Genomic DNA, 56,684 nt, shown 5'->3' with positions numbered 1-56,684 from the left:
ATCATCCCGGCAGCAGTGACCGCGACGAAGAAGACGATCGTGACGACCTCGAGCAATCTGGGCCCACCGCGCCCCATGGAGATGCCGAGAATGATGGCCGACAGCACCGCGCTCAACGCGCCGAACATCCACGTGCTCGGGCCTTCGGCGACCACCCAGTAAATGATCCACGGTACGAACCCGACGAAGGGGCTGTGTTCAAACCACTCATCCACCCCTGGAGAGTAACCAACGAGCGCTAGGCAACGCCCTTGTGTCTCAGCAGCGGAAGGACGCCCTCGGCGAACCAGTGAGCCTCTTCGAGGTGCGGGTAGCCCGACAGGATGAACTCGTCGAAGCCCAGAAGATGGTACTCGCAGATCAGGTCGGCCACTTCCTGGTGGCTCCCCACGATCGCCGTGCCCGCTCCGCCGCGCACCAGGCCCACTCCGGCCCAGAGGTTCGGGTAGATCTCCAGCTGGTCCACGCGGCCGCCGTGAAGAGCGGTCATCCGTCGCTGCCCCTCGGAATCGGACTTGGCATGCAGCGCAGTCGCATTGGCGATCTGTTCTTCACTGAGCTCCGAGACGAGCTCGTCGGCGACCGCCCACGCGGCGGCCGAGGTGTAACGGCTGATGGTGTGCAGCCGAATCCCGAACCGCGATCTTGGCGTCGGCGGCCTGCGGCGGTTCGCCCCACGTCAGATACACGTCGACGTATTGCGCCGCGATCGGCAATGCTGCGGCCGACGAGCCGCCGAAGTAGATCTGCGGCAACGGATCCGGTGGTGAGGACACCATCGCGTCCTCGACCTGCGCGCATAGCGTTCGTCGTGGTCGAGCCAGTCGCCGAACCGGCGCTGCTTCACGTCGTCGCCGCGGGGCACGATGTTGAGCAGCACCCGCCCCTCCGAGAACCGCTGCAGCGTCGCGGTCTGCTGAGCAGCGAGCATCGGCGGCACCAACCCCGGGCGGAACGCCACGAGGAACTTCAGCTTCTCCGTTTCGGCCAGCAGGTCGGACGCCGTCAACCACGCTTCCTCGCAACAGGTTCCGGTCGGGTGAGGACACCCTCGTAACCGAGCCGGTCGGCGGCGCGGGCAACCTCGGCGAGGTATCGGGGGGCGGCGCTCGGGATGACGATGGTTCGCAACTGCTGCCAGAACGAGAAGCCGAGCACCTTGGCGGTCTCGAACAGCTTGGGATCGACCTGGCGGATCGCCGAGAACGTGTTTGGGTAGAGGGGGAAGGTCACGCCCAGCGCGATCAACAGCACCTTGGGCAGCTCGCCGATGCCGAACCACAGGATGAACAGCGGGATCAGGCCGAGGTGCGGCAGCGCACGAAGCATCTGGAGCGGCGGGTCGACCGTCGCTTCGCACCAGCGGGAAGGTCCGACGACCGCGCCGAGGGCGAGACCCAACAGACCACCCAGGAGCAGTCCCTCCACCACCTGCACGCCGGAGATCTGCAACGCGTCGACCAGCTGCCCGTTGCGCAACGGCTCGACGCCGGCCTCCGCGATCAGCGACGGCGCGGGGAGCACGTCCGGCGGGATCAGTCCGAGCGCGCTGCCCAGCTGCCACATCGCCAGAAGCACGACGGGCGATGCCACCCGGACCAGGCCCCACTTGCGTTGCCGCGACGAGGTTTTGACGACGGGGACCCCGCCCGGTGTCAGCACGGCTGACGAATTCATGGGCGGGGTCACGGTGAGCCGACGTTACGGAGGTGCAGCGTCGGCGTGAAGGTTTCTGCTCTGCCTGAGGAAAAGGGAAGTCGAGCTAGGCGAAGCGCGTGGTTCCCGTCACGATCTTGCCGGTCACGTTGCGACCGTTGATCTTCGAGACCAAGGTGCCGTTCTGCAGGCTGACCGACTGGTCCGCCTGCTGCAGGATCCGCTTGTTGCGCACCTGAGACTGGAACTGCGCGGCGTTGAGCTGTTGCAGTTCGGCCTGCTCGAAGTCACGACCGCTGATGCCACCGTTGAACTGGACGCCCGTCACCGAACCGTCGGGTCGCACGATCCAGGACGCCCGCGCTCCGTCGAGGTCGGCGGTGTACATCCCCGCGGGGGCGGACACGGCGGCGGCGGTGAACGCGTACTTGGTGCCGTTCATGGTCAGGTCACCGGTCACGTCGGTGCCGTTGAACGACGCCGAGAGCGTGTCGCGGAACTTCGAGGTGATGTCGATCGCTCCGTCGGCCTGGTTGCCGAAGAACCACGCCTCATCGTCGATGCCGTTGCAGGCGTAGGCGGCGATCTGGTCACCGTCGACGGAGATGCCGATGGTCATCTTCTTGCCGTCGGCCTCCATGTCGGCCATGTACTTGGCGGACTGCGGGAACGAAGCCGGGGTGGCGGCAGTCGATTGAGTCGAGGAATCCGACGAGGAAGCCTCGGTCGACGAACCACTCGAGCAGGCGGACAGGGTGGCGAGGGCGAAGAGCGCAAGGACACCGACGATCAGTGTGCGAAGGAGATTTCTCATGTCGACCAGCATCCACGCGTCCGCACGGCCTTACATGAAGATTGAGTGGAGATTACATGGAGATCGACCGCCCAGCCCTCGGGGTGATCACTCGGCGAGGAACGCGTCCAACTCTTCGCGGAAGAACTGCCATGCCGGCTCGGTTTCGGTCAACAGGTGGTTGTTGCTCGACAGCGCGACCAACCGGGAATTGGGAATGATGGCAGCCAACTCCTCACCGAAGCGCATCGGGACCCGGTGATCGTCGCGGGCGTGCAGGATCAGCGTCGGACACGACACGCGCGCGGCCATGTCGCGAACGTCGATACGGGCGAACTCCTCGAGGAACCGGACGGCATTCTCGGGCGAGGTGGTCCGGCGCTGCAAGTGGTCGAACGCCTCCCAGTCGGCACGCGTGCCGTCGGGCAGGAACTGCGCAGCGAACACCTGCCGGAACGCGGGGTCGTCACGCCCCCAACCGACTCGCGCGAGGTCGAGATCCAGCGCGGCGGCACGTCTTTCCTCGTCGTTCATGGCGCGCACCGCGCGTCCCCTGGCGTACGCCGAGCACAGGATGAGCTTGGTGACCCGTTCGGGATGCCGGGCGGCGTACGCTACCGCGACAGCACCGCCCTGGGACATGCCGAGCAACGGAAAGCGTTCCAGGCCAAGGGCTTCCACCACGGACTCCAGATCCGAGACCCAGTCCTCGAAGGTGAAGTCACCGGCCTCCCAGTCGGAGAGTCCGCAGCCGCGCTCGTCGTAGCGGATGAATTGGTGTGCCAGTGCGAGATCGCGCACCCAGTGGCGCCACACCGGGCTCTCGATGTCGTACCCGAGATGCGTCATCCAATTGGCGGCGCGGACCAGCGGGGGTCCGTCACCGGCGACCGCATAGGCCAGGCGGACGCCGTCGGCCGCGCGGCAGAACGCGATGTGCTGACGCGGCGGCGGGGCGGGTTCGGGCTTGATTGCGATCATCGGCTGGTCGACCACGATGGTGCCGACGAACTGGTACCCGCGGCCACGGACGGTGCGGATGTAGCGCTGGGATTCACCGTCGTCGCCGAGCGCCCGACGTGCCGCCTTGATGCGACTGGTCAGAGCTGCCTCACCGACGAAGCGACCACCCCAGACGCTGTCGAACAGCTCCTCCTTGGTGACCAGGCGCTCGTGGTTGCTGACCAGTTGCGTCATGACGTCGAACACCTGTGGCTCGACCCGTATCACCACGCCGTCGCGGCGCAGTTCGTACCGGGCGGTGTCGAGGACGAAGTCGTCGAAGACCCACGCCCGGCCGGACGACACCGACTCGGGCGCTGGTTCCGTGGACGACGTGGACACGCGGTTCCCATCTGGGGCGAGAGCGATGCAGGTGGTCGCTGCTGGTCATCGTAGCTGTGAGAAGCCTGTAGAGGGGTGAACGCGCAGCGTCGGCCGGATTTGTTCAACGCCAGCCGTCGGCCGCCTTCGCCGCGCGCATCAGCGCGTCACAGAGGTCCCGAAGCTCCGCGACCTCGGCCCCTTCCTCGATGGCAGTGGCCATGTCCTCGGCGGCGCACCGGACCTGATAGACGCGATCGGACAACTGGGCCGCCTCGTCTGCGGTCAGCACCACCGAATCGGGTGCCAACGCCGTACCCTTCACCATCGCCCGCTGCTCGTACGCGCGCTGGCGGCAGGATTGTCTGCAGTACTGGCGACGACGCCCCATGCCGGCGTCGGGAACCTCGCGACCGCACCAACGACACGGTTGCACTCGGGTACGTCGTCGGGTTTCGGGCGCCACGGGATCCGACTGTAAACGGCCCACGGCACCGATCCCGGTATCATGGACAGTCGCGTCGGGAACTTCGCGCCAAACGGCCGCGTTGATACCCGCGGAACACTTGTCAAGAGGAGTAGTGACGATGGCTGATCGTGTCCTGCGAGGTAGTCGACTCGGAGCCGTGAGCTACGAGACCGACCGCAACCATGACTTGGCGCCGCGTCAGGTGGCGCGCTACCGGACCGACAACGGCGAGGAGTTCGAGGTTCCGTTCGCCGACGAGGCCGAGATTCCCGGCACCTGGCCCTGCCGCAACGGCATGGAGGGGACGCTGATCGATGGCGACGTGCCCGAGCCCAAGAAGGTCAAGCCGCCGCGTACGCACTGGGACATGCTGCTCGAGCGCCGCTCCGTCGAGGAACTCGACGAACTGCTCAAAGAGCGCATGGACATCATCAAGACCCGCCGCCGCGGCAGCAGCAGCTAAGCCTTCGGGCTAGCGCACCGCACCCCGCGCGCGGTCGATGCGGCCACGGACCCCCCATGCGGCGATCTTGAAGATCGCTTCGCGGATGTTGGAGCCGCTCATCTTCGACTTGCCGAGTTCACGCTCGGTGAACGTGATGGGCACCTCGACGACGGAGAACCCGGCGGTGATCGTCCGCCACGTCATCTCGACCTGGAAGCAGTAGCCCTTCGAGTCGACTGCGCCGAGATCGATCTTCTCGAGCACCTCGCGCCTGTAGGCCCGGTAGCCGGCGGTGATGTCGTTGACGTCGACGCCCAGCGAGATGCGGGAGTACCCGTTGGCGGTCCGCGACAGCACCATCCGCCGTCGGGGCCAGTTGCGCACCATGCCGCCGGGGACGTATCGCGAGCCGATCGCCAGGTCGGCGCCCTCGTCGACGGCGTCGAGCAGCCGGTAAAGCTCCTCGGGAGCATGGGAGCCGTCGGCGTCCATCTCGACCAACACCGAGTAGCCCCTGCCGAGGCCCCATCCGAAGCCCGCCAGGTAGGCCGCGCCGAGGCCCGCCTTGCTGGCGCGGTGCATGACGTGGACGCGGTCGGGGTCGGCCAGCGACAGATCGTCCGCCAACTCCCCCGTGCCGTCCGGGCTGCCGTCGTCGACGACGAGAACGTGGACGTCGGGGCGCGCTGCGTTCACCCGCCCGACGATCAACGGCAGGTTCTCCCGCTCGTTGTAGGTCGGAATGATGACCAGCGTGCGCTGACTCGGGCGGTCGCCACCCTCGGTCATGTCACTCCTTCTTCTTCGACTTCTCTGCGGTCGGTCACCTTCTGGCGGCGACGCGCGAACTTCCCTGCGAACGCTCCATTGTGCAGCATCGCTCCAACGAGAGCGGCAGCACCAGCGATCACGATCAGTCCCTGGATCACCGGGCCCCACCGGGTCGCCGGGGTGAGGCTGGTCTTCAACCGAATCTGGGCGTCCAGGTAGGCCGGCTCGAAGAACGCGGTGCGCGCCATTTCGCGCCCGTCGGGTCCGACCACGGCGCTGATGCCCGTGGTAGCCGCGACCATGACGAATCGGTCGTGTTCGACAGCCCTCAGCTTGGCGAAGGCCAGCTGCTGGGCGCTCATCGACTCGTCGAAGGTCGCATTGTTGGTGGGGACGGCGATGAACTGCGCCCCGTTCAGCACGGATTCACGGGCAGCGCGGTCGAAGATCACCTCCCAGCACGTCGTCACACCGATCGGGATCCCGGCCGCATTGACCACGCCGTTGCCGTCACCGGGCACGAAGTACCCAGCGCGGTCGGCGAAGGACGACAACAGCCGGAAGAAGCTCCGCCACGGCAGGTACTCCCCGAACGGTTGCACGATTCTCTTGTCGTGGCGCTCGCCGGGCCCGTTCACCCCGTCCCAGACGATCACCGTGTTCGTCGCCTGCGGATCCTCCGGGGTGTAGCCGGGGGCGGAGACGACCGCGCCGACGAGGATGGGTGCGCGGATCGCGTCGGCGGCGATGGCGATCTGGTCGGCGGCGTCGCGGTTGGCGATCGGATCGATGTCCGACGAGTTCTCCGGCCAGATGACGACGGCGGGCTGCGGTGCACGTCCGGCTCGGACGTCCTCCGCGAGCCGCAGCGTCTCGCGGACGTGGTTGTCGAGCACCGCGCGTCGCTGCGCGTTGAACTCGAGCCCGAGCCGAGGCACGTTGCCCTGCACCGCGGCGACCGTGGTGGTCGGTTCCTCCCCTGCACCGGCTCCGGACTGACGCACGTACGGGGTGGCCAACGCGACCGTCAGGAGGACGAGGGCCACGCTGACGCCGGGGACGACGACTGCGGGAGGGAGCACACGACCCGTGTGGTGGTCGGTACGCCACCACCGAGCCGCTTCGATGACGAGTGCGCCGAAGCTGAAGCCGACGAGCGCCACCGCGAACGACACCAGTGGCACGCCACCGAAGTGCGCGATGGCCAACAACGGGCTGTTGCCTTGAGTGAATCCGACGACACCCCAGGGGAATCCGCCGAAGGGGACGGTGGACTTCAGCCACTCGGCCAGGACCCACAGGCAGGCGAACCACACCGGCCAGCCGGGCAGCCGCCGCACGATGACGGCGAGGAGCCCGAAGACGGCGGGAAAGAGCGCCTCCATCGCGGACAGCGCGAGCCAGGGAAGGGGTCCGACCAGACCGCTGATCCAGGGCAGCAGCGGCACGTAGAACGCGAGCCCGAAGAGGAATCCGTAACCGAAGCCACCGGCCTTGGTGGTCGACGGGTGGGTCAGCACCCACGCGAGAAGGCCGAAGGCGGCGAACGTCGACGGCCACCAGTCGAACGGCGGGAAGCTGACGCACACCATCAACCCCGCCGCGATCGAGGCGGCGATCCGCAGAGCGCGAGGGCCGAGTGCCCCGCGCAGCCGGTCGACCACCGGCGACGACTCGCGTCGTGTCCGCTCAACCATGAATGGCGACACCCCGGTGGACCGTCTGACGACAGACGGGCAGCGGCGCATCCGGAGAGAGTCGGGGCAGCGCAGGGATCCGGGAGCGTGGGTCGGTCGACCACCGCTGCACGGTGTCGGCGGGCGCAGCGACCTCGAGCGCTGACAGACCGCCGGGAACGTCCCACACCGCGTACGTCGCCGGCGCCCCGGGAGTCAGAGTTCCCGCGACGCCATCTCGGACACCGCCCGCCCGCCAGGCACCGCGGGTGGCCGCCGCGAATGCGGCCCGCGCCGACAGGGCGCTGCCGGGGGTGCGGTGAGCGGTCGCCGCCCGCACCGTCTCCCACGGATTCAGGCCGGTGACGGGCGTATCGGAGCCGAAGGCGAGTGGCACGCCTTGGGATGCTAACAGCGCCAGCGGGTTGAGCCGACGGGCCCGCTCGGCACCCAGCCGTTGGGCGTACATGCCGTCGGGTCCACCCCACAGCGCGTCGAAGTTCGGTTGCATGCTGGCGATGACGCCCCACCCTCCGAGCAGCCCCGCCTGCGCCTCGGAGACCATCTCGACGTGTTCGAGGCGGTGGCCGCAGCGGGCGACGGCGGGAGCGCCGAAACGGTCCACCACGCGCGACAGGGCGTCCGTCACCGAGGAGACCGCCGCGTCGCCGATCACGTGGAATCCGGCGGTGATCCCCGCTTCGGTGCACGCGGTCAGGTGCGCGTCGATGGCATCGGCGTCGAGGTAGGCGTTGCCGACGCAACCCGGCGCGTCCGCGTAGGACTGGTGCAACCACGCCGTGTGCGAGCCGAGTGCACCGTCGACGAAGAGGTCCCCTGCGAGGCCTCGCACTCCGGTGTCGCCGATGACGTCGCGGGCCTCCGCTGCGGTGGCGACCGCCTGACCCCAGTACCCGACGACCTCCACGCCGTGCTCCAGCGCGCGGAGTTCGGACCAGTCGTCGATGCCGCCGATGTCGGGCCCGGCGCACTCGTGGACTGCGGCGATGCCCGACCGGGCAGCCAGGTCGAGGGCCGCCAGCCGCGCGTCCTGGCGCTGCGCCGGCGTGAGTAGAGCCCTGGCGGCGGCACGGACCAGGTGGTGCGCCTCGGCCGTCAACGGCAGCTGGTCGTGGTGACCGGCCGCCGCCGTCAGATCAGGCACCGTCCTGCGCAGAGCGGCCGATGCCGCCGCGGAGTGCACGTCCACGCGGGCCAGATAGGCGGGTCGATCGCCCAGCAGGCGGTCGAGGTCGGCTGTCGTGAGCGGCGCGGGCTGCGACCACCGCGAGTCATCCCAGCCATGCGCCCAGATCAGCCCGGTCGGGTTCTGGCGCGCATACTCCCCGATCAGCCGAAACGCGTCGTCGCGCGACACCGCGGGCCGCAGGTCGAGACCGACGAGCGCGAGCCCGGTCGCGGTGACGTGGACGTGGCTGTCGACGAACGCGGGGGTGACGAAGCCGCCGTAGAGGTCGACCACCTGAGCGTCCGGGAACTGCCTGCGGCCGACGTCGTCGGCGCCCAGCCACGCCACGATGCCGTCGGGGCCGTCGCTGACCGCCATCGCGGTCGCGTCCGGCATGGTCGGGCTGTAGACCTGGCCGCCGACCAGAAGCGTCGTCAAGCGTCGTCGGGGTGCTTGGGCAGGCTGGGTGGCTCGACGTCGGTCACGTCGATCACCTCGCCGTCGATGAAGTCACCGCGGTTCGCCCGGTACGCCGTGCCACCTGCCGTCGTGACGATCAACGGCATCCGGCCGAGACCGCGTGCTGCCAGCGCCGCCACCACCGGGCGTGCGGCGGCGCGGGTTGGGGGCAGCAGAAGCAGCAGGCCCAGCGCCGACGTGACGAGGCCAGGAACGACGGTCAGGACCGTGCCGAGGGCCACCAGGGCACCGTCTGGCACCGCGCCCCGGGGAGAGGCGAGGCCGGTCTGCAACCGCTGGATCTGACGTTTCGCCTGCGACCCCGCGAGGACGAGTCCCAGCGCGAACGTGCCGACGACCAGCAGGAACGTCCAACCGAACCCGATCGTGGACACCAAGGCGATCACCACCGCCAGTTCGACGAGGACGTAGACCAGAAAGAGCCGCATAGCCATACCGTGACAACGCACAGCGCGCCGCCCGGGTTCCTACCCCGGCGCCGCGGAGGGCTCGACCGCCCGCACTTCGATGGCGGCGTGCACCTTGTCGATGCCACCGCGCAGAAGCGCCTGCGGCACGAAGTACCACGCGTGGTTCCAGTACCGCTTGATGATCTTGTCGAACACCCGCCGGGTCTCCGACTTCGGCAACATCCGCGCCACCGCCTCGACCGGCGCACCCTTGACCTTGCCCAGCACGCCACACTTCTGAATCGTGACTCGCGGACTGTTGTTGATGCGCTTGGTCTTCCACGCTCCGTCGTCGGTGATGATCAGCAGCTTGTCGCCGTCCGGAACACCCCACACCGCGGTGGGCTTAGGCCTGCCGTCCTTGGTGAACGTGGTCAGCAGCAGGTACTTCTCCCTGGAGACGTCGGCGAAGGTGAGCATCGGGCTCAACCCTGTCCCGTTGCCTTCAACTCGATGCCGACGTTGTTCTTCATGCCGCCCCTGAGCTTGCTGAACACGTTGAAGACCTTACCGATCAATCCGTACCGCTTGCCGATCGCGTCGTAGACCGCCGCCGTCTGCGACTTGTCCATCACCACCGCGTGCGCCTCGACCGCCTCACCCTTGGGCTTGCCGCCGCGGTCACACTCGGCGATCGTGACCCGGGGTGTGTTGCGGATGCGCTTGACCTTCCAGGACTTCTCCTGGGTGATAGCGACGACGCGGTCGCCGAGCGGGGCGACCCAGATGGCGGTCGGCTTGGGCCTGCCATCCTTGGTGAACGTCGTCAACAGCACGAACTCGGACTTGGATACCTCGGCGAATGTCTCGGCCATGGTCCCAACCTAGTGGTCCCTATCCCTCGAGGTCCCCTTCGGTCTCGAGTAATACCTGCCGAAGACCGTCGAGGGTGGCGGCCTCGGGCTGGGCCCACATGCCGCGTCCCGCCGCCTCGAGCAACCGCTCGGCCATGCCGTGCAGTGCCCACGGGTTGGACTCGTCCATGAACTTGCGGTTCTCGTCGTCGAGCACGTACTCGCCGGCCAGCCGTTCGTACATCCAGTCGGCCATCACACCCGCCGTGGCGTCGTATCCGAACAAATAGTCGACGGTGGCGGCCATCTCGAACGCGCCCTTGTAGCCGTGCCTGCGCATCGCGGCGATCCAGCGTGGATTGACCACCCGCGCCCGGAACACCCGCGTCGTCTCCTCCGACAGGGTGCGGGTGCGGACCGCCTCGGGCCGGGTGTTGTCACCGATGTAGGCCTCGGGGTCCCGGCCGGTGAGTGCACGTACCGTGGCGACCATTCCGCCGTGGTACTGGAAGTAGTCATCCGAGTCGGCGATGTCGTGCTCGCGCGTGTCGATGTTCTTGGCCGCGACGGCGATCCTGCGGTACTGCCGGTTCATGTCGTCGGAGGCGGCCGCGCCGTCGAGTCCGCGGCCGTAGGCGAATCCGCCCCATGCGGTGTAGACCGCAGCCAGGTCGGCGTCGTCACGCCAGTTACGACTGTCGATCAGTTGCAGCAGGCCGGCCCCGTACGTGCCCGGCTTCGAGCCGAATATCCGCGTGGTGGAGCGACGCCGATCTCCGTGTTCGGCGAGGTCGGCTTGCACGTGTGCACGGACATAGTTGTGCTCGGCGGGTTCGTCGAGGTTGGCAACCAGGCTTACGGCGTCGTCGAGCATCGTCACGACGTGCGGGAAGGCATCACGGAAGAACCCCGAGATCCGGACCGTCACGTCGATGCGCGGGCGCCCCAGTTCGGTCAGGTCGACGCACTCCAGATCGACGACCCGTCGCGACGCATCGTCCCAGACCGGCCGAACGCCAAGGAGCGCAAGAACTTCGGCGATGTCGTCACCCGAGGTCCGCATCGCGGAGGTACCCCACGCCGAGAGACCAACCGATCGCGGCCATTCGCCATGATCGGCGCGGTAACGCTCAAGCAGCGAATCTGCCAGCGCGACACCGGTTTCCCACGCCAGCCGCGACGGCACGGCCTTGGGATCCACGGAGTAGAAGTTGCGCCCGGTGGGCAGCACGTTGACCAAGCCTCGCAGCGGAGAGCCAGACGGACCGGCCGGGATGAACCCGCCGTCGAGCGCATGCAGGATCTGAGCGATCTCGCGATCGGTCTCCCGCAGCCGCGGCACCACCTCGGTGGCCGCGAATCTCAGCACACCGGCCACCACGGCGTCGTCGGTAATGCCATCGATCGACGGTGCGTCCCAATCTGTTTCGGCGAGGGTGCCGACAAGTTCACGCGCCCGAACCTCGGCGGCGTCCACGGCGGTTCGGGAGTCGGTGCCGTCCTCGGCCAGACCCAAGGCCTGTCGTAGCCCGGGCAGCGACTGCTCGCCGCCGAACAGTTGCCTGGCCCGCAGAATGGCTAGCACCAGATCCAGTTCGGCGTCGCCGGAGGGCGCCTGACCGAGGATGTGCAGCCCGTCGCGGATCTGGACGTCCTTGATCTCGCACAGCCAGCCGTCGACGTGCAGCAGCATGTCGTCGAAGACGTCCTCGTCGGGACGGTCCTCCAGGCCCAGATCGTGGTCCATCTTCGCAGCCCGCATCAACGTCCAGATCTGTTGGCGGATGGCGGGCAGCTTCCCGGGGTCCAGCGCCGCGATGTTGGAGTGCTCGTCGAGCAGTTGCTCGAGTCGGGCGATGTCGCCGTAGCTCTCGGCCCGTGCCATCGGTGGTATCAGATGGTCCACTAGCACGGCGTGTGCCCGGCGCTTGGCCTGCGTGCCCTCGCCGGGGTCGTTGACCAGGAACGGGTAGATGAGCGGGAGATCACCGAGGGCGGCGTCGGTGCCGCAGGTCGAGGACATGCCGAGCGTCTTGCCGGGCAACCACTCCAGATTGCCGTGCTTGCCCAGGTGCACGACCGCGTCGGCGCGAAAACCGTTGGCGAACTCGGCGTCGAGCCAGCGATACGCCGCCAGGTATTGGTGACTGGGCGGAAGGTCGGGATCGTGATAGATCGCGACGGGGTTCGCGCCGAATCCGCGCGGCGGCTGGACGACGATCACGACGTTGCCCGATTTCATTGCGGCGATGACGATTTCACCATCGGGATCACGGCTGCGGTCCACGAACAGTTCACCGGGGGGCGGACCCCAGTGTTCGACGACGGCGTCGGCCAACTCGCTGGGCAGCGTCGCGAACCACGCGCGATAGTCCCTGGCCGACACCCTGATCGGGTTGCCCACCAACTGATCTTCGGTCAGCCAGTCGGGGTCCTGGCCGCCGCGTTCGATGAGCGCGTGGATCAGTGCGTCGCCGTCTCGAGCGTCGACACCGGGCACCTCGCCGATCTGGTAGCCGGCGTCGCGCATCGCCGCCAGCAAGGCGACGGCGCTGGCTGGGGTGTCGAGGCCGACCGCGTTGCCGATGCGCGCGTGCTTGGTGGGGTACGCGGAGAACACCAGCGCGACCCGCTTGTCCGACGCGGCGATGTGCCGAAGCTTGGCCTGTCGCACCGCGAGGCCCGCGACCCGCGCGCACCGTTCCGGATCGGCGACATACGAGATCAGACCCTCGTCGTCGATCTCCTTGAACGAGAACGGCACCGTGATGATGCGGCCGTCGAACTCGGGTACGGCCACCTGGGTCGCGACGTCGAGCGGACTCATGCCCTCGTCGTTGTCGTGCCACTGGGTGCGCGAGCTGGTCAGGCACAGCCCCTGCAGGATCGGGATGTTCAGCGCTGCGAGGTGCGCCACGTTCCAGGTGTCGTCGACGCCGCCCGCGGTCACGGTGGCCGGGACGGCTCCGCCTGCGGCCAGCACCGTCGTCACCAGGGCGTCGACGGTGCCGAGGAGTTCAAGCAGTTCCGGTTCCGGCGTGCGCAGCGACGCGCAGTAGATGGGCAGGGGATGGCCGCCCGCCTTGTCGATGGCGTGGCACAGCGCTGCGACGTAGGCCGTGTTGCCCGCGAGCTGCTGTGCGCGATAGAAGAGGACGGCCACGCGCGGGCCGTCATTAGAGGGGCCCTTGCCCTCCGAACACTGCAGCACGCCCCAGGCCGGGGTGGACTCCGGCGGCGAGAAGCCGAAGCCCGTCATGAGCAGCGTGTCGCTCAAGAAGGCATGCAGCTGTTGAAGATTGGTGACGCCACCCTGTGCGAGGTAGACGTGAGTCTGAAGAGCGACCCCCGCGGGCACCGTCGAGTGGCTCATCAGGTCGGCGTCGGGCGACTGCTCACCGCTGATGACGACCGTGGGCACACCCCTGCCGACGACGGCGTCGATGCCCTCCTGCCAACTGCGGTACCCGCCGAGGATCCGCACCACGGCCACGTCGACACCGTCCAGCAAAGATTCGAGCTCACCATCGACGAGCCGGCTGGGGTTCATCCACCGGTAGCGTGCACCGCTGGCACGGGCCGTCATCAGGTCGGTATCCGACGTGGACAGCAGTAAAACAGTGGGCTGGTGCACCCACCATTCGTACCGCATCGACCTCACCCGTGGTCAGGTCGGTGCGGTCGAGCGATCAGCGGTCGTAGTTGCCCCAGCGGCCGTACCACGACTCCCGATACGGGAGACCGAGAACTGCGAGCAGCACGAGCACCACCGCCGCAAAGGCGAAGAGTCCCAACATTGCCGTTCCTCCTGTGTCATCTCCGATGCCTTCGTGAATGTGGCTGGCAAACGGAGGTTCTCAAGCAACGTAATACCGGCGGTACCGCATATTCGCTCTTGGTGTGGGACGGAACACACGCGGCAGAAACGTGACGAAGGTCACTCGTGCGAGGGGCGGACCTCGAAGTCTCGAAGGTCGGGGGTCTTCAGCAGTTGGTGATGACGTTCCGGTGTCCAGGGGAAGAGTTCGGGCAGGCCGTCCTTGCCGAGATACCAGCTCGAGCAGCCGGTGACCCAAATCGTCTGCGGCATGGCCGCTTTCATCTCGTCGTTGTACTCCTTGGTCGCAGTCTCGGTGGGTGCAGCGGAGACGACGCGACCTCCGGCGATCTGCTTGATCCACCACAGCGCGTAATCGGCTTGGTCCTCGGCAATCGGGACCAACGACTGGTTTCCGATCGGCGAGTGCGGCCCCATCAGCATGAACATGTTGGGAAAGCCAGGCACCGCGACGGAGCGGTACGCCTTGGGTCCGTCCTCCCAGGCCTCGTCGAGGCGCAGGCCATTCTCGCCGGTGATGGTCATCGGGCGTACGTACGCCCGCGCGTCGAAACCGGTCGCCAGGACCAGCACGTCGACCTCGTGCAACTTGCCGTCAACGGTCACCACGCCCCGCGGCTCGACGTGGTCGATCGCCTCGGTGACGACCTCGACACCCGGCTTCTGTACGGACCGGTAGAAACGGCCGGAGAAGATCATCCGCTTGCACATGGGCTGATCAGGCGGAGTCAGCGTGCGCCGCAGCCGATGGTCGCGCACCGACACACGCAGGTTCAGACGGCATAGCCTCTGATAGAAGGTGCGCGCAAGGCCCGGACGGATCGGCGCGCGACCGAACGTCAACCGCACGAACGACCCCCAGAAGCGGTAGCCCGGCTCGGTCAGCCACGGCCATCGCCGCATGAGGGTGCGAGACAGGCGCGTATAGGGCAGATTCGGCCATGGGCAGATCCACTGCGCAGTGCGCTGGAAGACCGACAGCCCGAGCACGTTTCCGCCGAGCTCCGCCGTGATCTGAACTCCGGTGGAACCCGTGCCGATGAGCCCGATGCGCTTGTCCTGCAACGAGACCGAGTGGTCCCAGCGCGACGAATGAAAGGTCGGTCCGCAGAAAGTGTCGAGGCCGGCGAGGTCCGGATGACGCGGCACGCGGAGCACACCGGTCGCGGTGATCAGGACGTCGAACGCCTCCTCCCCCGTTGACGTCGTGACGACCCAGCGACCGTCGCGGTAAAGAGCCGATTCGACGTCGGTGCCAAACCTGACGTGGGTGCGCACGCCGCGCTGGGAGGCGGCACGCTGAAGGTAGTCCTGTATCTCTGCGCCGGGTGGCATGAGGCGCGACCATTCCGGGTTCGGCTGAAACGAGTAGGTGTAGTACCGAGACGGGACGTCGCAGTGGAGCCCCGGGTAGGTGTTGTCCCGCCAGGTCCCGCCGACGTCGTCGGCCTTCTCGAAGATCGTGAAGCTGTCGATGCCTGCGTCCAGCAGTTTGATCGCCATGCAGATGCCGGACATGCCCGCACCGACGATCGCCACCGTTGGTGTCTTGCCAGTTTCCATCTCGCGGACCCCTCCCGACCTGCGGATCATTCGACGGTACGCGCGTCGATCTTGATGAATGACGACTTCGGACATGTCGACCGCAGTTCAAATCGTCGCAGACGAAGACTGGCGAGGACGCGCGCTTCGTGCGGCAATGAGGTCATGGCCAACTCCCCTGTCGCCAGGACCCTAGGCACGCCCACCATCCCGCACCCGACGGTGACTTCGCGAGGCGCCGACGTGCTTCCGATCGACTCGCGCTACGACAAGGCGAACTCCTGGCACACCGACGTCACGTTCGTCGACCGCATCCCGAAGGCTTCACTGCTGCGGGCGATTTCGCTGCCCGAGTACGGCGGCACCACGACATGGGCCTTGACGGAGGCCGCCTACGACCAGCTGCCCCTGCCGCTGAGGGCCCTTGTCGAGAACCTGAGGGCGACCCACACCAACGACTACGACTACATCAAGGACGTCGCGGAGGACTTCAGCGGCGTGCCGGACGAGGTCGCCGCGAACACCCGTCAGTACCGGGAGGAGTTCGTCTCCGACATCTACGAGACCGAGCATCCCGTGGTGCGCGTCCACCCCGAGACGGGTCGCCCGGTGCTGCTGCTCGGTCACTTCGTGAAGAGGTTCGTCGGCCTCGGCAGCACCCAGTCGAGCACGCTCCTGCAGCTTCTTCAGACGCGGGTCACCAAGCTGAAGAACATCATTCGCTGGAACTGGCTGCCCGGCGACCTGGCCATCTGGGACAACAGGGCCACCCAGCACTACGCCGTGTCCGACTACGACGACCAGTACCGCCGCCTGAGTCGGGTGACCCTGGCGGGCGACGTCCCCGTCGACGTGCACGGCGCACCCAGCCGTGTCATCACCGGTGACGCCTCGCACTACTCGGAGGTCGTGGCGCCGGCCCGCCTGGTCGCCGTACCGTAGGTGGATGGCCCGAACCCGCGATGACGACGCGTGCCCCGGTGCACTCCAGGTGCATCAGGCAGCGGACGGTGCGCTGGCGAGGGTCCGCCTTCCCGGCGGGATGATCGACGCACCCCAACTGGAGGCCCTGGCACTTGCCTCCGCCCGGTTCGGTTCCCACGCAATGGAACTCACATCCCGTGGAAACGTGCAGGTCCGCGGCGTCACTGACTCCGAGGCCCTGGCCGATGCGATCGCGGATGCGGGCCTGCTGCCGTCCGCCAGCCACGAGCGCGTCCGCAACGTCGTCGCCTCGCCGCTGACCGGCCGCCAAGGTGGTCAGACCGACGTCCGCGAACTGGTGCGAAACCTCGATGCGGCGATTCAGGCCAGCGGTCGGCTCGCCAGCCTGCCCGGCCGGTTCCTATTCGCCGTCGACGACGGCCGCGGCGACGTGTCGGGACTCGGGGCCGACGTCGGGCTGCACTTCCTCGACGACGACACCGCCGCACTGCTGGTGGCCGGCGTCGACACCGGCATCCGCACCCAGGACGGCGTGTCGACCCTCGTCAAGGTGGCAGAACGATTCACCGCGGTCCGCGGAAGTGCTTGGCGGACCACCGAACTCACCAACGTCGAACACCTACTGGAGGGGCTGACGCGTACTGCCGAGCCAGGCACTACGTGGCCGCCCGTGGTGCGGCCTCCCGTCGGTTGGATCCACCAGGACGACGACCGGGTCGCGCTCGGTGCAGCCGTTCCGCTCGGCGTCCTGAAGACCAGAGTCGCCGAGTACCTGGCGGCGGTCGGGTCCCCGCTGGTGATCACGCCATGGCGTTCGGTGTTGATCTGCGACCTCGACGAGGGGGTCGCCGACGCCGCACTGCGGGTGCTCGCGCCGCTGGGACTGGTGTTCGACGACGGGTCGCCGTGGCTCGACGTCAGCGCGTGTACCGGCAGTCCGGGCTGTGCGCACTCCGCGGCCGACGTCCGCCGGGACGCCGCACGGGCGGTGTACGACGGGGCCGAGGCCTCGCACAGGCACTTCGTCGGTTGCGAGCGCGCCTGCGGCAGCCCTCCGATCGGCGAGGTGCTGATGGCCACCGCAAGCGGTTACGAGCAACGTCACCCGTAGGGTGATCTGGTGCTCGACTACATCCGCGACGCCGCCGAGATCTATCGGCAGTCGTTCGCGACGATCCGCGACGAAGCCGATCTGGTGCGGTTTCCCGATGACGTGTCGCGCGTCGTCGTCCGGCTGATCCACACCTGTGGTCAGGTCGACGTCGCCGAGCACGTGGCCTTCACCCCCGGCGTCGCCTCGTCGGCACACCGTGCGTTGGCCGCCGGAGCGCCGGTGCTGTGCGATTCCTCGATGGTGGCCGCGGGCATCACGCGGTCGCGGCTGCCTGCCGACAACGAGGTGGTCTCGCTCGTCGCCGATCCGAGGGCGGCCGACCTGGCGGCGCGGCAGGGCAGCACACGGTCCGCCGCGGGCGTCGACCTGTGGGCCGAACGCCTCGGCGGTGCGGTCGTGGCGATCGGCAACGCCCCCACCGCCTTGTTCCGGTTGCTCGAATTGCTCGACGACGGCGCGCCCGTGCCCGCCGCCGTCCTCGGCGGTCCGGTCGGCTTCGTCGGCTCGGCGCAGTCCAAGGAGGAGCTGATCGATCGCCCACGCGGCATGGAGTACCTCGTCGTCACGGGCCGGCGCGGCGGCAGCGCGATGGCCGCGGCAGCCGTCAATGCGATTGCGAGCGAACGCGAATGAGCGTCAGGGGCACACTCTGGGGTGTCGGCTTGGGTCCCGGCGACCCGGAGTTGGTCACGGTCAAGGCGGCCCGCGTCATCGGCGAGGCCGACGTCGTCGCCTATCACAGCGCTCGCCACGGACGCAGCATCGCCCGCACCATCGCCGAGCCCTACCTGCGGCCCGGTCAGCTCGAGGAGCACCTGGTCTATCCGGTCACCACGGAGACCACCGACCACCCCGGTGGCTACGCGGGAGCGATGGAGGACTTCTACCAGCTGGCGGCCGACCGCATCGCCGTCCACCTCGAGGCGGGTCGGGACGTGGCGCTGCTCGCCGAGGGCGACCCGCTGTTCTACAGCTCGTACATGCACATGCACACCCGGCTGACCGAGCGGTTCGACGCGGTCATCGTGCCGGGGGTGACGTCGGTCAGCGCCGCGTCGGCGGCCATCGGACGTCCGCTGGTCCAGGGTGACGAGGTGCTGTCGATCCTGTCGGGCACGCTGCCGCCCGACGAGCTCAAACGACGCCTCGCCGACACCGACGCCGCGGTCGTGATGAAGCTCGGACGGTCGTATCCCGCTGTGCGGGAGGCTCTCTCGGCAGTCGGCCGACTGGAGGACGCCTACTACGTCGAGCGTGCGAGCACCGCCCGGCAGCGCGTGTCCCCCGCCGCCGACGTGGACGAGGCGACGGTCCCGTACTTCTCGCTGGCCATGCTGCCGGGAATGACGGTTCGCAAGGAGCCCGTCGACGATCCCGTCGGCAGTGTCGTCGTCGTCGGCCTCGGCCCCGGTGACGTCGACTGGATGACTCCGCAGTCACGCCGTGAACTGGCGGCCGCCACCGACCTCGTCGGCTACGGCCCCTACCTCGACCGCATCCCCGTCCGCGACGGTCAGCGGCACCACCCGAGCGACAACACCGACGAGCCGGCAAGGGCGCGGCTGGCGTGCACGCTGGCCGAAGGGGGTCACTCCGTCGCCGTGGTCTCGTCCGGCGATCCCGGCGTGTTCGCCATGGCCACGGCCGTCCTCGAGGAAGCCAAGCAATGGCCCGGCGTGAACGTCAAAGTGATCCCCGCGATGACGGCCGCTCAGGCCGTCGCCAGCCGAGTCGGCGCCCCGCTGGGCCACGACTACGCCGTCATCTCGCTGTCCGACCGGCTCAAGCCATGGGACGTGATCGTCGACAGGCTGCGGGCCGCCGCCGCGGCGGATCTCGTACTGGCCATCTACAACCCGGCGTCGAAGAGCCGCACCTGGCAGGTCGCCGCGATGCGGGACCTCCTTCTGGAACACCGCGATCCCGGCACGCCCGTAGTCATTGGCCGCGACGTCTCCGGACCCAGGGAACACGTCAGGGTCGTGCGGCTGGCCGACCTCGATCCCGATGACGTCGACATGCGTTGCCTCCTGATCATCGGCTCGTCGCAGACGCAGTGGCATCAGGCCGACCCGGCCGGTGACCACCCCGTCGACCGCGTGTTCACCCCGCGCTGCTACCCCTCCTGACACCTGCCTGCTACTGTCGCGCGTCATGACCAGGCCCTCTCCGCCGGCCCCGTCCATCCCCCGCAGCCCGACGGACGTGACGCCGCAGTGGTTGGAATCCGTGCTCGGGGTCGAAATCGACGCGGTGGACGTCACTCCCATCGGGACCGGCCAGACGGGTGCCACCTATCGCCTCTCGGTCGCCTACCCCTCCGACGCGACCGACCTGCCAGACACCTTCGCCATCAAGCTCTCGTCGCAGGACGACGCGGTGCGTGAGCGGGTGGCACTCGGTTACCGCTCCGAACACGCCTTCTACACGAACGTCGCCGACGTCGTTCGGATGCCGATCCCCAGGCACTATCACTGCGAGATCTCCGAGGACGGTGGCGACTTCGTCCTCCTGCTCGCCGACATGGCGCCCGCCGTTCAGGGCGACCAGATCGGCGGCTGCACGGTCCTCGAGGCGGATCTCGCCGTGCGCGCACTGGCCGGCCTGCACGGACCCACCTGGTGCGACGCCAAGTGGCCCGACTTCCCCGGCCTGGCCATGTCGATGGCGAGCGAGGATGCCATGAAGGGGCTCGGCGACATCGCCGTGATGGCCGCGCAGATCACGCTGGACAGACTCGGCGCCCGGATGACCGCCGAGGACCGTGACACCGTGACCGAGGCCATGTCGATGGTCACGCCCTGGCTCCTGGCCGACCGCCACCGCTTCGCGCTGATGCACGGGGACTACCGCCTCGACAACATGCTCTTCAACCTCGACCGCACCAACGTCACCATCGTCGACTGGCAGACTTTGGGAGTGGGACTGCCCGCGCGCGACCTGGCGTACTTCACCGGAACCAGTCTGCTCCCCGCCGCCCGGTCGGCGGCCGACGAGGACCTCGTCGCCACCTACTACTCCGAGCTCTCGGGTTACGGCGTCACGGATTACGACCGTGACACCTGCTGGCGGGATTACCGCGTCGGCATGCTGCAGGTGCCCCTGCTGTCCGTGCTCGGCTGCGCGTTCGCGATCTCGACCGAACGCGGCGACGACATGATGCTGGTGATGATGGAACGGGGCTGCCAGGCCATCCGCGACCTCGGCAGCCTGGATCTGGTCAGAGCGCTCTGACCCACGCCGCGGCGGCCGTCACGGTCGGCACCGCGTGCACGCCGGCGGGCAGTTTCGGCCGGTCCACCATCACCACGGGTATCCCGAGGTCGTCGGCGGCGACCAACTTGGCCCTCGTCATGTCCCCGCCGCTGTTCTTCGTCACCAGTGCGTCGATGTCGTAGTCTGCCAACAGCTTTCGCTCGCCCGCGTAGTGGTACGGGCCGCGCGACAGCAGCAGTTCATGACGCGGTGGCAGTTCACCGTCATCCGGTGCGGTGACCGCGCGGATCAGAAACCACGCATCGACGCCCGCGAATGCTGCGCTGCCAGAACGGCCGGTGGTCAGGAAGACCCGCGCATATCTCCTCCGTGCCACGACGTCCGCGGCGTCGACGTCCGAGTCGACCACGAGCGCGTTGCCCCGGGGCCATGCGGGTCGAGCCAGGACGACGTGCGGCAGACCCGCCAGCACACACGCCTCGGCCGCGTTGGCGGTGATGCGCGCGGCGAACGGGTGGGTGGCGTCGACGACGGCGTCGATGTGCTCGTCGCCAAGCCAGCGGCGCAACCCGTCGACTCCCCCGAAACCGCCGACGCGGACCTCGCCAACCGGCAGCGCGGGATCGGGGACCCGACCGGCGAGCGAACTGATGACGGCCTTGGCGGGATGCAGCTCGGCGGCAAGCGCTCGCGCCTCCGCCGTTCCACCGAGCAGCAACACCCGCACTAGTGCCTGCTCCCGCGGCGGCGCCCCGCCGAGTACAGGTAGCTGTCGGAGAAGCCGTCCGCGGCGAGCACGTCGCCCACGACGATGACGGCGGTGCGCGTGATACCCGCGGCGCGGACCTGCTCGGCCAACTCACCGAGGCGGCACCGCAGCACCTTCTCCTGCGGCCACGACGCGAAGGCCACCACCGCACAAGGAGTTTCGGGGCCGTACCCACCCGCGAGGAGATCCGGCACGATCGCATCGACCTGGGCGGCGGCCAAGTGCAGCACCATCGTGGCACCCGGCGCCGACAGCGTGCGTAGATCCTCGCCGTCGGGCATCGCCGTCGACAGGGTCGCCACCCTCGTCAGCGTCACGGTCTGCGCGACGCCCGGCACGGTCAGTTCCCGACCCAACGCGGCGGCCGCGGCGGCGAAGGCAGGCACCCCCGGAACGATCTCGTAGTCGACCCCGGCCGCGTCGAGCCGGCGGCACTGTTCGGCCAACGCGCTGTAGATCGACGGGTCGCCCGAATGCAGACGGGCGACGTCGCGCCCCGCGGCGTGTGCGTCGGTGAGCTCGGCGACGATCTGCTCCAGCGTCAGCGGCCCGGTGTCGACGACCCTGGCGTCCGGCGGGCACAGCGCCAACAGGTCGTCGGGCATGATCGAGCCCGCGTACAGACACACCGGACACCGCTTCAAAAGTCGTTCCCCGCGGACGGTGATCAGGTCGGCGGCACCCGGCCCGGCGCCGATGAAGTAGACGGTCATCGCTTGGTCACCACCCACTGGGTGACGGGCATCGCGGGGCGCCATCCGGTGAAGCCGCCGACGGGTTCACCGTGATAGTGCTGGAAGCGTCTCAACGTTCCTCCGATGCGCGAATACCATTGACTGACAACACCTTCGGACTCGACGGTGACCACGTTGGCGACGAGTCGACCGCCGACGGGCAGGCGATCCAGGCATCCTTCGAGCAGGCCGGGGTGCGTCAGGCCGCCGCCGACGAAGACGGCCGCGGGCTCCGGTGCGCCGTCGAAGTTGGCGGGCGCCGCCCCCCGAACCTCCACCGCCGCGCCGAACGCCACCGCATTGTCCTCGATGCGTGCGCGACGCACCTCGTCTCGTTCGAACGCCACTGCCGCACAACCAGGACCGCTGCGGCACCACTCGACGGCGATGCTCCCCGAACCGGAACCCACGTCCCACAACAGCTCCCCCGGCCGCGGTGCCAGCGCAACGAGGGTGACCGCTCTGACGGACTGCTTGGTGATCTGGCCGTCGTGGGCGAATGCTTCGTCGGGCAGTACCTGCGTGACGCGGTCGTCGGGCAGATAGCGCACCGCCATCACGTTGAGTGCGTCGACGTCGTGGGGCGGACGGCCCGCCCACTCGCGCGCAGTCGCGGACCGGCGCCGTTCCCCTGGGCCACCGAGCTGCTCTAGCACCGTCAATTCGGAGTCGCCGCGGCCGGTTTCGGCCAGCAGCCGGGCCAGCGTGGCGGGGCTGGTGCCGTCGCGCGACAGCACCACGGCCTGACCGCCTCGGCGCACGGCGGTGTGCGCCTTGGCGGTGACCAGGCTGATGATCTCGGTGTCCTGCACCGCCCAGCCGACCCGGGCACACGCCAGCGTCACCGACGACACGTGCGGCAGGACCGCCACCCCATCCGGCCCGTACAGCCGGATCAACGTGTTGCCGATCCCATGCAGCAGGGGGTCACCGCTGGCGACGACGTGCACGTCGGCATCGGAATCGGCACCGTCGAGCAGGGTGCGAAGTGCGGGCAGCAGGGGCGACGGCCATTCCCGTCGGCGCGCCGATACGGAGTCGTCGAGCAGGGCGAGCTGCCGTGGGGATCCATAAATGGTTGTGGCCCCGACTAATTCGGCCCTGGACGCCGCGGACAGCCCCGCCATCCCGTCCGCACCGATGCCCACGACGACGATCATCGCGGAAGCCTGCGCCACACCGAGCGCGGCAGCAGCCGCAAGACGAACACCAGCGCACCCAACGACCGCGGCACCCAGATCTCGTCACGGCCCTTCGCCAGCGCCCGCGCCACCGCGTCGGCAACCTGCGGCGCCGTGCTCGACAGCGGGGCGGGTGACATGCCCTCGGTCATGCGGCCGATGACGAAGCCGGGCCGAACCAGCAGCAGCCGCACTCCGGTGCCGTGCAGAGCATCGGCCAGCCCGCGGCTGAACGCGTCCAAGCCCGACTTGGCCGAGCCGTACACGTAGTTGGCGCGACGGGGCCGAGCTCCCGCCACCGACGAGAACACCACGATCGCGCCACGGCCCGCCGTCCGCATCGTGGCCGCCAACACGGTCAGCAGGCTGACCTGGGCGGTGTAGTCGGTGTGCACGATCGCGGCGGCGTGGGCGGGGTCCACCTCGGCACGGGCCTGATCGCCGAGAATCCCGAATGCCACCACGGCCGTGCCGATCGGGCCGTACTCGGCGACGATCGACTCGACGAGCGGTGCGTGCGAGGCGAGCGCGTCGGCGTCGAACTCGCGGACGTGGACGGCCGCGGCCCCTGCCACGTTCACCGCCGCGACCTCGTCCGTCAGCCGATCGGCACCGCGCGCCGCCAGTACGACGGTGGCACCGTCGGCCAGCCGTGTCGCCAGGTCGAGCCCGATCTCGCTGCGTCCGCCGAAAATCACCACGACGCGATTGTCAGCCGTGTCCTTCATGGCTGCGATTATGTCCTGCGCTAGGTTGGACACCGATGGCGAAGGCAACTACGCGGCTGACGAACGATGCGCTGGCGTTCCTGACCGAACGACATCTCGCCATGCTGACCACCCTCCGGTCCGACAATTCGCCGCACGTCGTCGCGGTCGGATTCACGTTCGACCCCAAGACGCACGTCGCGCGTGTCATCACGACGGGCGGCTCCCAGAAGGCGGTGAACGCCGACCAGCGCGGGGTCGCGGTGCTCAGCCAGGTCGACGGCGCGCGTTGGCTCTCATTGGAGGGCAGCTCGACGGTCAACACCGACCCCGATGCCATCCGCCACGCCGAACTTCGATACGCCCAGCGCTACCGCACGCCGCGGGTCAACCCCCGGCGTGTCGTGATCGAGGTGCGGATCGAACGGGTCCTCGGCTCGTCGGAGCTTCTGGACCGCAGCCACGACGCCTGACGCCGTCAGGCGGGCACCACCAACAGGTCGTGCGGCCGGTCGTTGACCGCCATCGCGCCGTCTCGGGTGACGATCACGATGTCCTCGATGCGGGCGCCCCACTCCCCGGCGAAGTAGATGCCCGGCTCCACGCTGAACGCCATGCCCTCCTCGAGCGGCAGATCGTTGCCCGCGACGATGTACGGCTCCTCGTGCACCGACAGGCCGATCCCGTGCCCGGTGCGGTGGACGAAGACCTCCGCCAACCCCTCGGCGGCCAGCACCTCGCGGGCCGCGGCGTCGACCTGCTCGGCCGTGACCCCCGGCCGCACCGCTGCCACGGCCGCGCGCTGCGCACGCTGCAGAACCGCATAGCGCTTCACCACGTCGTCGTCCGGTTGACCGATGCTGTAGGTCCGCGTCGAGTCCGAGTTGTATCCCGGCTCATACGGCCCGCCGATGTCCACGACGACGACGTCACCCGCTTGGAGACGCCGGTCGGAGCACTCGTGATGCGGATCGGCTCCGTTGGGCCCTGACCCCACGATGATGAACGCCACCTCCGAATGGCCCTCGGCGACAATCGCTTCGGCGATGTCGGCGGCCACGTCCGCCTCGGTGCGGCCGGGCACCAGGAGCTCGGGCACCCGGGCATGCACGCGGTCGATCGCGGCACCCGCCTTGCGCAGCGCGTCGATCTCCGCGGCGTCCTTGATCATCCGCAACCGGCGAAGCACGCCGGTGGCCAGCACCGGTACCACGCCGAACACCTCGGCCAAGGGCAGCAGATGCAGCGCGGGCATGGAATCGGTGACGGCCGTGGCGAGCTGCCCTCCCCCCAGCGCGTCGGCGACCAGACGGTACGGGTCGTCGCCGTCCACCCAGTCCCGCAGTGCCAGGCCCAGCTCCACCAGCGCGGACTCCTTGAGCGACGCCAACTCCATGCGCGGCACCACCACGGTGGGCTCGCCGCCAGAAGGCACCACCAACGCCGTCAGTCGCTCGAAGGTCTGGGCACGGGACCCGACGAGGTAGCGCATGTCGTACCCGGGCGTGATGACCAGACCGGCCAGGCCGGCGTCCGCGGCCGCCGCACTCGCCGCCCGTAGCCGTCCCGCGTACACGTCGGTGCTGAATCTGCCGGTGTCCATGGCGTCGAGGTTAATCGGCGCGCTGATGGGTGGCGACCTCGATCGGGTTGCACGCTACTGTCAGTCGGATGCTGCGTGACATCCGCGATCTCACCGACGAGCGCGACGCCTATGCCGATGAGCTGAGAAAGCGCTGGGGCGGTCTACTGAGCTACCGCTACATCGTCCGCAAGTACGCGTCGACGGACCCGCGAGCCGTCGACGACACCGTCACGCTGCGTCACGACATGCGCAATCCGACGGGTGGCTTACTGCTGGCGGTGCTCGGCATCTCGGCACCGGAGAGCGGACACATGTCGGATCTGGAGGCGGTGCCCAACCCGGTCGTCCACTCCTGCCAGATCCTCGACCCCGGCCGCGACGTCCGCCGGATCGAGGTCGTCTCCGAGGAACTCCGGCGCGGCAGGCAGATGGGGTACAGCCGGGCCAAGATCGTCGATGCCGACCAGCCGGACCGGGTGCTCGCGGTGATCGAGGGCCAGGGAGTCAGCATCGGGACGCCGCCGCACGGTCTCCAGAAGATGGAGGTCGACGACATCGACGTCGTCGACTCGCCCGAACTGCCGCCGCTCTGGCAGGTGTTCGGTGCACACCGCAGACCGGACGGACACTGGACGCTACCGGAGCTGTCCGCCGAGGTCGCCTCGCCCGACGCGGCCCTGCACATCGGACCGCAGTTCGTCATCCTCGAGACCGCGGCCGCCGACGCAGCCGCCACGCTGGTGAATTCCATCCTGCTGCAAGGCGTCTCATCGCACGTGATGTTCCTGGCCCGTGGCAAGGCCGGCCCGTTTCGCGCCGAGACGGAACCGTTCGCGGGCCCGGACGGAGCGGTCGCGGTCAGGGTCGTGCTGCACGACGAGGGCAACGGAGACAAGGCGATCACCTCGGGCTCCTATCTCTTCCGAACGGACACGCCTCGATGACCGCACCCGTCATGCTCCTCGACGGCGCCAGCATGTGGTTCCGTTCCTTCTTCGGCGTCCCGTCGTCCATCACGGCGCCCGACGGCCGTCCGGTGAACGCACTTCGCGGATTCCTCGACACCGTCGCGACGCTGATCACCAGAGAACGCCCGTCGCGACTCGTGGTGTGTCTGGACCTCGACTGGCGACCACAATGGCGGGTGGACCTGATCCCGTCGTACAAGTCGCACCGCGTCGAGCAGGAGGGTGCGGCAGGGCAGCCGGACGTCGAGGAGGTGCCCGACGACCTCACCCCGCAGGTCGACATGATCATGGCGATGCTCGACGCGTTCGGCATCGCCACCGCGGGGGCTCCCGGATACGAGGCCGACGACGTTCTCGGAACGTTGGCGGCCAGGGAGCGCCGCGACCCCGTCGTCGTAGTCAGCGGGGATCGGGATCTGCTCCAACTCGTCGCCGACGATCCCGTTCGGGTCAGGGTGTTCTACATCGGCCGCGGTCTCGCCAAGGCGACGCTCTTCGGGCCCAGGGAGGTCGCGGAGCAGTACGCCGTACCGCTGGACCGCGCGGGCGCCGCCTATGCGGAACTGGCACTGCTCCGCGGTGATCCGTCCGACGGGCTGCCCGGAGTCCCTGGGGTCGGAGAGAAGACGGCGGCGACGCTACTCGCCCAGCACGGCTCGCTGGAGGGGATCATGGCGGCTGCCGAGGATCCATCCTCGAAGATGCCTGCGGCACAGCGCAAGAAGCTGGTGGCCGCGACCGACTACGTGGTCGCCGCGGAGAAGGTCGTCCGGGTGGCCACCGACGCGGAGGTCGGCATGTCGACCGAGTCGGACGCGTTGCCGCTGACCGCCCGAGATCCGCACGAGGTCGCCGAACTCGCGGGCCGATTCGGTGTCACGTCGTCCGTCGCACGTCTGCAGAAGGCGCTCGACGAGCTTCCGGCGGGCAGGAGCGAAGCGACCCGGGGAGAGACACCGTCGCGCTAGCGCGGCCTGCCGACCTCATAGGTGCCGCTGTCGTCCTGGAACGTCACCGTCACCTGGCGTTTCGTACCGTCGATGCTGACCTCGCAGTCGAACGTGCCGCCCTTGACGACCTTGGGGTTCGCGCCGTCGTTGCAGCTGACGTCCTGGACGTTCTTGGCGCCGTAACCGTTGGTCTCGTCGCCGAGGATCTGCTGCACGCCCGACTGCGCGGCGTTGATGTCGAGGTTGGTGGTCATGAACCAGCCCGGCTTCCAGAACCCCAGGATGCCGACGACGATCAGGATGACGGCGACCACGGCACCGACCAGGCCGAGGACGAGGCCCATCGACTTCTTGGAGCCGGCATCGCTGGTCGAGTACGGCGTGAACTGCTGGTTCGGGTCGTACTGGCCGGGCTGCTGACCGTACTGCTGATTCGGGTCGTACTGGCCGTACTGCGGCTGCTGGCCGTACTGCGGTGGCTGGCCGTACTGGGGCTGCTGCGGGTAGGACGACGGGCCGTACGCGGTGGGCTGCTGGCCGAACTGTTCGCCCTGCGGGTACTGCGGCTGACCGTACGACGGTTGCTGGTACTGCTGGCCGCCGTATGCGGGGGGCTGCTGACCGTAGGGCGGCGGCTGCTGCCCCCACCCGGGCTGTTCGGGCTGCGGCTGTTCAGGAGCCTGAGGCTGCCAAGCGGGGTCGGCCGGCTGCTGACCCGCCCACGGCTGGGTGGGGTCGGATCCCTGCGGTCCGCTCATCGTCTCTCCTTGTTTGCTTCCATCGTCAAATTCGAAACCGTGGCCACACACTACCCCGCATCAACAGCCACGACGCCGCGCCGAATCGCCTCGATCGCGCGTTTCGCGGACGTGCGCAAGGCCGGTGTGGGGGCGGCGTTTCGCACCTGGTCGAGCAGATCGAGCACCTGCCGACACCAACGCACGAAATCGCCTGCCGACAAGGGTGATCCGGTGCCCGAGGCATCCGAAGCCGCCAGTGACGCCGACAGGTCTCCCGACGTCGTCCAGCGATGGATGGCCGCCACGAAACCCGTGTCGGGCTCGCGACTCGCCGGAAGCCGGTGCCGTTGCTCGTCGGCCCGGATCTCCGACCACGACCGACGGGTCTGCGACAGTGCCCGCCGCATGTTGGGCGTCGCACCCTCGACGACCGACGACGCACCGGGCGTGTCGCCCCGCGACTCGAAGAGCACCGAGGACAGCACACCGGCCAACTCGGCGGCGTCCAGACCGTTCCACGTTCCGCTGCGCAGACATTCGGCGACGAGGAGGTCGCTCTCGCTGTAGATGCGTGCCAGCAGTAGTCCGTCGGCGGTGACCTTGAGATCGCCGCCGTCGGACTCGTCGATGAAGCCGCGCTCGGTGAGCAGCAGCACGATGCGATCGAAGGTCCGGGCGAGCGAATTGGTCGCGGCGTTGACCTTCTTCTGAATCTCGGCGTTGTCCCGCTCGATGCGCAGCAAGCGCTCGGCGACCCGGACCTGCTCTTCGCGGTCGGCGACGTGGTGCGCGGGATGGGCTCGCAGCTGCTCGCGCAGCGCGGCCAGTTCGCGATCCACGTCATGTTCCGGATTCTGGCCCGGCTGACCACGTTTGGGCCTTCCGGTGGGGACCTGCAACCCGGCCGCCGCCGACCGCAGCGCCGACGCGACGTCGCGGCGGACCCGCGGTTGCCGGTGCTCGACGCGTTTCGGCAGGGTCATCGAACCCACCCGGGCGGACGCCCCGGAGAAGTCCGTCGACGAAATGCGGCCTGCCCAGCGATCTTCGGTCAGCACCAACGGTCGGGGGTCGTCGCGGTCCCCGGCGGGTTCGAGCACCACCGCGAGTCCGCCGCGGCGCCCCTGCCCAATCGTGATGATGTCGCCCCGACGCAGGGCGGCCAGGGCGTCGTTGGCCGCCTGCCTGCGCTGCAGCCGCGACGCACGGGACTGGGACCGTTCGCGTTCGGAGATGGTCGCACGTAGGCGCGCGTAGGCGAGGATCGGTGCGTCCCGCCCGCCCAACTCGGCCGCGAGCTCGTCCATCATCCTCTCACCGCGCGACACTCCACGGACCAGCCCGACGACGGATCGGTCCGCCTGGAACTGCGCGAACGACCGCTCCAGGAGCCGGTGCGCCTGTTCGGGACCCATGTGGTGCGCCAGGTTGATCGTCATGTTGTACGACGGCGCGAACGAGCTGCGCAGCGGAAACGTGCGGGTGGACGCGAGGCCCGCGACGTCGGCGGGCTCCACGTCGGGGTGCCACAGCACGACGGCATGACCCTCGACGTCGATGCCGCGGCGGCCGGCGCGGCCGGTCAACTGGGTGTACTCCCCCGGCGTCAGCGGAGCGTGCTGCTCGCCGTTGAACTTCACCAACCGCTCGAGCACGACGGTGCGCGCTGGCATGTTGATGCCCAACGCGAGTGTCTCCGTGGCGAATACGGCCTTCACCAGCCCTGCGGTGAACAGCTCTTCGACCGTGTGGCGGAAGACCGGCAGCAGTCCCGCGTGGTGGGCCGCGAGTCCGCGCAGCAGCCCCTCGCGCCACTCGTAGTAGCCCAGCACCACCAGGTCGGCGTCGTCGAGATCGGCGCACCGACGGTCGATCACCTCCGCGATGCGCGCCCGCTCCTCGTCATTGGTGAGCCTCAACGGCGAACGCAGACACTGCTTCACCGCCGCGTCGCAACCGGCGCGGGAGAACACGAACGTGATGGCGGGCAGCAGCCCTTCGTGATCGAGGACGCTGATCACGTCGGGTCGTGATGGCGGCCGGTACAGGGTCGGGCGGCTACGCTGCCCGGATCGTCCCCGGCCCCGAGGCTGCCAGTCCGACAACCGGTCTGCCTCCCGCCGATGGGAGATGTGGCGGATCAGTTCGGGGTCCACCAAGGTGGGAGAGGTGGCTGCGTCCGTGGCCTCGAAGAGGTCGAAGACGCGCTTGCCCACCATCATGTGCTGCCACAGCGGGACGGGCCGGTGCTCGTCGACGACGACGGTGGTGTCGCCGCGCACGGTCTGGATCCAGCCACCGAACTCCTCGGCATTGCTCACCGTCGCCGACAGGCTGACCAGGCGCACGTCCTCGGAGAGGTGCAGGATCACCTCCTCCCAGACCGCACCGCGCATCCGGTCGGCGAGGAAGTGCACCTCGTCCATCACGACGTGGGAAAGACCGTGCAGTGCACGAGAGTTCGCGTACAGCATGTTCCGAAGGACCTCGGTGGTCATCACGACCACCGGCGCATCGCCGTTGATGTTCTGGTCACCGGTCAGCAGTCCGATGCGCTCGGCGCCGTAGCGCTGAACCAGATCGTTGTGCTTCTGGTTGCTCAGCGCCTTGATCGGTGTGGTGTAGAAACACTTTCGGCCCGCCGCGAGCGCGAGGTGCACCGCGAACTCTCCGACCACCGTCTTGCCCGCGCCGGTCGGTGCGCAGACCAGGACGCCGTGGCCGCCCTCCAGTGCCCTGCAGGCGCGGACCTGGAAGTCGTCGAGCGAGAACGGCAATTGCTCGGTGAAGCCGTCGAGCTGGGTCTTACCGGGCGGGTTCTCAGGTGGCTTGGTCATCGATGCCCAGCCGGGACGGGGTGGGCACGGCGCTCGGGGGCTCGACGGGCTCCACGTCACCCAGCGGTGCGGCCATGTCGTCGGGCACGTCCTCGAGGGCGGCCTTGCGGGCCTTGCGCCTGTCGTTGAGGCGTGCGATCTGGATGGCGAACTCGAGCAGCAGCGTCAACGCGCACGCCAACGCCAACATCGAGAACGGATCCGAACCCGGCGTCGCGAACGCGGCGAACACGAAGAGGCCGAAGATCAACCCACGGCGCCAGGCCTTCAGCCGCTCGTAGGGCAGCATCCCGACCAGGTTCAGCATGATGATGAGCAGTGGGAACTCGAAGCTGATCCCGAACACCAGCAGCAGGTTGAGCAGAAAGCTGAAGTACTGGTCGCCCGACAGCGCCGTGATCTGGACGTCGCTGCCGACGGTGAGCAGGAAGCTCAGCGCCTGCGACAGGACGACGTACGCCAGCACGGCGCCCGTGACGAAGAGGGCGGCGCCGAACGCGACGAAGGCCGAAGCGAACCGCCGCTCCTTCTTGTACAGGCCGGGCGTGATGAACGCCCACAGTTGTTGCAGCCACACCGGGCACGCGAGGACGACTCCGGCGGTCAGGGCGACCTTGAGCCGCAGCATGAATTGGTCGAACGGCGCCGTCGCGAGCAGTCGGCACTCACCGTCGGGCGTGATGCTCGCGCGCGCTGATGCGGGCAGCGAACAGTACGGCTCGCGCAGCCAGTCACCGAGGCTGCGCACACCGAAGAAGCCGTGGGAATACCAGAAGAAGCCGAAGATCGTGGTGACCAGAATGGCCGCGACCGCGATCAGCAGACGGTTGCGAAGCTCCTGAAGGTGATCGACGAGCGACATCGTCCCGTCGGGATTCGCCTTGGACCGACGACGACGCGGATCGAACTTCTTGAAGATTCCGGGGGTTTGCACGTGTTGTCTGGGCGCCACTCAGCGGCGCTGCCTCGCGGCGCGCCGAAGGGTCGGATCGGTCAGGCCGGTCGCTGCTCGGTGGGCTTCTCGGGCGCCGGCGCAGGTTCGACCCGTTCCGACGTGATCGGCGTGGGCGACGACGCGGGCTTGGCCGACTCGTCGTCCTTCCCGTCCGACTGCATCTCCTTGATCTCCGACTTGAAGATGCGCATCGACTTGCCGAGCGAACGCGCGGCGTCGGGGAGCTTCTTGGCACCGAACAGCAGCACGAACACCGCGATGACGATCAACCAGTGCCACGGTTGTAGACCACCCAATTTGGACACCTCCAGATGTTGTGGACGAGTCTACCCGTCGTCGTTGGCACCAAGGACCTCGTACGCCTGGAGCGCCACGACGGCGGATTCGCGCACCCGATCGGCCAGCGCCTTCGGTTCCAGCACGCGCACCGCCGCCCCGAAGCCGAGGACGAACCGCGCCATCCACCCGTCGGAGGCGTACGTCATCGCTGCCTCGCAGGCGCCGTCGGGCAGTTCGCGCAGCACCCGCAGCGGGTAGTAGTCGAACATCCAGGCGGCCGACCGCTCGATCAGTAGCGTCGCCGCGGGCAGCGACGGGTCCGCATCGAAGAGCGAGGTGTCGGGCCGGGCCTGCACGGCCGGCTCCGGCGGCGACGAACGCTCGTCGAGCACCCGCGCGTCGACGATGCGATCGAAACGGAACAACCTGACACCCTCGGCAGACCGGCACCACGCCTCGAGGTAGGTGTGGTCGGCGACCAGCACCACGCGAATCGGGTCCACGACGCGGCTCGACAGCGTGTCGTGTGACGCCGAGTAGTAATCGAGCGACAGGGCGCGACCATCGCGGACCGCCGCGCGGACCGCCGCGGCGGTGCCGCTCTCGATCGGCGCGGGCTCGTCGGTCGCGGCGTCGGCGCCCTCGCGGGCACCCGTCGCGGTGCCCGCCGCCGACTCGATCTTCGCGATCGCGCTGCGGGCGGCCTCCGGATCGACGATGCCGGGGACCTCCAGCAGCGCCCGCAGGGCCACCAGGATGCCGGTCGCCTCCGGAGACGTCAGACGAAGCGGGTGGTCCATCCCCGCCGAGAACGTGACGTCGATCGTGTCGCCGGAGAACTCGAAGTCGATGAGATCGCCTGGGCCGTAACCGGGAAGCCCGCACATCCACAACTGATCGAGGTCGAGGGTGAGCTGCTTCTCCGTCACCCCCAGCTCGGCGGCCGCCTCCGCGCGGGTGATCCTCGGGTTGGCCTGGAAGTACGGGACCATGTTCAGCAGCCGCACCAGGCGGGTCGAGACGCTACTCATGCGCGGACTCCCTCAGTCTGCGCCCGCAATCGCGCAATCACGTCCTCCCGCAACGACTCTGGCTCCAGCACGATGGCATCGGCGCCGCAGCTCGCGATCTCGCGGGCCAGCCGGTCCTGTCTGCCGATGTCGAGCGCGATCTCGTCGCCGCCCCGTCCCGCCATCGTCCTCACGGTCGTGACCCTCCCCTCTTGGCTGGCCTGCCGTCGCAACGCCGTGCCGCGGCCCTCGGCCACCCACACCCGAGCCTGCGCGCTGGGCGGCGCCTCGGCGACCGCACGGTGCACGATGTCGCGAAGGTCGACCCCTTCGGGTCTGCGTACCGCGTCCCTGGGCCCGACGGCAGTGACCTCGGCATCGATGCGTGACAACCGGAAGGTGCGAGTGGCCTCGCGGGTGCGGTCGTGCCCCACCAGGTACCAGCGGCCGCTGTAGGTGACGACGCCCCAGGGCTCGACGGTGCGATCGGTGTACGGCTCGCTGCGGGAGGCGCGGTGCCTGAACCGGACCGCCTGCCCAGAATCGATTGCGGCCAACAGGGTTCCCAGTACGTCCTCGGATCCCCGCAGACCGGGCAGTGCGGCGGTCGTGGTGATCGCGACCGCCGACTCCGGAACCTCGACGTCCACCCCCGCGGCCCGCAGCTTCAGCAGCGCACCCTGGGTGACCGTCACCAACTCCGGCGACTCCCACAGCTGGGTGGCCATGGCGACCGCAGCGGCCTCGTCCGCGGTCAACTCCACCGGCGCGAGCGCGTACGCCTCCCGGTTGATCTTGTAGCCCTCGGTCGGATCGAGCGACGACACCCGCCCCGTCTCCAAGGGGATGCCGAGATCGCGCAACTCGTTCTTGTCCCGCTCGAACATTCGCGAGAACGCCTCGGCACTGGGGCTCTCGGCATAGCCGGACACGGTCTCCCGAATCCGTTCGGCCGTGATGAACGTGCGGGTGGACAGAAGCGCGATGACGAGGTTCATCAAGCGCTCGACTTTGGAGATCCCCACCCTTGAGAGCTTAGGGCCCGTCACCACCCGGGCAGGACGCCGCCGCGCCTACATGCTGGCGATGAGCCTCTTGACGCGCTCGTCCACCGAACGGAACGGGTCCTTGCACAACACGGTGCGCTGCGCCTGATCGTTGAGCTTGAGGTGGACCCAGTCGACGGTGAAGTCGCGGCCCGCGGCCTGCGCGGCACTGATGAACTCGCCGCGAAGCTTCGCGCGGGTGGTCTGCGGCGGTTCGTTGACCGCGGCGTCGATGTCCTCGTCGGTCGTGATGCGGGCGGCGAGACCCTTGCGCTGCAGCAGATCGAACACTCCGCGACCGCGCTTGATGTCGTGGTACGCCAGGTCGAGCTGCGCGATCTTGGGATCCGAAAGCTCCATGTCGTACCGGTTCTGGTAGCGCTCGAACAGCTTGCGCTTGATGACCCAGTCGATCTCGGTGTCGACCTTCGCGAAGTCCTGGCTCTCGACGGCGTCGAGCTGACGGCCCCACAGGTCGACGACCTGCTCGATCTGGGCGTTGGGCTCGCGGGTCTGCAGGTGTTCGACGGCGCGGCTGTAGTACTCCCGCTGGATGTCGAGCGCGCTGGCCTGACGCCCGCCGGCCAGCCGCACCGGGCGGCGTCCCGTCAGGTCGTGGCTGACTTCGCGAATCGCGCGAATCGGATTGTCGAGCGAGAAGTCCCGGAAGGGGACGCCCGCCTCGATCATCTCGAGCACCAGCGCGGCAGTGCCCACCTTGAGCATGGTGGTGGACTCGCACATGTTGGAGTCGCCGACGATGACGTGCAGGCGGCGGTACTTCTCGGCGTCGGCGTGCGGTTCGTCGCGGGTGTTGATGATGGGCCTGCTGCGGGTGGTCGCGCTCGAGACGCCCTCCCAGATGTGTTCGGCCCGCTGACTCAGGCAGAACGCGGCGGCCTTGGGCGTCTGCAGCACTTTGCCCGCGCCGCAGATCAATTGGCGCGTGACGAGGAACGGCAGCAACACGTCCGAGATCCTGGAGAATTCGCCGGCCCGCACGATGAGGTAATTCTCGTGGCAGCCGTAGGAGTTGCCCGCCGAGTCGGTGTTGTTCTTGAACAGGTAGATGTCACCACCGATGCCCTCGTCGGCGAGACGCTGCTCGGCATCGATCAGAAGGTCCTCCAACACGCGTTCACCTGCGCGATCATGGGTGACTAGCTGAATGAGGCTGTCGCACTCGGCGGTCGCGTACTCGGGGTGGGAACCCACGTCGAGATAGAGGCGGGCGCCATTGCGGAGGAAGACGTTGGAGCTGCGGCCCCACGAGACCACGCGCCGGAAGAGGTAGCGGGCAACTTCGTCGGGAGATAGCCGCCGGTGGCCGTGGAAAGTGCACGTCACACCGAATTCGGTCTCGATGCCCATGATTCGCCGCTGCACCTCACCGAGCTTACGGGTTACCGGTCCCGCACGTGTTGACACCCGCTACCGGATCCGTAAACGTCGCGATTTCACGCCTGTGGATGAATCGTGCGAACCCCGCGCACCGTCGGTCAGCATCAGCCCATGGGGACAGTGAGGATGGACGCGGCGGCCGTGCGGGCCCTCGCCGACCGCGTGCTCGACGGCGCCGATCGACTCGATGAAATCCGTTGGCCCACCATGGCTTCAGATGCCCTCGCCGGATCCGCAGTCGGCGCGGCCACCGCGTCGGCAGCCGCGGAGGATCGCCTCGCCGACGTCGTCGCCCGCCTGCGTACCTGGGCATCGGCGGTGCAGGCGTCCGTGGCGGCCATCGAACGGGCCGAGCTGCGCCACGAGGGCCGTCTCGCCGGGTCGCAATGAGCCGACCGTCCCTGACGAGAGCACTGGCATGGCGCACTGACGCACTGCGGCGGCTGGCCGATTCCTGGGATGACACGGCCCGTGTCGTCCACGCCCGCACGACGGCGGCCACCCGGGCGGGACTGGACACGGAGCCGGTGTGGACCGGGGCCGCCGCTGACGCGGCGCGACGCGAGGCCCGGGCCTTCGCCGCGGAGGGTGACGCCGTCGCGCGGGCACTGGTCCTGGCGGCCGTCGCGGCGCGTGACGCCGCCGATCAGATCGCCGCCGCGCAGGCGAACGTCGCGGCGCGCGTCGAGGTGGCTCGTGCGGCAGGCTTCCGGGTCGGCGACGACGGCTCAGCCATACCCGAGAAGGCGCCGTCGGCACTGCTGATCATGTTGTCGGGCAACGACGCCGGCGTCGCCGCCGCGATGCTCGCGGCGCGCGGCGGAGAGTTGACCCGGCAGATCGTCAGCGCGTTGGACGAGCTGGGCGACGCCGACCACGACGCCGCCCAGGACGTCCGCGAAGCCCTGGACACGGTCGATCGAATGGCGGACACCGCGTTGGGCAACACCGATGGAGTTCCCTGGGAGGTACGGATCGCGGCCAACCGCACCAACATCGCGCAGGCGATCGTCGAACGGCTGGACGAGCGCGATGCGTCCGAGCGCACCGCCTTCTACCGGGGTCTGCTCGTCGAGGTCGACGACCCAGCAGGTGGCGGGCACCGCATCGACCGCAAGATCCTGGCCTTCGATCCCGTGCGCGACTCGCTCGTCGAACTCAACGGTGACCTGGCCGCGGCGAGCAGCGTCGCGGTGTTCGTGCCCGGCATGAACACCACGATCGAGGGCTCGGCGGGGCAGACGACGTCCGCTCGACGGTTCGTGTCGGCGACGCGGGGCGAGGTCGCCGCGATCACCTACCTTGGCGGACCCTTTCCCCAGGACGACACGGTGGCGGGCGCACTCCTGGAGGCCGCCAGCCCGCGTCTCGCGATCGACATGGCGCCGCGGCTGGTGTCGTTCAGCCGCGACGTCGACGCCACCGTCGACGCCACCGGCAGGCAGATTCCCGTGACGTACGTCGGGCACTCCTACGGCGGTTCGATCCTGGGCACGGCCGAGGCCCTGGGGCTGACGGCCGACCGGACCGTGTACGCCGCGGCGGCAGGTGCGGGTTTCGGCGTCGACGGTCCCGACGACTGGCACAACCGCAATCCCCACGTACTGCGCTTCTCGATGACGGCCCCGGCAGATCCCATCCAGCTCGTCCAGGGCATCCCCGGCGGGCCTCACGGCGCGGACCCCGACGAGATGCCCGGCGTCATCCACCTGGCGACGGGCCGTTACGACGACGGGCGGCTGATGGCGGGCCCCGGTGCGCACACCGACGTCTTGAGCGTCTCCGCGTCCGACGCGTGGCGCAACGTGCTGGCGGTCATCGTCGGCGACCGCGAGCACATCGTGCTGGCCGGCGACCATCGCCCGGAGCCGCCGGGGGCTACAGTCGGGCGAAAGTCGCCGTGAAGAGGAGAACCTGATGGGCTTCAACCCCAGAGATGCGATCGAGTCGGTCAAGGACATCGCGACGAACGCCGTCGAGCGGTCCGCGGACATCGTTGACAGCGCGGGCCACATCCTCAAGGGTGACGTCTCCGCAGGCGTGGAGGGCATCGTCTCGAGCTCCATGGACATCGCGACGCATTCGGTGGACAAACTCAAGGAGATCGCCACCGGACGCCGCGAGGACGTCGACGAGATCGACGGCTAGGCGCCGGACGCCTCTGGTTCCTCCACTGGGAGAAGCGCTTCCAGTGCCGAGCCCGTGATGCGACGGAACGCGCGCCGCGGTCGGTTGACGTCCAGGATCGCGATCTCCAGCGTGGCCGGCCCCAGGGTGCGTGGTTCGGCACCACCGCTGACGCTGGCCGCGATGCCCGACTTCAGCGCGTCGACCGCGATCTTCGCGGCCTCGCTCAAGCTGGCGTTCTCGGTGAAGGACTCCTTCAACGCCGTGATGATCGGCTCCGTGGTACCGCCCATCACGACGAAGTGCGGTTCGTCGGCGATGGAGCCGTCATAGGTGATCCGATACAGCTCAGGCGGTTTCGTCTCGCCGAAGTGCGCCACCTCTGCAACGCAGAGTTCGACCTCGTACGGCTTGGCCTGCTCGGTGAAGATCGTGCCGAGAGTCTGCGCGTAGACGTTCGCGAGCTGGCGACCGGTCACGTCACGCCGGTCGTAGGCGTAACCGCGCGTGTCGGCGAACTGGATGCCCCCGCGACGCAGGTTGTCGAACTCGTTGAACCGGCCGACCGCGGCGAAACCGACCCGGTCGTACAGTTCGGACACCTTCTGCAGCGACCGCGACGGGTTCTCCGCGACGAACAGCACGCCGCCGGAGTAGGCCAGGGTGATGACGCTGCGGCCACGCGAGATGCCCTTGCGCGCGAGCTCGGAGCGCTCGCGCATCGCCTGTTCGGGCGAGATGAAATACGGGAAGCTCACAGCTGCACCGTCCCGTCGTCAGGACCGAAAGAGTCGTCGCGGGTTCGCCTTTCGATGACTTCGCGGGCGATTCGAACGATGCGCTCCTCGGTGACCTCCTGAGCACCCTCGGCTTCGATGACCACGGCCGTCGGGTAGATGCCGCGAACCAGGTCCGGCCCGCCGGTGGCCGAGTCGTCGTCCGCCGCGTCGTACAGGGCTTCGACGGCCACCGCGAGCGCGGAGTCGGCGTCGGCGACCTGGGAGTACAGCTTCTTGATCGACGACTTCGCGAAGATCGAACCCGATCCCACCGACTGATAACCCTCGAGTTCGACGTTCCAGCCACCGGCGGCGTCGAACGACACGATGCGTCCGGCACCCTGCGTGTTGGGGTCGTCGAGGTCGTAACCGATCAGGAGCGGCAGCGCCACGAAGCCTTGCAGTGCCGCACCGAGGTTGCCGCGCACCATGATCGCCAACCGGTTGACCTTGCCGGCGAACGTCAGCGCGACGCCTTCGAGCTTCTCGTAGTGCTCGAGTTCGACGGCGTAGAGCCGGGCGAACTCCACGGCGATGGCCGCGGTGCCCGCGATACCCGTCGCGGTGTAGTCGTCGGTGACGTGGATCTTCTGCACGTCGCGCCCGGCGATCATGTTGCCCTGCGTCGAGCGTCGATCGCCGGCGATCAGCACACCACCCGGGAACTTGATCGCCACGATCGTGGTGCCGTGAGGCAATGCATTGCTGACGGTGATGTTCTCGGCCGAGCCGCCTGCGGGCAACAGATGGGGGGCCTGCCTGCGCAACAGTTCCGAGAAGGACGACGTGTCCATCGGAAGGGATTGCGCGCCGGATACTCCGGGGTTCTGTTGGAAGGGTGACAGCCGTTCGTTAAGCGGCCAGGTCACTGTCCGCCCTTTTGGACGTACGCGCGCACGAAGTCCTCGGCGTTCTCCTCGAGCACGTCGTCGATCTCGTCGAGCAGATCGTCGGTCTCCTCGGTGAGCTTCTCGCGACGCTCCTGGCCAGCGGCAGTACTGCCGGTGGGGTCGTCGTCATCGCCGCCGCCACCACCACGCTTGGTCTGCTCCTGAGCCATCGCTGCCTCCTGCTTCTATTCAGCGGACTCACAGGGCCCGCCGGTTCTTCCACCCTACCGGGCGGCGGCCAGAATGCCGGTTGTCAGGTCGTGAGCTGCTCGACGAGTTCGGCTGCGCTGTCCACCGAGTCGAGCAACGCCCCCACGTGCGCTTTACTTCCGCGCAACGGCTCCAGCGTGGGGATTCGCACCAGTGAGTCGCCGCCGAGGTCGAAGATCACCGAGTCCCAACTGGCCGCGGCGATGTCCGCGCCGAACCTGCGCAGGCACTCACCGCGGAAGTAGGCGCGCGTGTCGGTGGGCGGGTTGTCGACGGCGTCTATGACCTGTTGTTCGGTGACGAGGCGCTTCATCGAACCACGGGCCACCAGCCGGTTGTAGAGCCCCTTGTCGAGCCGAACGTCGGAGTACTGCAGATCGACGAGATGCAGACGCGGAGCGGACCAGCCGAGGTTCTCCCGCTGCCGGAAACCTTCGAGGAGGCGCAGCTTGGCCGGCCAGTCGAGGATCTCCGCGCATTCCATCGGGTCGCGCTCGAGCAGGTCGAGCACGTGGGCCCAAGTTTCGACCACGCGGGAGGCCGTCGGGTCAGGATCGCGCGAATCAACGAGCTTGGCCACCCGGTCGAGGTAGATGCGTTGCAGCGCAAGGGCAGTCAGCTCGCGACCGTCGGCGAGCGCGATGGTCGCTCGAAGGGACGGGTCGTGGCTCACCACGTGGACGGCGTGGACGGGGCGCGCCAGTGCTAGGTCGGAGAGATCCAGCCCATGGGCCGGGCCCTCTTCGATGAGGTCGAGCACCAGCGACGTGGTGCCGACCTTCAGGTAGGTCGACGTCTCGGCGAGGTTGGCGTCGCCGATGATCACGTGCAGGCGCCGGTACTTGTCGGCATCGGCATGCGGTTCGTCGCGGGTGTTGATGATGCCGCGTTTGAGGGTCGTCTCGAGGCCGACCTCGACCTCGATGTAGTCGGCGCGCTGGGTGAGCTGGAACCCGGGCTCGTCACCGGAGGGACCGATGCCCACGCGTCCCGAGCCGGTGACGACCTGACGCGACACCAGGAACGGGGTGAGACCCGCGATCACCGCGGAGAACGGGGTCTGGCGGCTCATCAGGTAGTTCTCGTGCGTTCCGTACGAGGCGCCCTTGCCGTCGACGTTGTTCTTGTACAGCTGCAGCTTGGCCGCCCCCGGCACGCTCGCGACGTGTCGCGCCGCCGCCTCCATCACGCGTTCGCCCGCCTTGTCCCAGATGACCGCATCCAGCGGATCGGTCACCTCGGGCGCGGAGTACTCGGGGTGGGCGTGGTCGACATAGAGCCGCGCGCCGTTTGTCAGGATCATGTTCGCCGCTCCGACCTCGTCGGCGTCCACGATCGGCGGCGGTCCGCCGGCCCGGCTCAGGTCGAAGCCACGGGCGTCCCGCAGCGGGGATTCCACCTCGTAGTCCCACCGCGTCCGCTTCGCCCGCTGGATACCCGCGGCGGCGGCGTAGGCGAGCACCGCCTGCGTCGACGTCAAGATCGGATTCGCGGTCGGATCGGACGGCGACGAAATGCCGTACTCGACCTCGGTACCGATGATCCGTTGCATGTGCTCACCCTAGGGGAAGGCCATCGGCGGCGGTCACGGCCCACAGTTGCGAGCTGGGCACCCGAGTTGGTCAACTAACCCGTGCCCTCCGAATCCGACGTCGACGACGCCGCCGCTATGCAGTTCGTCGCTGCCCTCGGTGCCGCGATGGCATCGGCCAGCTATCCGGTGATGATGGTGCGCGAAACCATGGTCACCACGTCGCGGGTGTACGGCCTGGACAACCAGTACCTGGCACTGCCCAACTACGTCCAGGTGGGCACGTCGAGCGGCGGTGGCCGGACCTTCATGGCCCATCCCGACGAGGATCTGCGGTTCGACCAGTCGTTCCCCCTCGCCACCCTGATCTCCCGGGCGCAGTCGGGGGCACTCCCCCCGGCGGAGGGCCAGGCCGAACTCGCGCGCATCTGGCGGATGCCCAACCGATTTCCGGCGTGGGTCGGCGTCATCGGCTACACCGTGCAGAGCGCCGGGCTGTCACTGATCCTGCAGCCCGCACCTTTGACACTTCTGATGGCGGTCGTGCTGGGCGCCATGGTGGGGCTGATGTGCGAGGTCGCCCGCGGCAATGACGCGCTGCAGCAACTGTTGCCGACCCTCTGCGCGTTCACGGTGTCGCTCATCACCTTCGTGGCCGCCGACCGGCTGCACCTGCCCGATGCCAGCCTCAGGGCGCTCGTGCCGCCACTGGCGACTTTTCTTCCCGGCGCCGCGATCACCCTCGCCGTCGCCGAATTGTCCTCGCGCCAGCTGGTTTCCGGCGCCAGCCGGCTGGTCTCCGGCCTCATGCGGATGGCGCAGCTGGCTTTCGGAATACTGGTCGCGGCTCAGGTCGCAGGCATCCCCGACTCGCATCTGATCACCACCCACGTTGACCGGCTCGGCCCGTGGGCGCCGTGGGTGGGCATCGTGCTGTACGGCGTGGGCGCCATGTTGTCGTTCGGGCCGCCGACCCGGTTCCTGCCCTGGATGCTGGCCATGCTGACGATCGCCTACCAGGGCCAGCTCGCCAGAAACGCCGTGTTGGGCACGTACGCAGCGGGTTTCGGTGGCGGACTCGCGCTGACCCTGTGCGCGCTCGTCGTCGCGCGCCGTGCTGGAACCCCCCCGGCGATGTCGCTGATCCTGCCGGGCTTCTGGCTTCTGGTACCGGGTTCACTGGGCCTGACGGGGGTGACGCAGCTGCTCGGGACGGACAGCACGACGGTGTTCACGGCGACGTTCATCTCCATGATCTCGATCGCGCTCGGCGTGCAGACCGGCCTGTTGATCTGGCGGGCGTGCATCAAGTCGAGTTCGTCGTCCGACCTGCGCGTTCCGCGGCTGAGTTGAATGGAGTCCTCCGCCGATGCCCCCACCCACTGACCGCCTGACGGCCGAATCCTGGTTCCTCGCCAGGGGTCTGCCCGCTGTGCTGACTCAGCGTGCACGGTTGCGCAAGGTGTGGTCGCGGTCGGCGCCCGCCCTGGCCGGCCTCGGTGCGATCTCGATCTGTCTGCTGATCATCTACCTACTCACGGGGTCGACCGACATCGAGGTCGACGGCTTACCCACGACGGTGGAGTGGTTCGCGCTCGCGATTCTCGCGCTGGCGTTGCCACTCGCCGTCCTGGCGGGGTGGCTGGTCTCGAGGATGACGACCGCCCGCACGCGGGCCGCGGCCTCCGTGCTGTCCGCGGTCGTTGCGCTGGCCACCCCGGCGATGCTGCACGACCTCGAGGACCTCGTCGTCACGGGTGTGGCCGTGGTGCTGGTGTTGGTGCTGACCGCCTCCGGGCTCGGCTCGGTGCTCGGCTGGGCGGGCAGGCTGACGCTGTCCCAGCTCGCCGCCGTAGGCGATCTGCTGGTCGGCGCGCTTCCGGTGGTGCTGCTGACCGTCCTGGTGTTCTTCAACTCGCCCGTCTGGGCCATGGCATCCACCGTCAGTCGCGAGCGGCTCTGGCTGGCCGTGACGTTTCTGGTTCTCATCGCGGCGACCTTCGTCGTCTCCCGTCTGCTCAACCAGGCCAAGCCGACGCTGGAGTCCGCGACGGCATCGGCGCGGCACGCCGAGCGCCTGGAGGGAACCCCGTTCAAGGACCTGCCGGATCTGGCCGAACCCGACCGGCTGACCCGACTGGAACGGTTCAACGTGGTCTTCGTCCTGGCGGCGACGCAGATCGCACAGATCCTGATGGTCGCGATCGTCACCGGCATCATCTTCCTGTTGCTCGGCCTGATCGTGCTGAGCCCGGAACTCCTTGCGCTGTGGACCCGTAACGGCCCGAGCGACGGCACGGTGCTGGGCATGACGATTCCGGTGCCCCAGGCGCTGATTCACGTCACGATGTTCCTGGCCGCGTTGACGTTCATGTACGTGAGCGCTCGCGCGGTCGTCGACGCCGAATACCGCGGACGGTTCCTCGACCCTCTCATCGACGATCTCAAATTGACCCTGCTTGCCCGTAATCGCTACCGCGCCCACGTCTATGAGACGTCATGAGAGCTTTACATAGTTAACAATTCCTCAGGGTTTCCTCAACGTACTCGATCTTCGGCCCCTGCCGTGGGGGTCGTCGGGATCACGTCGGAAAAGTCTGGGGAGAACACGAAGGCAATCAGTCGGGTGCTGGTCGCGTTGATCGCGGCCGTCGCGGCCCTGTTCGCGAGCACGGGCACCTCACACGCAGGTTTGGACAACGAGCTCAGCCTGGTCGACGGCCAGGACCGGACCCTGACCGTCCAACAGTGGGACACTTCCCCGGCGCCGACGATCGAGGGCACCCTGGCTACCAGATCGGCTTCCCCTGGTCGCTGGGCGTTGGCATCAACTTCAGCTACACCACGCCCCCCAAAATCCTGCTCGACGACGCGACGCCTGCGAACCCGCTGCAGGTCATCACCCCGAACCTGTTCCCGGGTGTGTCCATCAGCGCCGACCTCGGCAACGGCCCCGGCGCAGCCGGCGGGGTGCTCCTGCGCCCCTTCGCCCGACTCATCGCCTCCACCGGCGACAGCGTCACCACCCATGGCGAACCCTGGAACGTGAACTGACGTTTCACCATCGCCGTACCGGACGTCGGCACGCCACGAACAACTCGAACACCCGCCATGCTCATCGTTGAACTCCCTGGCATCCGGACTACGAGCCCACCGTGGCGCGCCGACTCGGGGCGTGCTGGAACAATCAGTACCGAGATGAAGGTCCTGATCGTCGAAGACGAACCACTACTGGCGTCGACGCTGACCGTCGGATTGCGCGCCGAGGGATTCGACGTCGTCGCCGTGGCAAGTGGGGTCGATGGCCTGTCGCACGCCGTCGAGCACGAGTTCGACGTCGTCGTCCTCGACATCATGCTTCCTGGCCTCAACGGCTATGAAGTGCTGCGGCGCATGCGAGCCCGCGGGGTGCGGACGCCGGTGATGATGTTGACGGCCAAGGACGGCGACTACGACCAGACCGATGCCTTCGACCTCGGCGCCGACGACTATCTGACCAAGCCCTTCTCGTTCATCGTGCTGGTGGCCCGTCTGAGGGCCCTGGTGCGGCGGGCGGCACCCCAACGCCCGGCCGTGCTGAGGGCAGGTTCGTTGTCGTTGGACCCGTCCCGCCGACAAGTTGCGCGCGACGGCACGGCGATCTCGCTGACCCCTCGGGAGTACGGCCTCCTCGAATACCTGATGCGCAACAAGGATTCGGTCGTCACCAAGTCCGAGATCCTGCACAACGTGTGGGAAGCCGACTTCGACGGGGCCGACAACGTCGTCGAGGTGTACGTCGGCTACGTGCGGCGCAAGATCGACATTCCGTTCGGCACCAAGACGATCGAGACCGTCCGCGGAGTCGGCTACCGGCTCGACTCGGGCGGCTTGGCCAAGGGCAGCTGAACGGACACCGTCGTCCCCGAGCCGATGCCGTCACCGATGGTCACCCGTCCGGCATGGGCCAGCACGATCTCCCGCACGATCGCCAGGCCGAGACCCGTCCCTCCGGCACTCCTCGACCGGTCCGGATCCAGCCGGACGAAACGGTCGAAGACGCGTTGTCGATCCGCCGGCGAGATCCCCGGTCCGTCATCGCCGACCTCGACCAGAACGTGGCCGGACACCCGCCGAACCGAGACGTTCACACGCGAGACCGCATGCCGGGCAGCGTTGTCGAGCAGGTTGCGCAAGACCCTGGACAACGCCGCAGGGTCGCCCGTCACCCGGGACGGCTCCAGGTCGGCCCGGACGTCGAGATCCGTCTCGCGACGCAGCCGCTCGAGTTCGTTGGCCGCGAGATCGTCGAGGTCGACGTCTTCGCGTGCCATGTCCAGACCACGTTCGTCGGCCCTGGCCAACAACAGCAGGTCGTCGATGAGGTTCTTCATGCGGAGCGCCTCGGGCATCAGCGTGGTGGTTGCGAGCTCGCCGCCGAGCACCTCCGGGTGGGCCACGGCGACCTCGAGGGCCGAGATGATGGTGGTGAGCGGACTCCTCAGCTCGTGAGACGCATCGCCGACGAATCGCCGCTGCGCGTCATGGCCCGCCTCGATGCGCGCCAGCATCTCGTTCATGGTGACCGCCAACGCCGCGACCTCGTCACGGCCGCCCGGCACCGGAACGCGCTCGGTGAGATCCGACGTGGTGATGTCGGCGACCCGGGAGCGGATGTCGTCCACGGACTGCATGGAGCGACGCACCAGGACGTAGGTGGCCGCCGCGGACACCGCGATGACCACCGGCGCGGCGATCGCCAACGCGACGACGACGGCCCACACCGTCGACGCGATCGTCGCACTCCCCTCACCGACGAGGATCGTGTACCGGCCGTCCGGTCCCTCCACGGTCTGGGCGCTGAAGCGGATCCGGCCCAACGGCGAGGACTGTTCGGGCATCCCGATGCGCAACCCGTCGCCGACGTCCTTCAGCGCGACCAGAGGTGTGTCGGGCGCCGATTGCGACCGCCGGACCACCGTGCCGTCGGTGGTGATCACCTGAACCGCCACGATCCGCTGATCGGTCAACAACATCGCTGGGTCGACGCCCGCCGCTCCGCGGTTCACGATCTGTTCGGCGACCTCGCCCACCCGCGTGGCGGCCGCGGAGTCGATGCCGGACAACATGGTTCGGTAGAGAATCGCCGCCAGTCCGGCCCCGGCGATGACGAGCGCCACGAAGACCACCGTCGCCGCGACGAACGCGGATCGCGCCGATACGCCCCAGTTGGCCGTGAGTCCTCTCGCCATAGTGGCTACCAGTCCATCACAATGTTTGCCGTGCCCGACATGCAGCAAGTCCACGAATGGTTTCTGCATCGCGGACTACCGCTCGTGCTCACCCGGCGGGTGCGCTCGCGTCACCTCATCGAGCGGTCGGCACCGATGGTCAGCGGGGTCGGCGCGCTCACCGCCGCGACGATGCTGCTGGCCGAGGTCATCGGTGACTCCCCCGACTACGGCTACTCGCTGCGCCTCGGCATCATCGCGGTGGTGCTCCTCGCCGCGCCCTTCGCGTTGTACCTGCTGCACCGCGCCGATACGACGCTCGGTGAAGCCGGTCGTCGCACGGCGGCGCTCCTGGTGATGGCGATGTTCGTCGTGGTGATGCCGGTGACGGTCAGCGGCTGGTCGGCGGAAGCGGCGGCCGAGGCTCCGGCCTTTGTCGCCATCACCCTGCTGGCGATCTGGCTCACCTACCTTGGCTTCGGTTCGGTCGCCGGCTGGGCGTTCCGCTTCGCCTGGGTGCAGTTGGGCGCACTGGGCACCCTGATGAGCCGCGCCCTGCCGCTGCTGATGCTGACCGTCGTGGTCTACTTCACCGGCGAACTCTGGCAGCTCGCCGCCCGGACGAGTCGTCAAAGACTTTGGCAGGTAATCGGATTCCTCGCACTGGTCGCCCTGCTGTTCGTGGTGACGACGATTCGCGACGAGGTGCGCGCCCTTCGCGACGACCGGGCCGAACAGACCGACCCGGCCAGCCTGCTCGCCGGAACGCCGCTGAGTGTGCCACCCGGCGAACGGATCCCGCGCACCGCGCTGTCCCGCGCCGAGCAGATCAACGTCGTCGCCGTGATGGTGGTGTCCCAGGCCATTCAGGTGGTGTTCTTCACCGCAGGCGTGTTCGCCTTCTTCCTCGCGCTCGGCATCATCGCGGTGCCCGACGACGTCGCCGTGCTGTGGTCGGCCGAGGAGACCTGCGCCGTGGGTCAACCCCCCTGCGCCGGAACGTGGTTCGGCATTCACATCCCGATACCGCAAACGATCGTCCACATGTCGCTGTTGGTCGCGGTGCTGTCCGGGCTCTACTTCACGGTGAGCACCAGCGTCGACCCGTTGTACCGGCAGCGCTTCTTCGACCCGCTGAATCGCCGACGTGGCGGTGAGCTTGGCCGGACGCGACGCGTATCTGGAGCTCGACTCCCGAGTGCGATCAACCGAATAGTTTGGCCTGCGAGGTCCCCCTTCTGCCCCTACACTGCGCGAATGCTGTGCACCGACCGTGATCGCCCTGTGAGACGGCGAACAGTGCGCAACATGGCACGAAAGGGCTTCACACGATGAAGAAAGTACTGCTTCCCCTCGTCGCTGCGACGTTCGCCGTGGGGCTGGCCACCGCTGGCTCCGCACACGCCGACGAAGACGGGTTCTTCGTCGACCTGACCGATTACGGCTACGGCGACACGTCCACCGACACCGCCCTGAAGCTCGGTTACGCCATCTGCGAGGACGTGCAGAACGGCGTGCCCCAGCAGGCGACGCTCGACGCGATCTACGAGAACACCGGTGACGCCGTCGACGCCGCGGACGCCAAGTTCCTGTACAAGGCCGCGATCGTCAACCTCTGCTAGGCGGCACCGCCTACAGGTACTGCCCCAGGTTCGACTCGGTGTCGATGGCCCGGGACGCACTCGACGACTTGCCGGTGACGAGCGTGCGGATGTAGACGATCCGCTCGCCCTTCTTGCCCGAGATGCGTGCCCAGTCATCGGGATTCGTGGTATTGGGCAGGTCCTCGTTCTCGGCGAACTCGTCGACGATCGAGTCCAGCAGGTGCTGGATTCGCAGACCTCGCTGGCCGCTCTCCAGCACCGACTTGATCGCGTACTTCTTGGCGCGGTCGACGACGTTCTGGATCATGGCGCCGGAGTTGAAGTCCTTGAAGTACATGACTTCCTTGTCACCATTGGCATAGGTGACCTCCAGGAACCGGTTGTCGTCGATCTCGGCGTACATCCGATCGACGACCTTCTCGATCATCGTCTTGACGCACAGCGCACGGTCGCCACCGAACTCGCCGAGATCGTCGGCGTGCAAGGGCAGGTCCTCGACGAGGTACTTCGAGAAGATGTCCATGGCCGATTCGGCATCGGGGCGCTCGATCTTGATCTTGACGTCCAAGCGGCCGGGCCGCAGGATCGCCGGATCGATCATGTCCTCGCGGTTGGAGGCGCCGATGACGATGACGTTCTCGAGGCCCTCGACACCGTCGATCTCACTGAGGAGCTGCGGAACGACGGTCGTTTCCACGTCGGAGGACACACCGGTGCCGCGGGTGCGGAAGATCGAGTCCATCTCGTCGAAGAACACGATGACCGGGGTGCCCTCGGACGCCTTCTCCCTGGCGCGCTGGAAGATCAGCCGGATGTGGCGCTCGGTTTCGCCGACGAACTTGTTCAGCAGCTCCGGGCCCTTGATGTTGAGGAAGTAGGACTTGGCCTCGCGGGCGTCTTCGCCACGCACCTCCGCCATCTTCTTGGCGAGCGAGTTGGCCACGGCCTTGGCGATCAGGGTCTTGCCGCAACCAGGAGGCCCGTAGAGCAGCACGCCCTTCGGCGGCCGCAGCGAGTACTCCCGGTAGAGGTCCTTGTGCAGGAAGGGCAGTTCGACGGCGTCGCGGATCTGCTCGATCTGACGGGTCAGGCCGCCGATGTCGTGATAGCTCACGTCGGGCACCTCTTCGAGCACCAGGTCCTCGACCTCGGCCTTGGGGATGCGCTCGAAGGCGTAACCGGCCTTGGTGTCGACCAGCAGGGAGTCACCGGGCCGCAGCTTCCTGGGCTTCCAGTCGTCGTCACCGTCGGCCGCGATCTCCTCGGGCAGGAATTCGGCGGCGACGAGCGGTTCGGCGAGCCAGACGATGCGTTCCTCGTCGGCGTGGCCGACGACGAGCGCCCGGTGGCCGTCGGCCAGGATCTCGCGCAGCGTGCTGATCTCACCGACTGCCTCGAACGTGCCGGCCTCGACGACCGTCAGCGCTTCGTTGAGGCGGACGGTCTGGCCCTGCTTGAGTTCCTTCACCTCGATGTTCGGTGAGCACGTCAACCGCATCTTGCGGCCGGAAGTGAAGACGTCGACGGTGTCGTCCTCGTGGCCGGCCAACAGCACTCCGTAACCGCTGGGTGGCTGACCCAGCCGATCCACCTCTTCGCGGAGCGCCAGCAACTGCTGACGGGCCTCCTTGAGGGTGTCCATGAGCTTGGCGTTGCGCGCCGCAAGGGAGTCGATGCGCGCTTCGAGCTGATGGACGTCTCGGGCACTGCGCAGCCCGCTGTTGGGCCCGACCGCCTGCTCGAGTTGCTCGCGTAACGCGGCGGCTTCGCGGCGGAGTTCTTCCAATTCGGCAGCGTCTTCGCTGGACATGGGCTCTGGCTCACTCATGTTGCGCACCTTCCCGCACCCAAAGTTGGTGCAGTAACAACTTCAACGCTACCGGCGATTCAGTCTTTGTGTGCGGTGTGGGATTCGACACACCAGCAACACTGTTAACCTCCTTGTTGAGTTGGACCGATCGAAAGGACAGCCGTGATCCTGAAAACCCTCGTTACCGGCGTGGCAGCAGCAGCCGTCGTAGCCGCCGCAGCGGGTGGTGTGACATCCATTGCATCCAGCATGGGCTCGGGCGCGCCATCGACCACCGCGGCAATCCAGCCGGTGGTCAAGGGCATCCCGCTCCCACAAGCACCTGCGCCGGATCTTCAGGCTCCGCTGATGCAGACCCTCAACGGCCTCGCCGGCGGAGGCTCGTTCTCCGGCTCCAAGGCCTCCTACATCGAGGGTGGTCTCGGCCGCATCGAAGGCATCGCCGCCGACCGCGAGTACGGCAAGGCCGCGGCGAAGGGTTACTTCCCGCTGAGCTTCGTCGTCGCCGACATCGATTCGACCGGCGGGACGGCCAGCGCGAACGTCACGGCTACGGCGAACACCGGCACCGCCAAGACCGAGCCGGTGATCTTCGTCGCGGGCCCGAGCCCGACCGGCTGGCAGATCTCCAAGCAATCCGCCCTGGCCCTGCTGTCTTCGGCGAGCTGATCCGCCCACCCGGCTGATCAAGGAACCGGTGCATCGCACCCCTACAGCACTCCTGAGCGCCGTCACCTTCGTGGCGGCGCTCGGGCTTGCCGGGTGTGCCGACGGTAGTCCGTCGGCAGCGCCGGTCAGCCAGCGCTCGACGGTCGACACGTCGAGGCCGACGATGCCGACGGTCGCACCCCTGCCGCCGGTCGATCAGCTGACGAGCGTGCTCTACCGGCTCGCGGACACTTCGATTCCCGCTGAGCAGAAGGTCGGTTTGGTGCAGTACGCCACCGCCGACGACCGCGCTGCACTCAGGAATTTCGGCGAGGCGCTCGTGGCCAGCGGCTTCACACCGCTGACCGTGGATGCCACCGACCTCGCATGGGCAGGCGAACCCGGCCACGTCGTCGCCAACGTCACGATCGGTTCGCCCAATCCCCAGGTCCGCCCGTTCGCGTTCCCCATGGAGTTCACCCCGATCCGCGACACCTGGCAGCTCAGCAGGCGCACCGCCGATCAGCTGCTGCCGCTCGTCGGCGCGACGCCGCCCACGGGCTAGCCGGGCTAGACCGTGGGCCGCTTGCGGCGGTAGGGCGTCGGCGTCACGGTGCCGGGTGCCAGCTTGCGAGCACTGACCAGGAATGCCGTGTGACCGCGCATCGAGTGTTGCGGACGCACAGCCAGGCCGACCACGTCCCACCCGCGCTGGAGCGACTCCCACGCCCGCGGCTCGGTCCAGCACAACTGCTCGCGCATGGCTTCGACCACGCGGGACAACTGCGTGACCGTCGCGACGTACACCATGAGAACGCCGCCGGAGACGAGCGCTCCCGCCACGGCGTCGAGCACCTCCCACGGCGCCAGCATGTCCAGCACGGCCCTATCCACTTCCGGGCCGTCGTAGGTCGCGAGGTCGGCGATCCGGAGGTCCCAGTTCGCGGGCCGCTCGCCGTAGAACGTGGTCACGTTGCGTTCGGCGTGTACCGCGTGGTCCTCGCGCACCTCGTAGGACACCACCGTCCCCTCGGGGCCGACGGCACGCAGCAGGGAGCAGGTCAGCGCGCCCGAACCGGCACCGGCCTCGAGCACGCGGGCACCGGGGAAGATGTCACCCTCGTGCACGATCTGGGCGGCATCCTTCGGGTAGATCACCTGCGCGCCGCGGGGCATCGAGAGCACGTAGTCGATGAGCAGCGGCCGCAGGACCAGGAAGGGGTCGCCGTTGGCCGACTTCACGACACTGCCCTCGGGCTGGCCGAGCACCGAGTCGTGCGCAATGGCACCGCGGTGGGTGTGGTACTCGCCGCCGGGGGCGAGCACCATCGTGTAATGCCGACCCTTTGCATCTGTCAGCTGGACACGATCGCCGACGTCGAACGGACCGGTGCGCTTCACAGCCGTTCAGCCTGCCAGCAGACCCACCGCAGCGGGTGCGCGGGGTTGTCGGTCGCACGTCATAGGCTGCCGACATGAGTGACGACGCTGCTTCAGCCAGGCGTCCGGCCTTGTCACCGTCACGCGCCAGCGACTTCAAGCAGTGCCCGCTGCTGTACCGCTTCCGCGCCATCGACCGGCTCCCGGAGCCGTCGTCCACGGCGCAGGTGCGCGGTTCGGTCGTCCACGGTGCTCTGGAGCGCCTCTACGCACTGCCCGCGGCCAGCCGCGTGCCCGCCACCGCGATGACACTGGTCGAGCCGGCCTGGGAGGACATCGCCGCGTCGCGCCCCGAGTTCGCCGTCGGCATGGATCCGGAGCTCCAGGCCAAGCTGCTCGACGAGGCTCGCGCGCTGCTGTCCGGGTATTACCGACTGGAGGATCCGACGCGGTTCGATCCCGAGAGTTGCGAGCAACGGGTGGAGGTCGAACTCTCCGACGGCACGCTGCTGCGAGGCTTCGTCGACCGGATCGACGTCGCGGCAACCGGCGAGATGCGGGTGGTGGACTACAAGACGGGCAAGGCCCCCGCCGCCGCCCGCGAGCTCGCCGAGGTCAAGGCGATGTTTCAGATGAAGTTCTACGCGGTGGCGCTGCTGCGCTCCCGGGGCGTGCTGCCCGCCCGCCTTCGGCTGCTGTACCTCGCCGACGGTCAGGTACTGGACTACACGCCCGACCTCGACGAGTTGGAGCGCTTCGAGAAGACGTTGATGGCCATGTGGCGTGCCATCCAATCCGCGGGCGCCACAGGCGATTTCCGCCCCAAGCCGTCCCGGCTGTGCGATTGGTGCGCCCACCACGAACACTGCCCGACCTTCGGCGGCCTGCCACCGCCGTATCCCGGTTGGCCCTCTGCCACAGACCATTCGGAGCCCGCTGCGTGATCGACCGTCACTACCGTCGACTCGCCGCCGACGGCGAGTTACAGGTCTTCGAGTCCACCCTCGGCACCGCGAGCAACTGGAACGTCGAAATCCAGCACGGCTCACCACCTTTGGCGTTGATGACCAAGGCCATCGAGGAATTGGCGGCGGGGGTTGGATCCGGGCTGCGCATCGGGCGGGTAACTCTCCCGGAGCCAGGATCTCGCTGATGGCGGCGGTGACGACGGCGGCGGCCGACGGAAACGAACGTGTCGTCGCCCGAGTCACCGCCTGGCTGCTGGCGCCGTCGGACACCCGTGACGTCGCAACCGATCGGTATCCCCCACTCGTCGAGGGCGAGACCGCACCGCGTGCTCACGCCTGGGAGGGTGCCCCGGGTTACCTGGAGACGGTCAGCTGGCGTAACCAGCCCACCGCGGAAGGCGAGGCCGCGGTGGCGTGGCTCAGCCCTCTGGTGCCCCTGGTGGACGACGAGGAACTCACCGATCTGCAGCGGCTGGCCATGGTCGTCGACTCCGCCAACGGCGTGGGTGCGGCGCTGGATCCCGCTGACTTCGTCTTCATGAACACCGACACGACGGTGCATCTGCACCGGGCGCCCGAGGGCAACGACTTCGCCTTGCGCACCAGGGGTTCGATCGGCCCGGACGGCATCGGCGTGACCACGGCCGAGATCTTCGACCGTCGTGGATTCATCGGCACGTCGGCGCAGACGCTGTTGGTTCAGCGCCGCTGACTAATCCAGCAGGGTCAGGTCCTGCAGCATCGTCGGCACCAGCTCGCTGACGGTGGGGTGGATGTGCATGGTCCGCGAGATGGCCGTGTAGGGCAGCCCCGCGGTCATCACGTCGAGGATGTCCTGAACCACCTCGTCACCGCCGACACCGAGAATGGACGCACCGAGAATGTGGTTCGTCTCGGCGTCGACGAGGACCTTCATGAAGCCCTGCGTCTCGCCCTTCTCGACCGCACGGCCGACGCGCGTCATCGGACGCTTGCCCACCAACGCCTTTCGGCCCGACGCGCGTACGTCGGCGACCGTCATCCCGGCTCGGCCGAGCGGCGGATCGATGTAGAGCGCATACGTCGGCACGCGGTCGCTGACGCGGCGGGGGTCGTCGTCGAGCACGTTGGCGGCCACGATCTCGAAGTCGTTGTACGACGTGTGGGTGAAGGCGCCCCTGCCGTTGCAGTCCCCCATCGCCCAGACGTTCTCGGCGCTGGTCCGTAGTTGGTCGTCGACCGTCACGTAGCCGCGCGCGTCGGTCTCGATCTCGGCGACGTCGAGGCCGAGGTCGTCGGTGTTGGGCTGCCTGCCCGTCGCCACCAGGAGGTGGCTTCCCGAAATGGGCTCGGCGCCGTCGCGCGGGTAGAGGTCGAAACCCCTGGATTCATTGGTGCTCTTGACGATTCGCATCCCGGTCGCGCCGAGGTGGACGTCGATGCCCTCGGCTTCCAGGATCTGCTGGATGGCGGCGGAGACGTCCTCGTCCTCGCGGGCCGTGACTCTCGAGCCCCGCTCGACGACGCTGACCCGCGCGCCGAAGCGCCGGTACATCTGGGCGAACTCCAGCCCGATGTAACTGGCGCCGATGATCACCAGGTGTTCCGGCAGCACGTCGAGGTCGAGAATGCCGACATTGGTGAGGTAGTCGACGTCGGCGAGACCGGGGATGTCGGGGACGGTCGCGCGGCCGCCGACGTTGAGGAAGATGCGGTCGGCGTCGAGCACCTGATCACCGACCCGCAAGGTGCGCGGACCCTCGAAACGGGCGTGCCCGCGGATCAGGGTGCATCCGTCCATGCCCTCGAGCCACGACTCGAGCCCGTGGCGGTCGTCGAGCATGATCTTGTCCTTGCGCGCCTTGACGACTGCCATGTCGACGGTGACCTCACCGGTGGTGATGCCGTACTCGGCGGCGCGGCGCGCGGCGCGCGCCGTGTGCGCACTGGCCACCAGCGTCTTGGTCGGTATGCACCCGTAGTTGACGCACGTTCCGCCGACGAGCTTGCGCTCAATGACCGCGACCGACTGGCCCGCCGCGGTCAACCGGCCCGCCAACGGCGGCCCGGCCTGGCCGGCGCCCACGATGATGTCGTCGTAATGCGTTGTCATGAAACGGCTCAGATCGCCGAGGCCAAGGCCACGATGGCGAACCCGCCGAGCACCGCGATCACGTCCTCGGTCAACGCGATGGGCAGGTCGCGTCCACCGTTGGCGGCGACCAGGCGGCGCCGCGCCTGGTAGCCCCCCAGCGTGCCGAACACCGCGCCGATCACGCCGGCACCGATCCCGAGGATGGTGTGATGCGATCCTGCGCCGATGACCGCTCCGGCGAACGCTCCCATGACCAGTCGTGCGATGAACTGTGGCGGCACCGTGCGGCTGGGTGTCTTCGGCAGCTGATCGGTGATCAACTCCACGACCAGCAGCAGGGTCAGGACGGCAACCGTGACCGGATGGGCGACCCACGACGCCCAGGTGCCCTCGACGGGAAGCCAGCCGAGCAGCGCACCCCAGGCGACGACCGCCGGAGGGGTCAGGGCGCGAAGCCCGGCCACGACACCGATGAGCAGGGCGAAGACGATCACCAGGACTTGCGTCATGGCAGGAAAGTTAACACTGAATGCTCAGAAGCGGCAGAACCTGATGTCGGACGCCAGGATTGCCTTGGCGCCGATGGCCGCCAGCTCGTCCATGATGGCGTTGACGGTCCTGCGTGGCACCAGCGCGCGCACCGCGACCCACGCCGGATCGGCCAGTGGCGCGATCGTGGGCGACTCCAGACCCGGCGTGACTGCGGTAGCCCGTTCCAGAACCGTTCGCGGGCAGTCGTAGTCGAGCATCAGGTACTGCTGTCCGAATACCACGCCCTGGACGCGACCGGCGAGCTGGTCGCGCCCCGATGCGGTGTCGGCATCGGGGTCGGCGCGCTCGATGAGGATGGCCTCCGAGTCACACAGCGCTTCACCGAAGGCCGCCAAGCCGTGCAGACCGAGGGTCCGGCCCGTCCCGACGATGTCGGCGATGACGTCGGCCAAGCCGAGTTGCACCGAGATCTCCACCGCGCCGTCGAGCCGGATCACCGTGGCCTCAATGCCTCTGGCGGCCAGATCCTTGCGGACCAGGTTCGGGTACGCGGTGGCGATTCGCTTGCCGGCGAGTTGATCGATCGTCCAGTCCCGACCGGCCGGGGCGGCGTAGCGGAACGTCGACGAACCGAAGCCGAGCGCGAGGCGTTCCCGAACGGGCGCATCGGATTCCTGCGCAAGGTCGCGCCCGGTGATCCCGAAGTCCAGCTCTCCCGACCCGACGTAGATCGCGATGTCCTTGGGCCGCAGGAAGAAGAACTCCACGTTGTTGGCCGGGTCGACGACGGTCAGATCCTTGGGGTCGCGGCGACGCCGGTACCCAGCTTCGGACAGTATCTCCGCGGCCGACTCGCTGAGCGCGCCCTTGTTGGGGACCGCGACGCGCAGCATGTCGTTCATAGCTTCGCGTAGACGTCGTCGAGGGTGAGACCGCGCGAGATCATCAGGACCTGTGTCCAGTACAGGAGCTGGCTGATCTCGCCAGCCAACGCGTCGTCGCCCTCGTGCTCGGCGGCAAGCCACACCTCGCCCGCCTCCTCGAGGATCTTCTTGCCGAGCCCGTGCACGCCACCGTCCAACGCCTTGACGGTGCCACT

At 68.2% G+C, this 56,684-nt stretch carries 54 protein-coding genes and 4 pseudogenes (1 of these 58 running past the window's edge); 22 read left to right on the top strand and 36 right to left on the bottom strand.

Annotated elements, in window-relative coordinates; all coding sequences use genetic code 11:
* The 5 genes and pseudogenes from VET27_RS05440 to VET27_RS05420 form a co-directional block, all read right to left on the bottom strand.
* A protein-coding gene (locus VET27_RS05440) for a hypothetical protein (protein WP_526515895.1) crosses the window boundary here: on the bottom strand, positions 1-215 show its start. Its footprint begins 361 nt before the window's first position; only the first 215 of its 576 coding nucleotides appear in the window; its start codon is at positions 213-215; its stop codon lies off the left edge, out of view.
* A gap of 23 nt (positions 216-238) precedes the next feature.
* A pseudogene (locus VET27_RS05435) lies at positions 239-1,566 on the bottom strand (LLM class flavin-dependent oxidoreductase).
* 196 nt (positions 1,567-1,762) lie between these two features.
* A complete protein-coding gene (locus VET27_RS05430; RefSeq protein WP_526515893.1) occupies positions 1,763-2,470 on the bottom strand; it encodes a hypothetical protein in 708 nt (235 codons plus the stop codon).
* 87 nt (positions 2,471-2,557) lie between these two features.
* A complete protein-coding gene (locus VET27_RS05425; RefSeq protein WP_526515891.1) occupies positions 2,558-3,793 on the bottom strand; it encodes an alpha/beta hydrolase in 1,236 nt (411 codons plus the stop codon).
* Positions 3,794-3,896: 103 nt separating this feature from the next.
* On the bottom strand, positions 3,897-4,262 hold the full coding sequence (locus tag VET27_RS05420; protein WP_526515889.1) for a hypothetical protein: 366 nt from the start codon (positions 4,260-4,262) through the stop codon (positions 3,897-3,899).
* A 97-nt stretch (positions 4,263-4,359) separates the two neighbouring features.
* On the opposite strand from VET27_RS05420, the gene VET27_RS05415 reads away from it, so the two are divergent.
* The gene (locus VET27_RS05415) at positions 4,360-4,704 is read left to right on the top strand and encodes an RNA polymerase-binding protein RbpA (protein WP_140692037.1); all 345 of its coding nucleotides are present in this window, start codon (positions 4,360-4,362) and stop codon (positions 4,702-4,704) included.
* A 9-nt stretch (positions 4,705-4,713) separates the two neighbouring features.
* Here VET27_RS05415 and VET27_RS05410 read toward each other — a convergent pair whose 3' ends face one another.
* The 8 genes from VET27_RS05410 to VET27_RS05375 form a co-directional block, all read right to left on the bottom strand.
* Positions 4,714-5,475 (bottom strand): polyprenol monophosphomannose synthase, encoded by a 762-nt coding sequence (locus VET27_RS05410; RefSeq protein ID WP_526515886.1) that lies wholly within the window; start codon positions 5,473-5,475, stop codon positions 4,714-4,716.
* Positions 5,472-7,154: an apolipoprotein N-acyltransferase gene (gene lnt, locus VET27_RS05405; protein WP_526515884.1), complete on the bottom strand. Its 1,683-nt coding sequence runs from the start codon at positions 7,152-7,154 to the stop codon at positions 5,472-5,474. Before lnt ends, VET27_RS05410 begins: the two co-directional genes overlap by 4 nt.
* The gene (locus VET27_RS05400) at positions 7,147-8,760 is read right to left on the bottom strand and encodes an amidohydrolase (protein WP_526515882.1); all 1,614 of its coding nucleotides are present in this window, start codon (positions 8,758-8,760) and stop codon (positions 7,147-7,149) included. Before VET27_RS05400 ends, lnt begins: the two co-directional genes overlap by 8 nt.
* The gene (locus VET27_RS05395) at positions 8,757-9,236 is read right to left on the bottom strand and encodes an FxsA family protein (RefSeq protein ID WP_526515880.1); all 480 of its coding nucleotides are present in this window, start codon (positions 9,234-9,236) and stop codon (positions 8,757-8,759) included. The genes VET27_RS05400 and VET27_RS05395 overlap by 4 nt, the downstream gene beginning before the upstream one ends.
* Before the next feature lie 33 nt (positions 9,237-9,269).
* Complete coding sequence (locus tag VET27_RS05390) at positions 9,270-9,671, bottom strand: PPOX class F420-dependent oxidoreductase (protein ID WP_526515878.1); 402 nt, start codon at positions 9,669-9,671, stop codon at positions 9,270-9,272.
* Positions 9,672-9,676: 5 nt separating this feature from the next.
* Positions 9,677-10,066: a PPOX class F420-dependent oxidoreductase gene (locus VET27_RS05385; protein WP_526515876.1), complete on the bottom strand. Its 390-nt coding sequence runs from the start codon at positions 10,064-10,066 to the stop codon at positions 9,677-9,679.
* A 19-nt stretch (positions 10,067-10,085) separates the two neighbouring features.
* Positions 10,086-13,679 (bottom strand): cobaltochelatase subunit CobN, encoded by a 3,594-nt coding sequence (cobN, locus tag VET27_RS05380; RefSeq protein WP_526515901.1) that lies wholly within the window; start codon positions 13,677-13,679, stop codon positions 10,086-10,088.
* A 303-nt stretch (positions 13,680-13,982) separates the two neighbouring features.
* Positions 13,983-15,446 carry a flavin-containing monooxygenase gene (locus VET27_RS05375; protein ID WP_526515874.1) on the bottom strand — a complete coding sequence of 488 codons (1,464 nt, stop codon included), beginning with the start codon at positions 15,444-15,446 and terminating at the stop codon, positions 13,983-13,985.
* 144 nt (positions 15,447-15,590) lie between these two features.
* Here VET27_RS05375 and VET27_RS05370 point away from each other — a divergent pair, with 144 nt between their 5' ends.
* From VET27_RS05370 to VET27_RS05350, 5 genes are read left to right on the top strand one after another with little or no spacing between them, the layout of a single operon-like run.
* Positions 15,591-16,367 (top strand): TauD/TfdA dioxygenase family protein, encoded by a 777-nt coding sequence (locus tag VET27_RS05370; RefSeq protein ID WP_526515872.1) that lies wholly within the window; start codon positions 15,591-15,593, stop codon positions 16,365-16,367.
* Positions 16,368-16,371: 4 nt separating this feature from the next.
* Positions 16,372-17,481: a precorrin-3B synthase gene (gene cobG, locus VET27_RS05365; RefSeq protein ID WP_526515870.1), complete on the top strand. Its 1,110-nt coding sequence runs from the start codon at positions 16,372-16,374 to the stop codon at positions 17,479-17,481.
* 9 nt (positions 17,482-17,490) lie between these two features.
* Positions 17,491-18,117 carry a precorrin-8X methylmutase gene (locus tag VET27_RS05360; protein WP_526515868.1) on the top strand — a complete coding sequence of 209 codons (627 nt, stop codon included), beginning with the start codon at positions 17,491-17,493 and terminating at the stop codon, positions 18,115-18,117.
* Positions 18,114-19,613, top strand: a complete 1,500-nt coding sequence (locus VET27_RS05355; RefSeq protein WP_526515866.1) for a precorrin-2 C(20)-methyltransferase — start codon at positions 18,114-18,116, stop codon at positions 19,611-19,613. The genes VET27_RS05360 and VET27_RS05355 overlap by 4 nt, the downstream gene beginning before the upstream one ends.
* Before the next feature lie 25 nt (positions 19,614-19,638).
* The gene (locus tag VET27_RS05350; RefSeq protein ID WP_526515864.1) at positions 19,639-20,718 is read left to right on the top strand and encodes a phosphotransferase family protein; all 1,080 of its coding nucleotides are present in this window, start codon (positions 19,639-19,641) and stop codon (positions 20,716-20,718) included.
* On the opposite strand, the gene VET27_RS05345 is transcribed toward VET27_RS05350, so the two are convergent.
* The 4 genes from VET27_RS05345 to dprE2 are packed head-to-tail and all read right to left on the bottom strand — an operon-like array spanning position 20,705 to position 24,112.
* Positions 20,705-21,427, bottom strand: coding sequence for a cobalt-precorrin-6A reductase (locus tag VET27_RS05345; protein ID WP_526515862.1), 723 nt, complete (start codon positions 21,425-21,427; stop codon positions 20,705-20,707). The genes VET27_RS05350 and VET27_RS05345 overlap by 14 nt on opposite strands.
* Positions 21,427-22,182: a precorrin-4 C(11)-methyltransferase gene (gene cobM / locus VET27_RS05340; protein WP_526515860.1), complete on the bottom strand. Its 756-nt coding sequence runs from the start codon at positions 22,180-22,182 to the stop codon at positions 21,427-21,429. The genes VET27_RS05345 and cobM overlap by 1 nt, the downstream gene beginning before the upstream one ends.
* On the bottom strand, positions 22,179-23,363 hold the full coding sequence (gene cbiE, locus VET27_RS05335) for a precorrin-6y C5,15-methyltransferase (decarboxylating) subunit CbiE (protein ID WP_526515858.1): 1,185 nt from the start codon (positions 23,361-23,363) through the stop codon (positions 22,179-22,181). The genes cobM and cbiE overlap by 4 nt, the downstream gene beginning before the upstream one ends.
* The gene (dprE2, locus tag VET27_RS05330; RefSeq protein ID WP_526515856.1) at positions 23,360-24,112 is read right to left on the bottom strand and encodes a decaprenylphospho-beta-D-erythro-pentofuranosid-2-ulose 2-reductase; all 753 of its coding nucleotides are present in this window, start codon (positions 24,110-24,112) and stop codon (positions 23,360-23,362) included. Before dprE2 ends, cbiE begins: the two co-directional genes overlap by 4 nt.
* A gap of 35 nt (positions 24,113-24,147) precedes the next feature.
* On the opposite strand from dprE2, the gene VET27_RS05325 reads away from it, so the two are divergent.
* Positions 24,148-24,564 (top strand): F420-dependent biliverdin reductase, encoded by a 417-nt coding sequence (locus tag VET27_RS05325; RefSeq protein WP_526515854.1) that lies wholly within the window; start codon positions 24,148-24,150, stop codon positions 24,562-24,564.
* A gap of 5 nt (positions 24,565-24,569) precedes the next feature.
* Here VET27_RS05325 and VET27_RS05320 read toward each other — a convergent pair whose 3' ends face one another.
* Complete coding sequence (locus VET27_RS05320; protein ID WP_526515852.1) at positions 24,570-25,694, bottom strand: M24 family metallopeptidase; 1,125 nt, start codon at positions 25,692-25,694, stop codon at positions 24,570-24,572.
* Positions 25,695-25,762: 68 nt separating this feature from the next.
* On the opposite strand from VET27_RS05320, the gene VET27_RS05315 reads away from it, so the two are divergent.
* Positions 25,763-26,620: a hypothetical protein gene (locus VET27_RS05315; protein WP_526515850.1), complete on the top strand. Its 858-nt coding sequence runs from the start codon at positions 25,763-25,765 to the stop codon at positions 26,618-26,620.
* The gene (locus VET27_RS05310) at positions 26,617-27,612 is read left to right on the top strand and encodes a 5'-3' exonuclease (RefSeq protein ID WP_526515848.1); all 996 of its coding nucleotides are present in this window, start codon (positions 26,617-26,619) and stop codon (positions 27,610-27,612) included. The genes VET27_RS05315 and VET27_RS05310 overlap by 4 nt, the downstream gene beginning before the upstream one ends.
* Here the strand turns inward: VET27_RS05310 and VET27_RS05305 are convergent.
* The 7 genes from VET27_RS05305 to pafA are packed head-to-tail and all read right to left on the bottom strand — an operon-like array spanning position 27,609 to position 35,847.
* On the bottom strand, positions 27,609-28,352 hold the full coding sequence (locus tag VET27_RS05305) for a DUF4333 domain-containing protein (protein WP_526515846.1): 744 nt from the start codon (positions 28,350-28,352) through the stop codon (positions 27,609-27,611). The genes VET27_RS05310 and VET27_RS05305 overlap by 4 nt on opposite strands.
* 50 nt (positions 28,353-28,402) lie before the next feature.
* Positions 28,403-31,171, bottom strand: coding sequence for a DEAD/DEAH box helicase (locus VET27_RS05300; RefSeq protein WP_526515843.1), 2,769 nt, complete (start codon positions 31,169-31,171; stop codon positions 28,403-28,405).
* Positions 31,155-32,105 carry a twin-arginine translocase subunit TatC gene (gene tatC / locus VET27_RS05295; protein ID WP_526515841.1) on the bottom strand — a complete coding sequence of 317 codons (951 nt, stop codon included), beginning with the start codon at positions 32,103-32,105 and terminating at the stop codon, positions 31,155-31,157. The genes VET27_RS05300 and tatC overlap by 17 nt, the downstream gene beginning before the upstream one ends.
* A 59-nt stretch (positions 32,106-32,164) precedes the next feature.
* The gene (gene tatA / locus VET27_RS05290; RefSeq protein WP_526515899.1) at positions 32,165-32,422 is read right to left on the bottom strand and encodes a Sec-independent protein translocase subunit TatA; all 258 of its coding nucleotides are present in this window, start codon (positions 32,420-32,422) and stop codon (positions 32,165-32,167) included.
* A 30-nt stretch (positions 32,423-32,452) separates the two neighbouring features.
* A complete protein-coding gene (locus tag VET27_RS05285; protein WP_526515839.1) occupies positions 32,453-33,436 on the bottom strand; it encodes a helix-turn-helix transcriptional regulator in 984 nt (327 codons plus the stop codon).
* A complete protein-coding gene (locus VET27_RS05280; RefSeq protein WP_526515837.1) occupies positions 33,433-34,440 on the bottom strand; it encodes a helix-turn-helix transcriptional regulator in 1,008 nt (335 codons plus the stop codon). The genes VET27_RS05285 and VET27_RS05280 overlap by 4 nt, the downstream gene beginning before the upstream one ends.
* A 48-nt stretch (positions 34,441-34,488) precedes the next feature.
* Positions 34,489-35,847 (bottom strand): Pup--protein ligase, encoded by a 1,359-nt coding sequence (pafA, locus tag VET27_RS05275; protein ID WP_526515835.1) that lies wholly within the window; start codon positions 35,845-35,847, stop codon positions 34,489-34,491.
* Between the two features lie 126 nt (positions 35,848-35,973).
* Here pafA and VET27_RS05270 point away from each other — a divergent pair, with 126 nt between their 5' ends.
* From VET27_RS05270 to VET27_RS05260, 3 genes are read left to right on the top strand one after another with little or no spacing between them, the layout of a single operon-like run.
* The gene (locus VET27_RS05270; RefSeq protein WP_526515833.1) at positions 35,974-36,252 is read left to right on the top strand and encodes a DUF7162 family protein; all 279 of its coding nucleotides are present in this window, start codon (positions 35,974-35,976) and stop codon (positions 36,250-36,252) included.
* Positions 36,249-37,766 (top strand): alpha/beta hydrolase, encoded by a 1,518-nt coding sequence (locus VET27_RS05265; RefSeq protein WP_526515831.1) that lies wholly within the window; start codon positions 36,249-36,251, stop codon positions 37,764-37,766. Before VET27_RS05270 ends, VET27_RS05265 begins: the two co-directional genes overlap by 4 nt.
* Before the next feature lie 13 nt (positions 37,767-37,779).
* A complete protein-coding gene (locus tag VET27_RS05260; RefSeq protein ID WP_526515829.1) occupies positions 37,780-38,010 on the top strand; it encodes an Rv1893 family protein in 231 nt (76 codons plus the stop codon).
* Here VET27_RS05260 and prcA read toward each other — a convergent pair.
* From prcA to dop, 4 genes are all read right to left on the bottom strand, one after another.
* On the bottom strand, positions 38,007-38,747 hold the full coding sequence (prcA, locus tag VET27_RS05255; protein ID WP_526515827.1) for a proteasome subunit alpha: 741 nt from the start codon (positions 38,745-38,747) through the stop codon (positions 38,007-38,009). The two genes, VET27_RS05260 and prcA, sit on opposite strands and share 4 nt — an antisense overlap.
* A complete protein-coding gene (gene prcB / locus VET27_RS05250) occupies positions 38,744-39,637 on the bottom strand; it encodes a proteasome subunit beta (RefSeq protein WP_526515825.1) in 894 nt (297 codons plus the stop codon). The genes prcA and prcB overlap by 4 nt, the downstream gene beginning before the upstream one ends.
* Positions 39,634-39,828, bottom strand: coding sequence for a ubiquitin-like protein Pup (locus tag VET27_RS05245; RefSeq protein ID WP_066830357.1), 195 nt, complete (start codon positions 39,826-39,828; stop codon positions 39,634-39,636). The genes prcB and VET27_RS05245 overlap by 4 nt, the downstream gene beginning before the upstream one ends.
* An 83-nt stretch (positions 39,829-39,911) precedes the next feature.
* Positions 39,912-41,420 carry a depupylase/deamidase Dop gene (dop, locus tag VET27_RS05240; protein WP_526515822.1) on the bottom strand — a complete coding sequence of 503 codons (1,509 nt, stop codon included), beginning with the start codon at positions 41,418-41,420 and terminating at the stop codon, positions 39,912-39,914.
* An 81-nt stretch (positions 41,421-41,501) separates the two neighbouring features.
* On the opposite strand from dop, the gene VET27_RS05235 reads away from it, so the two are divergent.
* The 4 genes and pseudogenes from VET27_RS05235 (at position 41,502) to VET27_RS05220 (ending at position 45,287) form a co-directional block, all read left to right on the top strand.
* On the top strand, positions 41,502-42,752 hold the full coding sequence (locus VET27_RS05235) for a threonine/serine exporter family protein (RefSeq protein ID WP_526515819.1): 1,251 nt from the start codon (positions 41,502-41,504) through the stop codon (positions 42,750-42,752).
* A 16-nt stretch (positions 42,753-42,768) separates the two neighbouring features.
* Complete coding sequence (locus VET27_RS05230) at positions 42,769-43,902, top strand: hypothetical protein (protein WP_526515817.1); 1,134 nt, start codon at positions 42,769-42,771, stop codon at positions 43,900-43,902.
* 78 nt (positions 43,903-43,980) lie between these two features.
* Positions 43,981-44,453 (top strand): annotated as a pseudogene (locus tag VET27_RS05225) (hypothetical protein).
* Positions 44,454-44,597: 144 nt separating this feature from the next.
* Positions 44,598-45,287 (top strand): response regulator transcription factor, encoded by a 690-nt coding sequence (locus tag VET27_RS05220; protein ID WP_526515813.1) that lies wholly within the window; start codon positions 44,598-44,600, stop codon positions 45,285-45,287.
* Here VET27_RS05220 and VET27_RS05215 read toward each other — a convergent pair.
* Positions 45,248-46,630: a sensor histidine kinase gene (locus VET27_RS05215; protein ID WP_526515811.1), complete on the bottom strand. Its 1,383-nt coding sequence runs from the start codon at positions 46,628-46,630 to the stop codon at positions 45,248-45,250. The two genes, VET27_RS05220 and VET27_RS05215, sit on opposite strands and share 40 nt — an antisense overlap.
* 21 nt (positions 46,631-46,651) lie before the next feature.
* Between VET27_RS05215 and VET27_RS05210 the strand changes: the two are divergent.
* Positions 46,652-47,825: pseudogene (locus VET27_RS05210) on the top strand (hypothetical protein).
* Between the two features lie 115 nt (positions 47,826-47,940).
* Entirely contained in the window at positions 47,941-48,231 is a 291-nt protein-coding gene (locus VET27_RS05205) for a DUF732 domain-containing protein (RefSeq protein WP_526515809.1), read from the top strand.
* A 10-nt stretch (positions 48,232-48,241) separates the two neighbouring features.
* Here the strand turns inward: VET27_RS05205 and arc are convergent, their stop codons facing one another.
* Complete coding sequence (arc, locus tag VET27_RS05200) at positions 48,242-50,041, bottom strand: proteasome ATPase (RefSeq protein ID WP_526515807.1); 1,800 nt, start codon at positions 50,039-50,041, stop codon at positions 48,242-48,244.
* A gap of 144 nt (positions 50,042-50,185) precedes the next feature.
* Between arc and VET27_RS05195 the strand changes: the two genes are divergently transcribed.
* Together VET27_RS05195 and lppK are read left to right on the top strand one after the other, a co-directional pair.
* Positions 50,186-50,692, top strand: a complete 507-nt coding sequence (locus VET27_RS05195) for an MTB12 family secreted protein (RefSeq protein WP_526515805.1) — start codon at positions 50,186-50,188, stop codon at positions 50,690-50,692.
* 28 nt (positions 50,693-50,720) lie between these two features.
* The gene (gene lppK, locus VET27_RS05190; RefSeq protein WP_526515802.1) at positions 50,721-51,236 is read left to right on the top strand and encodes a lipoprotein LppK; all 516 of its coding nucleotides are present in this window, start codon (positions 50,721-50,723) and stop codon (positions 51,234-51,236) included.
* 5 nt (positions 51,237-51,241) lie between these two features.
* Here lppK and VET27_RS05185 read toward each other — a convergent pair whose 3' ends face one another.
* Entirely contained in the window at positions 51,242-52,072 is an 831-nt protein-coding gene (locus VET27_RS05185; RefSeq protein ID WP_526515800.1) for a class I SAM-dependent methyltransferase, read from the bottom strand.
* A gap of 74 nt (positions 52,073-52,146) precedes the next feature.
* On the opposite strand from VET27_RS05185, the gene VET27_RS05180 reads away from it, so the two are divergent.
* Together VET27_RS05180 and VET27_RS05175 are read left to right on the top strand one after the other, a co-directional pair.
* The gene (locus VET27_RS05180) at positions 52,147-52,995 is read left to right on the top strand and encodes a RecB family exonuclease (RefSeq protein ID WP_526515798.1); all 849 of its coding nucleotides are present in this window, start codon (positions 52,147-52,149) and stop codon (positions 52,993-52,995) included.
* A pseudogene (locus tag VET27_RS05175) lies at positions 52,992-53,731 on the top strand (thioesterase family protein). Before VET27_RS05180 ends, VET27_RS05175 begins: the two are co-directional and overlap by 4 nt.
* On the opposite strand, the gene VET27_RS05170 reads toward VET27_RS05175, so the two are convergent.
* The 4 genes from VET27_RS05170 to VET27_RS05155 form a co-directional block, all read right to left on the bottom strand.
* Entirely contained in the window at positions 53,732-55,111 is a 1,380-nt protein-coding gene (locus VET27_RS05170; RefSeq protein ID WP_526515796.1) for an FAD-containing oxidoreductase, read from the bottom strand.
* An 8-nt stretch (positions 55,112-55,119) separates the two neighbouring features.
* Positions 55,120-55,602: a DUF4126 domain-containing protein gene (locus VET27_RS05165; RefSeq protein ID WP_526515794.1), complete on the bottom strand. Its 483-nt coding sequence runs from the start codon at positions 55,600-55,602 to the stop codon at positions 55,120-55,122.
* Between the two features lie 24 nt (positions 55,603-55,626).
* Positions 55,627-56,478, bottom strand: coding sequence for an ATP phosphoribosyltransferase (gene hisG, locus VET27_RS05160; RefSeq protein ID WP_526515897.1), 852 nt, complete (start codon positions 56,476-56,478; stop codon positions 55,627-55,629).
* Between the two features lie 5 nt (positions 56,479-56,483).
* The coding region (locus VET27_RS05155; protein WP_526515792.1) for a phosphoribosyl-ATP diphosphatase at positions 56,484-56,684 on the bottom strand (201 nt) is incomplete at its 5' end.

This window comes from Mycobacterium sp. (assembly GCF_035633495.1).
Classification (GTDB): Bacteria; Actinomycetota; Actinomycetes; order Mycobacteriales; family Mycobacteriaceae; genus Mycobacterium.
Note: the sequence above shows the minus strand (reverse complement) of the source record. Positions and strands in the feature narration are given on the sequence as shown.

Excerpts from the sequence above, each read along its gene's own strand:
- VET27_RS05430 (WP_526515893.1), bottom strand. The coding sequence starts at position 2,470 with ATGAGAAATCTCCTTCGCACACTGATCGTCGGTGTCCTTGCGCTCTTC.
- VET27_RS05415 (WP_140692037.1), top strand. The coding sequence starts at position 4,360 with ATGGCTGATCGTGTCCTGCGAGGTAGTCGACTCGGAGCCGTGAGCTAC.
- VET27_RS05410 (WP_526515886.1), bottom strand. The coding sequence starts at position 5,475 with ATGACCGAGGGTGGCGACCGCCCGAGTCAGCGCACGCTGGTCATCATT.
- lnt (WP_526515884.1), bottom strand. The coding sequence starts at position 7,154 with ATGGTTGAGCGGACACGACGCGAGTCGTCGCCGGTGGTCGACCGGCTG.
- VET27_RS05395 (WP_526515880.1), bottom strand. The coding sequence starts at position 9,236 with ATGGCTATGCGGCTCTTTCTGGTCTACGTCCTCGTCGAACTGGCGGTG.
- VET27_RS05390 (WP_526515878.1), bottom strand. The coding sequence starts at position 9,671 with ATGCTCACCTTCGCCGACGTCTCCAGGGAGAAGTACCTGCTGCTGACC.
- VET27_RS05385 (WP_526515876.1), bottom strand. The coding sequence starts at position 10,066 with ATGGCCGAGACATTCGCCGAGGTATCCAAGTCCGAGTTCGTGCTGTTG.
- VET27_RS05375 (WP_526515874.1), bottom strand. The coding sequence starts at position 15,446 with ATGGAAACTGGCAAGACACCAACGGTGGCGATCGTCGGTGCGGGCATG.
- VET27_RS05370 (WP_526515872.1), top strand. The coding sequence starts at position 15,591 with ATGGCCAACTCCCCTGTCGCCAGGACCCTAGGCACGCCCACCATCCCG.
- cobG (WP_526515870.1), top strand. The coding sequence starts at position 16,372 with ATGGCCCGAACCCGCGATGACGACGCGTGCCCCGGTGCACTCCAGGTG.
- VET27_RS05355 (WP_526515866.1), top strand. The coding sequence starts at position 18,114 with ATGAGCGTCAGGGGCACACTCTGGGGTGTCGGCTTGGGTCCCGGCGAC.
- VET27_RS05350 (WP_526515864.1), top strand. The coding sequence starts at position 19,639 with ATGACCAGGCCCTCTCCGCCGGCCCCGTCCATCCCCCGCAGCCCGACG.
- cobM (WP_526515860.1), bottom strand. The coding sequence starts at position 22,182 with ATGACCGTCTACTTCATCGGCGCCGGGCCGGGTGCCGCCGACCTGATC.
- cbiE (WP_526515858.1), bottom strand. The coding sequence starts at position 23,363 with ATGATCGTCGTCGTGGGCATCGGTGCGGACGGGATGGCGGGGCTGTCC.
- dprE2 (WP_526515856.1), bottom strand. The coding sequence starts at position 24,112 with ATGAAGGACACGGCTGACAATCGCGTCGTGGTGATTTTCGGCGGACGC.
- VET27_RS05325 (WP_526515854.1), top strand. The coding sequence starts at position 24,148 with ATGGCGAAGGCAACTACGCGGCTGACGAACGATGCGCTGGCGTTCCTG.
- VET27_RS05320 (WP_526515852.1), bottom strand. The coding sequence starts at position 25,694 with ATGGACACCGGCAGATTCAGCACCGACGTGTACGCGGGACGGCTACGG.
- VET27_RS05315 (WP_526515850.1), top strand. The coding sequence starts at position 25,763 with ATGCTGCGTGACATCCGCGATCTCACCGACGAGCGCGACGCCTATGCC.
- VET27_RS05310 (WP_526515848.1), top strand. The coding sequence starts at position 26,617 with ATGACCGCACCCGTCATGCTCCTCGACGGCGCCAGCATGTGGTTCCGT.
- VET27_RS05305 (WP_526515846.1), bottom strand. The coding sequence starts at position 28,352 with ATGAGCGGACCGCAGGGATCCGACCCCACCCAGCCGTGGGCGGGTCAG.
- VET27_RS05300 (WP_526515843.1), bottom strand. The coding sequence starts at position 31,171 with ATGACCAAGCCACCTGAGAACCCGCCCGGTAAGACCCAGCTCGACGGC.
- VET27_RS05285 (WP_526515839.1), bottom strand. The coding sequence starts at position 33,436 with ATGAGTAGCGTCTCGACCCGCCTGGTGCGGCTGCTGAACATGGTCCCG.
- VET27_RS05270 (WP_526515833.1), top strand. The coding sequence starts at position 35,974 with ATGGGGACAGTGAGGATGGACGCGGCGGCCGTGCGGGCCCTCGCCGAC.
- VET27_RS05265 (WP_526515831.1), top strand. The coding sequence starts at position 36,249 with ATGAGCCGACCGTCCCTGACGAGAGCACTGGCATGGCGCACTGACGCA.
- VET27_RS05260 (WP_526515829.1), top strand. The coding sequence starts at position 37,780 with ATGGGCTTCAACCCCAGAGATGCGATCGAGTCGGTCAAGGACATCGCG.
- VET27_RS05245 (WP_066830357.1), bottom strand. The coding sequence starts at position 39,828 with ATGGCTCAGGAGCAGACCAAGCGTGGTGGTGGCGGCGGCGATGACGAC.
- dop (WP_526515822.1), bottom strand. The coding sequence starts at position 41,420 with ATGCAACGGATCATCGGTACCGAGGTCGAGTACGGCATTTCGTCGCCG.
- VET27_RS05230 (WP_526515817.1), top strand. The coding sequence starts at position 42,769 with ATGCCCCCACCCACTGACCGCCTGACGGCCGAATCCTGGTTCCTCGCC.
- VET27_RS05220 (WP_526515813.1), top strand. The coding sequence starts at position 44,598 with ATGAAGGTCCTGATCGTCGAAGACGAACCACTACTGGCGTCGACGCTG.
- VET27_RS05215 (WP_526515811.1), bottom strand. The coding sequence starts at position 46,630 with ATGGCGAGAGGACTCACGGCCAACTGGGGCGTATCGGCGCGATCCGCG.
- VET27_RS05205 (WP_526515809.1), top strand. The coding sequence starts at position 47,941 with ATGAAGAAAGTACTGCTTCCCCTCGTCGCTGCGACGTTCGCCGTGGGG.
- arc (WP_526515807.1), bottom strand. The coding sequence starts at position 50,041 with ATGAGTGAGCCAGAGCCCATGTCCAGCGAAGACGCTGCCGAATTGGAA.
- VET27_RS05180 (WP_526515798.1), top strand. The coding sequence starts at position 52,147 with ATGAGTGACGACGCTGCTTCAGCCAGGCGTCCGGCCTTGTCACCGTCA.
- VET27_RS05170 (WP_526515796.1), bottom strand. The coding sequence starts at position 55,111 with ATGACAACGCATTACGACGACATCATCGTGGGCGCCGGCCAGGCCGGG.
- VET27_RS05165 (WP_526515794.1), bottom strand. The coding sequence starts at position 55,602 with ATGACGCAAGTCCTGGTGATCGTCTTCGCCCTGCTCATCGGTGTCGTG.
- hisG (WP_526515897.1), bottom strand. The coding sequence starts at position 56,478 with ATGCTGCGCGTCGCGGTCCCCAACAAGGGCGCGCTCAGCGAGTCGGCC.